At 39.3% G+C, this 57,671-nt stretch carries 48 protein-coding genes (2 of these 48 cut by a window edge); 2 read left to right on the top strand and 46 right to left on the bottom strand.

Annotated elements, in window-relative coordinates; genetic code table 11:
- The 3 genes from BLS24_RS04850 to rny all read right to left on the bottom strand — a co-directional run.
- Positions 1-2,299, bottom strand: the 5' end (the start) of a protein-coding gene (locus tag BLS24_RS04850; RefSeq protein ID WP_143015141.1) for an InlB B-repeat-containing protein. Its footprint begins 2,828 nt before the window's first position; 2,299 of the gene's 5,127 nt are visible here — the first part of the coding sequence; its start codon is at positions 2,297-2,299; its stop codon lies off the left edge, out of view.
- A gap of 179 nt (positions 2,300-2,478) precedes the next feature.
- Entirely contained in the window at positions 2,479-2,850 is a 372-nt protein-coding gene (locus BLS24_RS04845; RefSeq protein ID WP_091756672.1) for a metal-dependent transcriptional regulator, read from the bottom strand.
- A gap of 129 nt (positions 2,851-2,979) precedes the next feature.
- Complete coding sequence (gene rny, locus BLS24_RS04840) at positions 2,980-4,524, bottom strand: ribonuclease Y (protein WP_071176248.1); 1,545 nt, start codon at positions 4,522-4,524, stop codon at positions 2,980-2,982.
- Between the two features lie 319 nt (positions 4,525-4,843).
- Here rny and BLS24_RS04835 point away from each other — a divergent pair, with 319 nt between their 5' ends.
- Positions 4,844-6,652 carry a methyl-accepting chemotaxis protein gene (locus BLS24_RS04835; protein ID WP_091756670.1) on the top strand — a complete coding sequence of 603 codons (1,809 nt, stop codon included), beginning with the start codon at positions 4,844-4,846 and terminating at the stop codon, positions 6,650-6,652.
- A gap of 80 nt (positions 6,653-6,732) precedes the next feature.
- Here BLS24_RS04835 and BLS24_RS04830 read toward each other — a convergent pair whose 3' ends face one another.
- From BLS24_RS04830 to BLS24_RS04805, 6 genes are all read right to left on the bottom strand, one after another.
- Entirely contained in the window at positions 6,733-7,347 is a 615-nt protein-coding gene (locus BLS24_RS04830) for a regulatory protein RecX (protein WP_091756668.1), read from the bottom strand.
- A gap of 53 nt (positions 7,348-7,400) precedes the next feature.
- Entirely contained in the window at positions 7,401-8,468 is a 1,068-nt protein-coding gene (gene recA / locus BLS24_RS04825; protein ID WP_091756666.1) for a recombinase RecA, read from the bottom strand.
- Positions 8,469-8,713: 245 nt separating this feature from the next.
- Entirely contained in the window at positions 8,714-9,250 is a 537-nt protein-coding gene (locus BLS24_RS04820) for a J domain-containing protein (protein WP_091756664.1), read from the bottom strand.
- Between the two features lie 23 nt (positions 9,251-9,273).
- Positions 9,274-9,666: a GerW family sporulation protein gene (locus BLS24_RS04815; RefSeq protein WP_091756662.1), complete on the bottom strand. Its 393-nt coding sequence runs from the start codon at positions 9,664-9,666 to the stop codon at positions 9,274-9,276.
- 16 nt (positions 9,667-9,682) lie between these two features.
- Positions 9,683-10,684, bottom strand: coding sequence for a hypothetical protein (locus BLS24_RS04810; RefSeq protein ID WP_091756660.1), 1,002 nt, complete (start codon positions 10,682-10,684; stop codon positions 9,683-9,685).
- A gap of 11 nt (positions 10,685-10,695) precedes the next feature.
- Entirely contained in the window at positions 10,696-11,022 is a 327-nt protein-coding gene (locus tag BLS24_RS04805; RefSeq protein WP_091756658.1) for a hypothetical protein, read from the bottom strand.
- A 108-nt stretch (positions 11,023-11,130) separates the two neighbouring features.
- Here BLS24_RS04805 and BLS24_RS04800 point away from each other — a divergent pair, with 108 nt between their 5' ends.
- On the top strand, positions 11,131-12,195 hold the full coding sequence (locus BLS24_RS04800) for an HD-GYP domain-containing protein (protein ID WP_091756656.1): 1,065 nt from the start codon (positions 11,131-11,133) through the stop codon (positions 12,193-12,195).
- Here BLS24_RS04800 and BLS24_RS04795 read toward each other — a convergent pair whose 3' ends face one another.
- The 37 genes from BLS24_RS04795 to BLS24_RS04615 form a co-directional block, all read right to left on the bottom strand.
- Positions 12,196-13,647, bottom strand: coding sequence for a peptidoglycan D,D-transpeptidase FtsI family protein (locus tag BLS24_RS04795; RefSeq protein WP_091756654.1), 1,452 nt, complete (start codon positions 13,645-13,647; stop codon positions 12,196-12,198). It abuts the gene before it with no gap.
- Positions 13,616-14,986, bottom strand: coding sequence for an FtsW/RodA/SpoVE family cell cycle protein (locus tag BLS24_RS04790; protein ID WP_091756651.1), 1,371 nt, complete (start codon positions 14,984-14,986; stop codon positions 13,616-13,618). The genes BLS24_RS04795 and BLS24_RS04790 overlap by 32 nt, the downstream gene beginning before the upstream one ends.
- Positions 14,987-14,990: 4 nt before the next feature.
- Positions 14,991-17,234, bottom strand: a complete 2,244-nt coding sequence (locus BLS24_RS04785) for a peptidase U32 family protein (protein ID WP_091756649.1) — start codon at positions 17,232-17,234, stop codon at positions 14,991-14,993.
- A gap of 62 nt (positions 17,235-17,296) precedes the next feature.
- Positions 17,297-17,704, bottom strand: coding sequence for a cell division protein ZapA (gene zapA, locus BLS24_RS04780; protein WP_091756647.1), 408 nt, complete (start codon positions 17,702-17,704; stop codon positions 17,297-17,299).
- Positions 17,705-17,754: 50 nt separating this feature from the next.
- Positions 17,755-18,765, bottom strand: a complete 1,011-nt coding sequence (gene ruvB, locus BLS24_RS04775; RefSeq protein WP_071176260.1) for a Holliday junction branch migration DNA helicase RuvB — start codon at positions 18,763-18,765, stop codon at positions 17,755-17,757.
- A gap of 29 nt (positions 18,766-18,794) precedes the next feature.
- Positions 18,795-19,412 carry a Holliday junction branch migration protein RuvA gene (gene ruvA, locus BLS24_RS04770; RefSeq protein WP_091756645.1) on the bottom strand — a complete coding sequence of 206 codons (618 nt, stop codon included), beginning with the start codon at positions 19,410-19,412 and terminating at the stop codon, positions 18,795-18,797.
- Positions 19,413-19,518: 106 nt separating this feature from the next.
- Positions 19,519-20,550, bottom strand: coding sequence for a branched-chain amino acid aminotransferase (locus tag BLS24_RS04765; RefSeq protein WP_091756643.1), 1,032 nt, complete (start codon positions 20,548-20,550; stop codon positions 19,519-19,521).
- 73 nt (positions 20,551-20,623) lie between these two features.
- Complete coding sequence (locus tag BLS24_RS04760) at positions 20,624-22,039, bottom strand: AI-2E family transporter (RefSeq protein ID WP_091756639.1); 1,416 nt, start codon at positions 22,037-22,039, stop codon at positions 20,624-20,626.
- A 26-nt stretch (positions 22,040-22,065) separates the two neighbouring features.
- Positions 22,066-22,884, bottom strand: coding sequence for an Mrp/NBP35 family ATP-binding protein (locus BLS24_RS04755; RefSeq protein ID WP_091756637.1), 819 nt, complete (start codon positions 22,882-22,884; stop codon positions 22,066-22,068).
- Positions 22,885-22,909: 25 nt separating this feature from the next.
- Positions 22,910-23,893 carry a glycosyltransferase family 2 protein gene (locus tag BLS24_RS04750; RefSeq protein ID WP_091756634.1) on the bottom strand — a complete coding sequence of 328 codons (984 nt, stop codon included), beginning with the start codon at positions 23,891-23,893 and terminating at the stop codon, positions 22,910-22,912.
- A gap of 143 nt (positions 23,894-24,036) precedes the next feature.
- Positions 24,037-24,525: a 3-isopropylmalate dehydratase small subunit gene (leuD, locus tag BLS24_RS04745; RefSeq protein WP_091756632.1), complete on the bottom strand. Its 489-nt coding sequence runs from the start codon at positions 24,523-24,525 to the stop codon at positions 24,037-24,039.
- 18 nt (positions 24,526-24,543) lie between these two features.
- A complete protein-coding gene (gene leuC / locus BLS24_RS04740; protein WP_091756630.1) occupies positions 24,544-25,815 on the bottom strand; it encodes a 3-isopropylmalate dehydratase large subunit in 1,272 nt (423 codons plus the stop codon).
- A gap of 85 nt (positions 25,816-25,900) precedes the next feature.
- Entirely contained in the window at positions 25,901-28,339 is a 2,439-nt protein-coding gene (locus tag BLS24_RS04735; protein ID WP_176764334.1) for a YfhO family protein, read from the bottom strand.
- A gap of 93 nt (positions 28,340-28,432) precedes the next feature.
- Positions 28,433-29,461: a ketol-acid reductoisomerase gene (gene ilvC / locus BLS24_RS04730; RefSeq protein ID WP_091756626.1), complete on the bottom strand. Its 1,029-nt coding sequence runs from the start codon at positions 29,459-29,461 to the stop codon at positions 28,433-28,435.
- Positions 29,462-29,510: 49 nt separating this feature from the next.
- Positions 29,511-30,014 (bottom strand): acetolactate synthase small subunit, encoded by a 504-nt coding sequence (gene ilvN, locus BLS24_RS04725; RefSeq protein ID WP_072702281.1) that lies wholly within the window; start codon positions 30,012-30,014, stop codon positions 29,511-29,513.
- 315 nt (positions 30,015-30,329) lie between these two features.
- Positions 30,330-30,812, bottom strand: a complete 483-nt coding sequence (gene ilvN / locus BLS24_RS04720; protein WP_091756624.1) for an acetolactate synthase small subunit — start codon at positions 30,810-30,812, stop codon at positions 30,330-30,332.
- A gap of 41 nt (positions 30,813-30,853) precedes the next feature.
- On the bottom strand, positions 30,854-32,479 hold the full coding sequence (ilvB, locus tag BLS24_RS04715; RefSeq protein WP_091756622.1) for a biosynthetic-type acetolactate synthase large subunit: 1,626 nt from the start codon (positions 32,477-32,479) through the stop codon (positions 30,854-30,856).
- Between the two features lie 22 nt (positions 32,480-32,501).
- Positions 32,502-34,946: a homocysteine S-methyltransferase family protein gene (locus BLS24_RS04710; RefSeq protein WP_091756620.1), complete on the bottom strand. Its 2,445-nt coding sequence runs from the start codon at positions 34,944-34,946 to the stop codon at positions 32,502-32,504.
- Positions 34,943-35,995 (bottom strand): acyltransferase family protein, encoded by a 1,053-nt coding sequence (locus BLS24_RS04705; protein WP_091756618.1) that lies wholly within the window; start codon positions 35,993-35,995, stop codon positions 34,943-34,945. The genes BLS24_RS04710 and BLS24_RS04705 overlap by 4 nt, the downstream gene beginning before the upstream one ends.
- Complete coding sequence (locus BLS24_RS04700; RefSeq protein WP_091756616.1) at positions 35,992-36,507, bottom strand: hypothetical protein; 516 nt, start codon at positions 36,505-36,507, stop codon at positions 35,992-35,994. The genes BLS24_RS04705 and BLS24_RS04700 overlap by 4 nt, the downstream gene beginning before the upstream one ends.
- 23 nt (positions 36,508-36,530) lie before the next feature.
- Positions 36,531-36,956 (bottom strand): ATP synthase F1 subunit epsilon, encoded by a 426-nt coding sequence (gene atpC / locus BLS24_RS04695; protein ID WP_091756614.1) that lies wholly within the window; start codon positions 36,954-36,956, stop codon positions 36,531-36,533.
- Positions 36,957-36,959: 3 nt separating this feature from the next.
- On the bottom strand, positions 36,960-38,351 hold the full coding sequence (gene atpD / locus BLS24_RS04690; RefSeq protein ID WP_091756613.1) for a F0F1 ATP synthase subunit beta: 1,392 nt from the start codon (positions 38,349-38,351) through the stop codon (positions 36,960-36,962).
- Entirely contained in the window at positions 38,338-39,270 is a 933-nt protein-coding gene (gene atpG / locus BLS24_RS04685) for an ATP synthase F1 subunit gamma (RefSeq protein ID WP_091756611.1), read from the bottom strand. The genes atpD and atpG overlap by 14 nt, the downstream gene beginning before the upstream one ends.
- Positions 39,257-41,050 carry a F0F1 ATP synthase subunit alpha gene (gene atpA / locus BLS24_RS04680; RefSeq protein ID WP_091756609.1) on the bottom strand — a complete coding sequence of 598 codons (1,794 nt, stop codon included), beginning with the start codon at positions 41,048-41,050 and terminating at the stop codon, positions 39,257-39,259. The genes atpG and atpA overlap by 14 nt, the downstream gene beginning before the upstream one ends.
- On the bottom strand, positions 41,043-41,534 hold the full coding sequence (locus tag BLS24_RS04675; protein WP_091756607.1) for an ATP synthase F0 subunit B: 492 nt from the start codon (positions 41,532-41,534) through the stop codon (positions 41,043-41,045). The genes atpA and BLS24_RS04675 overlap by 8 nt, the downstream gene beginning before the upstream one ends.
- Positions 41,535-41,549: 15 nt before the next feature.
- Positions 41,550-41,768, bottom strand: a complete 219-nt coding sequence (gene atpE, locus BLS24_RS04670) for an ATP synthase F0 subunit C (protein ID WP_071176281.1) — start codon at positions 41,766-41,768, stop codon at positions 41,550-41,552.
- A 21-nt stretch (positions 41,769-41,789) separates the two neighbouring features.
- Entirely contained in the window at positions 41,790-42,479 is a 690-nt protein-coding gene (locus BLS24_RS04665) for a F0F1 ATP synthase subunit A (protein ID WP_091756604.1), read from the bottom strand.
- 142 nt (positions 42,480-42,621) lie between these two features.
- Positions 42,622-43,947, bottom strand: coding sequence for a hypothetical protein (locus BLS24_RS04660; protein WP_091756602.1), 1,326 nt, complete (start codon positions 43,945-43,947; stop codon positions 42,622-42,624).
- Positions 43,948-43,955: 8 nt separating this feature from the next.
- Positions 43,956-46,475, bottom strand: a complete 2,520-nt coding sequence (locus BLS24_RS04655) for a DUF342 domain-containing protein (RefSeq protein ID WP_176764333.1) — start codon at positions 46,473-46,475, stop codon at positions 43,956-43,958.
- Between the two features lie 30 nt (positions 46,476-46,505).
- Positions 46,506-46,913 (bottom strand): ATP-binding protein, encoded by a 408-nt coding sequence (locus BLS24_RS04650; protein WP_091756598.1) that lies wholly within the window; start codon positions 46,911-46,913, stop codon positions 46,506-46,508.
- 84 nt (positions 46,914-46,997) lie between these two features.
- On the bottom strand, positions 46,998-47,663 hold the full coding sequence (locus BLS24_RS04645) for a TVP38/TMEM64 family protein (protein WP_091756595.1): 666 nt from the start codon (positions 47,661-47,663) through the stop codon (positions 46,998-47,000).
- Positions 47,664-47,696: 33 nt separating this feature from the next.
- The gene (locus BLS24_RS04640) at positions 47,697-48,743 is read right to left on the bottom strand and encodes an FAD:protein FMN transferase (protein WP_242872232.1); all 1,047 of its coding nucleotides are present in this window, start codon (positions 48,741-48,743) and stop codon (positions 47,697-47,699) included.
- Positions 48,740-51,010 carry a glycoside hydrolase family 31 protein gene (locus tag BLS24_RS04635; protein ID WP_091756593.1) on the bottom strand — a complete coding sequence of 757 codons (2,271 nt, stop codon included), beginning with the start codon at positions 51,008-51,010 and terminating at the stop codon, positions 48,740-48,742. The genes BLS24_RS04640 and BLS24_RS04635 overlap by 4 nt, the downstream gene beginning before the upstream one ends.
- 17 nt (positions 51,011-51,027) lie before the next feature.
- Positions 51,028-53,247 carry a glycoside hydrolase family 95 protein gene (locus BLS24_RS04630; protein WP_176764332.1) on the bottom strand — a complete coding sequence of 740 codons (2,220 nt, stop codon included), beginning with the start codon at positions 53,245-53,247 and terminating at the stop codon, positions 51,028-51,030.
- Positions 53,248-53,264: 17 nt separating this feature from the next.
- Positions 53,265-55,109 carry a glycoside hydrolase family 36 protein gene (locus BLS24_RS04625; protein ID WP_091756588.1) on the bottom strand — a complete coding sequence of 615 codons (1,845 nt, stop codon included), beginning with the start codon at positions 55,107-55,109 and terminating at the stop codon, positions 53,265-53,267.
- A gap of 125 nt (positions 55,110-55,234) precedes the next feature.
- Positions 55,235-56,995: a type 2 periplasmic-binding domain-containing protein gene (locus tag BLS24_RS04620; RefSeq protein WP_091756586.1), complete on the bottom strand. Its 1,761-nt coding sequence runs from the start codon at positions 56,993-56,995 to the stop codon at positions 55,235-55,237.
- Positions 56,996-57,036: 41 nt separating this feature from the next.
- A protein-coding gene (locus tag BLS24_RS04615; protein ID WP_071176293.1) for a carbohydrate ABC transporter permease crosses the window boundary here: on the bottom strand, positions 57,037-57,671 show its 3' portion. The gene runs 253 nt beyond the window's last position; only the last 635 of its 888 coding nucleotides appear in the window; the start codon falls outside the window, past its right edge — the gene reads right to left on this strand; the stop codon is at positions 57,037-57,039.

The raw sequence follows: 57,671 nt of genomic DNA, 5'->3' as shown, positions 1-57,671 counted from the left end.
TTGTTTCTGTCTTCTTATCACCTGTAAAATAAAGTCCCTTATATGTAACATCATTTGTTGCAAATCTAAGATCAAGATGATACTTGAAGTTTCCGCCATCTGGATTCTTTATAGAGCGGCTAAATGTATAATCAAAAAGTGCTGTGTACTTTGAGTTAGAATCCTTTCCTATGTCTCTTTGTACATACTGAAGATTATCAGCAACTGTGTTATTTGCATTCTTAACGCCGTCATCTATAAGACAGCTCTTATCAATAACCTTAACAGCATCTAATACAGCATTAAGATCCTCTTCAGTCTTGATGTATGGAGATGTCTTGCCAGCAAAGAATGAAGCTGGAAACTTGATAACACCTACAGGGTAATATGAATCACTCTGTCTATATTCAAGACCAAGGATTGTCTTAAACTGTGAAGTAGCTACTGTACTTGTAGTTCCATCTGTAGCATATACCGGAACATAAATATACTCATCGTCCCAAACTGCGTAGAGTTCTTTTCTTCCATTCTTTTCAACTACAATTGAATCTCCAGCCTTGAACTGAGGAACCTTAGCATCAGCACTCTCAGCCCAGCCAAGGAATTCGTGTCCTTCATATGTACCAAGACCTGTCTCAGCAATATCTTTTACTGTAAATGTAAATGATGTAGCATGTGCTTCTGACTTCTTATCAGCAACAGGCTTTGTAGTTGAACCATCATTCTTGTTGTAGATAAGATTTCCAACTACTACAAACTGATCTGTAAAGTTATAGTAATAGTCAAATCCAAAAACGTACTGGATATATCTGTGGGCATAGTAGCAGCTCTCATAAGCCTTAGCATTTTCAAGAGATGTAGGGCTATAACGATATGTCTGTCCCTTATACTCAACTTCAAATACGATTGTATCTGTTGATTTAACTGATTTTGGAGCGCCATTTTCTCCAAGATCAAGTCTATATTCGTATGTTCCAAGTTCTGCATCATAACCGCCGTCAGGACCAGTTATGCCCATACTGAGCTTTTTACCATTAACAATGGCATAGATCTTAGTAGATGGATCATTCTTATAAAGTTTGAACTCCTCATCTGTAAAGCCAAGATCAAGATGGTCATATGTTGTATAAACTGATTCTTTATAGATAAAAGTAACTTTACTATCAGCCTTTATTTCACCAACTTCTTCATCTGACCAAAATCCATCAATACGAGCAAGTACTTTACCATCTTTTAATTTGATAAGATCAAATTCTTTATCACCAAGTTTTGCCTTAGAAAATGTGTAACAAGGAATTGAAGGTGCAACAGCGCTAACAGATGTTTCATACAGATCAAGCAGACCAAGTGAAACTGTATGAGGTAAATCTTCACCAATGCTCTCTCCCTTTTCATTTACCATTGAAATAGTAATTGTATTTTCCTTGTCCTCGAAGATCAGATAAGATTCAATAAGTGTAAGTGTATAGATTGAGAAGTGCTCAGCATCAAAACTGATCTCAGTCTCTGTAGAATTTTTGTTTCCTTCAGCAACCTTTTCTACATTCTGAACTTCTCCATCATTTTCTTTTACATGGTAAACCTCAAGGGAAAGATTCTTGTCACTAGCCTCATGAACCTGTTCGAATGTGACTCTTACAGTTCCTTCTTCTGGCTGTACATTTTTGCCCTCGCTCTCAGAATAAATGTTGATATCATATGAATATGTCTTTTCAACATTTACATTAGAACCTGTCTCAGCATCAATTGCTTCTTCGATCTTTTCTTCCAAAGAAGTCTCAACCTTCTCTACACGAAGCTCAGCATCTGCAGGAAGAACACCCTTCTTTGCATAAAGAGATATCTTGATTCCGTCGATCACTTTATCCTGATCAAACTCAAGCTCTTCTACGCTACTTGCAAGTGTAGCAGCATCTTCTGAAGCTCCAGTACTTGCTACTGCACTAGCATCCTCACTAGAAGCCTCTGAACTTGCATCTACTGAAGCATCTACTGAAGTTTCTTCTGTGGATACCTCAGTGCTTTCTTCATTAGAAGTATTCTCTTCTGATGCGATTATATTAGTAGCTTCCACGCTACTTTCATCAGAAGGTCCTGTAACAACGCCCTCATTTGCATTGTCTACAGCATCGCTTTTCTCATCTATTTCAGAAAAGCTTTCAAATATATCTCCATCTTCATTTTCACCAGCAGACTCATTCATTTCCTCTACTGATCCAACCGCATATACCTTAGTGCTTGCAAGATCACTACTAAAAGTAGTAAATATAAGCGCTAAAGCAAGTACGAATGATAAAAACCTTTTAATTTCTTTGCACATTCCCTATGCCTCCCTTTAATCTCATAAAAAATCCTTTTAAATTGTACTAAGAAGGCAATCATACAAATCATCATATTTGAAACTATTTTTGTAAAATTGTGATTTTTTTCTTGAAATTAATGAAAAAAGCCACTTAGCAAAGCTAAGTGGCTAAATATTCTTTCATTATTAAATTATGTTCAATCTTCCTTGTGCTCTTTTACATACTTCTTGATACCCTTAAAGGTCTCAGGACTTATGATGTGCTCTATTCTGCAGGCATCAGTTTCTGCGATAGTCTCATTTACTCCGGCAGTCATCATAAGGAACTTAGTAAGATTAGTATGCTTCTCATATACATGCTTAGCAGTCTTAAGGCCTTCTTCGGTAAGAACAAGCTCACCATCATCTGCTACAGTGATAAGGCCATTATCTTTAAGTATTCCTACAGCTCTTGATACTGAAGGGCGTGAAAAATTAAGCTCATTAGCTACATCTATAGAGCGTACTGAACCGTTGCGCTTCTTTAACAGATATATAGTTTCGATATAATCTTCACCAGATTCGTGCATAGTACTAACCCCTTTTCATCATTATACTTTTTATTATATTGCACGCAATCGTTTTTTACAAGTAATTCTATCTAATTGAGAAAAATATTTAAAAAAAGAAAAAAGCTGCCCATAAGGACAGCTTTTTAATTACTTAGCATATTCAGTTGCTCTGCTCTCTCTAATAATGTTTACCTTGATCTGACCAGGATATTCCATTTCATCCTCGATCTTCTTGGCAATATCACGAGCCATAAGCACCATGTCTGCATCTGAAACCTGCTCAGGAACTACCATTACTCTGACTTCACGGCCAGCCTGAATAGCAAATGAGTGATCAACACCCTTAAAGCTATTAGTAATATCCTCGAGTTCTTTTAATCTAGATGTGTAAGTTTCAAGTGTCTCTCTACGAGCTCCAGGTCTTGCAGAAGAAATAGTGTCTGCAGCCTGAACAAGAACTGCTATAAGTGACTGAGGTTCAACATCTCCGTGATGTGCCTCAACCGCATTGATTACAATCTGAGATTCCTTGTACTTCTTACAGATATCAACACCGAGCTGAATATGTGAACCTTCAAGTTCATGGTCAACAGCTTTACCGATATCATGTAAAAGTCCGGCTCTCTTTGCTACTCTAACATCGAGACCAAGCTCTGATGCAAGAAGTCCACAAAGCTGAGCTACCTCTACAGAATGCTTAAGACAATTCTGTCCATAACTTGTTCTGAACTTCATACGTCCTAAAATCTTGATAACTTCAGGATGAAGTCCGTGAACGCCTGCCTCTATCGCAGCATTTTCACCTTCTTCTTTGATCTTAGCAGCAACTTCTTTCTGCGCTTTTTCAACCATCTCTTCAATTCTAGCTGGATGGATACGACCGTCTACGATAAGCTTCTCAAGTGCTATACGAGCAACTTCTCTACGTATAGGATCAAAGCCAGAAATAACTACTGCCTCTGGTGTATCGTCAATAATAAGATCTACACCAGTCATTGTCTCAAGAGTTCTGATATTTCTACCCTCTCTACCAATGATACGACCTTTCATTTCATCATTAGGAAGCTGTACTACAGAAATTGTAGTTTCTGATACGTGGTCAGCAGAACAACGCTGGATCGCATTAACAACGATCTCCTTTGCTCTCTTATCAGCTTCTTCTTTAGCCTCAGCTTCCATGTTCTTGATCATGACAGCTGATTCATGCTTTACATCATCTTCGACTATCTTTAAAAGATACTCTTTTGCCTGCTCGGAGGTTAAGCCAGAGATTTTTTCTAGTTCCTGTATTCTCTGTTCATTAAGCTTAGCAACCTCTTCGCTCTTTTTGCTGAGTGCCTCTTCACGGGCATTTAAACTCTGCTCTTTTCTCTCGATCGCTTCGGATCTCTTTTCGACGTTTTCCTCTTTCTGCTGAACTCGACGTTCGCTACGCTGAACCTCGTTTCTACGATCCTTAACTTCCTTCTCAAGCTCATTACGTGTCTTAAGTGCCTCTTCTTTGGCTTCTAGAAGTTTCTCACGCTTTGTTTCTTCGGCATTTTTGAGTGCTTCGTCAATAATTTTTCTTGCCCTTTCTTCAGCACTTCCAATCTTACTATCAGATACCTTCTTGTGATGTAACGTAGAAAGCATCCACGCTGCAATAAAAGCGACAAGAGCTGCTACTACTGCAATAATGACATAGTTCATTACAGGAGCACCTCCTTATTCAATTTTCATTGTACAATATTTTGTATAGCAGGTCCCCTCAGAGCCCACTTTTATACAATTTTACAACACTTAAATTTTACCTTTTATAAGGTATAGTGTCAAGATATGTACATATAAACGGGTTTAAAAAAGTCAAATTCTAGTCTCCAGAATGAATAATTATTAATCAAACGGAAATTTTATATCAAATTATGATAAACACTAACAAAAACAAATTTAAATTTTGTAAAATATAGTTGCATTCACAAAAAAATAATGTATATTTATTAATCTTTATTTGTTCAAAAAGGAGATTCATATGTCAAACAAAGAAAAAAATAGTTTAACTGATTCCTCAGCAATCAGAAAAATTCCTTTTTTCAAGACAGTAGCTGGTATGAGTGCCATGTCTTACGCCGCACTGCTTGTACTCTTTTTCATTTCTATTGCTATAGTAACTTCTGAGATGATGAATATCACTAATACATCTATTTCTACAACTCAGACAGTTGAAGGTGTTATGGAAGATATACGTGTCTTTGAAGTAGATATGCGTATTCTTGATAATGACGGTTTTGCTCTTGCTTCCATGTTCGATACTATTGTTCAGATCGGACAGCTCGATACCAAGATACCAGAAATGGAAAACTGTGTTTCTGAAATGGATTCGGCTATTGAAGGAATAAGCAATACGCTTCCGTCCATTGCTGGAGATAATGCCAAGATCAATTCAGCAATAAAGGTTCTTAAGGAAAATTATGAAAGCTACAGAGTTGGATATTCTAGCATTATAGAAGCTGCTAAGAAATCTGATGTAGACACAATTGTAGGAGTTGTATATGGCGATGCTTCTACTCAGCTTGCAAACATGAAGGAGCAGCTTGAAATAATCAATACAGAACTTGCATCTGTAGAAATGTCTGTTCAGCAAACAGTTCAAGCCAGAGCCAGTGCTGCAGTAACAGTCATTAATATTCTGGTAGTAGTTTATATTATTGCTATTATCATATTCGTATTTGTTAACTATAGATTGGTTGGACGTAAGGTTAATCAAATTGCCAGTGAGATCAACGATATCATTAGTAACATCAAAAATCATCAAGGTGATCTTACAGTACGTGTAACCACCCAAACTTCATCAGAACTTGTACATATTAAGGATGGCTTCAATCACTTTATTGAAACCTTACAGATAATCCTTAAGGAAGTAAAAGATGGCACTGTATCCCTTACAGAATCTTCAGAAAATATGACAAGTCAGATCAAGCTTGCAAGCGATAACATCACAAACACCTCTGCAGCCTTGGAAGAATTATCAGCAAGCATGCAGAATGTTGCTGAAACTGCAGATATAATGAACAATAAACTTGAGGATGTTAATACAGCTACTAAAAATATCAACAATGGCGTTGAAGATGGTACTGCAAAAGCTGAAGAGATCAGAGCTGAGGCTATAGAAATTAAAAATGATGCCCAGAACAAGAAAGATAACACTGGTTCTAAGATGGAAGTTCTCTCTTCTGTTCTTGAACAGTCCGTTAAAGATAGTGAAAAAGTTTCACAGATCAGCGAACTTACAAATGTAATCCTGGATATTGCATCACAGACCAATCTCCTTGCTCTAAACGCATCAATTGAGGCAGCAAGAGCTGGTGAAGCCGGCAAGGGATTTGCCGTAGTTGCAGAAGAAATCAGCTCTCTTGCTGAGAATTCACGTCAGACAGCTGGCAATATTCAGAATATAAGCAATGAAGTAACTGCTGCAGTTAAATCTCTTGCTGACAATGCTCTTCAGGTTCTTGAATTCATCAACACAACAGTTCTTGCAGATTATGATGCATTTGTTGATACCGGTGAAAAATACGAAGAAACCGCTAAGATCATAAATGAAATGCTTGATGGTATTTCAGAGCAGTCTCAGACCCTTACAGAAATTATGGGTGATATGGCAAGTAACGTAACATCCATAACTGAGTCTGTAGACCAGGCTTCTAATGCTATCAGTCAATCTGCATCAAGCTCACAGGATATTGTTGATGAGATCACAGGTATCAGTTCTGCAATGGATACAAATAACAGCGTAACTGATAAGCTTAGTGAAAGCACTAAACAGTTTATCAACATGTAATACATTCACCCTTCTTAATAATCCCCCGTCCCAAATGTATCTTCATACAGTTTGGACGGGGGATACTTATTGCCAAGTTATTATTCAGAAACTGAGTTAATAACACGTTTTACTTTGTCTAGAGAAAAGCCTCTTCTAAGAAGAAAAGCGATTATTTTCTGCTGTTCCTTATAGTCAAGTTCCTTGGAGTAATGCTTTTTTTGAAGAAGTGCTTCTATCTGAGAAGATTCAGGGTCATCATCCTCTTCCTCATATATTTCCTCTAAAATCGGAATAAGTAAGTCTTTCTTGATACCTTTATTAGTTAAATCCTGTACTATTCTATTTTTGCTCTTAGTAGGCATATGATAGGTGATATAGTCTCTGGCATATCTCTCATCGTCAAGGTAATGATAAGATTTAACGTAATCAATTGCCGCATCTATAGCATCTGATGGATACAAGCCTTCTGATAGCTTTTCTCTTAATTTAGCCTCAGTATAGTCCCTTTTTTGAAGAAGGTTCATAGCACGCTTTGTAGCCCTTTTAGGAAGAAGAACTGTAATGATCGAATCATATGTTTCTTCTGATATTTCAGCCTCTAATTTGATGCCATATTCACGAAATTCGCCCTTATACATCACAAAGGCAAACTCCCCATCTATATAAACCTTACTTCTCTTTTTATCAAGCTCAACGATATCGCTAACGATCATCTATTTGCTCCTCTTATGAAAATCGGTGACCCGAAGGTCACCGATATAGGTCATTACTTTGATGATTTTGTTTTCTTAGGTGCTGGAGCTTCCTCTTCTGCCTTAGGAGCTACTGCAACGCCATTTACTGGAAGTCCGTAGTGAGCTCTTACCTTAGCATCAATCTCAGCGCGAATCTCTGGGTTATTCTCAAGATAGAGCTTAGCATTCTCACGGCCCTGACCAATCTTCTCACCTTCGTACTGATACCAAGCACCACTCTTATTAACAATATCAACACCAGCTGCAAGATCAAGGATGTCTCCTGTAGCTGAGATTCCCTTACCAAACATGATGTCGAACTCTGCTTCCTTGAAAGGAGGAGCAATCTTGTTCTTAACTACCTTAACTCTTGTTCTGTTACCGATGTTCTCACCATTCTGCTTGATAGCCTCAATACGACGAACATCCATACGAACTGAAGAATAGAACTTAAGGGCACGTCCACCAGTTGTAGTCTCTGGGTTACCAAACATAACACCAACCTTCTCTCTGAGCTGGTTGATGAATACTACTGTACAGTTTGACTTGCTAATAACAGCTGTAAGCTTACGAAGAGCCTGTGACATAAGTCTTGCCTGAAGACCTACGTGAGAATCTCCCATGTCACCATCAATCTCAGCCTTTGGTACTAGAGCAGCAACCGAGTCAACTACTACGATATCGATAGCACCTGAACGTACCATTGTCTCTGTGATCTCAAGAGCCTGCTCACCACTATCTGGCTGTGAAATATAGAGGTTGTCTACATCTACTCCAATATTCTTGGCATATACAGGATCAAGAGCATGCTCTGCGTCGATAAATCCTGCAATACCGCCTCTCTTCTGAACCTCTGCGATCATATGAAGAGTTACTGTTGTCTTACCACTGGACTCAGGTCCATAAATCTCTATAATTCTACCCTTTGGAATACCACCAAGACCAAGCGCGATATCAAGGCTCAATGATCCTGTAGGGATAGTCTCAATATTCATAGTATCAGATGAATCACCAAGCTTCATTACAGCTCCCTTACCGAACTGCTTCTCAATCTGTCCAAGAGCTGCCTCTAATGCTTTTTGTTTTTCTTCTCTTTCCATACTAATCTCCTTCTCAAAAGAACATTCGTTCTATCCATGAATTTATAGTAAAACAAACGTTCGATTATGTCAATAAATATTTTTTATTTTTTTACTTTTGAAATCTTCAGCAGAATCGCTGTAAGAATCAAAGAATCCCCGTAGAACACACACAAGTCATTACTCAGAAAGAGCAATGACTTGTTTAATTTATCATAAATATTTTTTTATGTCAAAAATAAGCTTCCCCCTAGACTAGCCCCCTATTAGTTGGTAGCACTCATATCATACTGTCTGCAAAGTGCGCTATACTCCTGGTTAATAAGCTGAACCATATCATGATCGCCACTTATGTTATCAGGATGGAACATCTTCATAAGATCCTTGTATCTCTTCTTGAGCGTAAGTGGTGTATTGGCACCTCTAAAGAGCAGATCAAGGGCGTCATACTCATTTTCTCTCTGATAGCCCTTTTCACGTTCAAGTCTGCAATATTCTGACTCAAGTCTCCTTCTATCGTTGTTAAGCTCATCAAAGCCATTATTAAGTATCTTGAGTCTCTGCTCAAACAAAGCTTTGTCATTATTTAATTTTTTCTGCGCGTTCTCAAGCTTTCTTTCAGCCGCATCCATCTTTTCTTTAAAAGCTATCTCATCTGCTTCTAACTTGGCATAACGCTCTGAAAGAGCACTCTCGTGATTTTCTAAACGAACACTTTCCTTAAAAAGCCATACTCTTAACTCAGCGAGCTCATCTTTGCTACCGTTTAAGATAATTTCTTCAAGATTTCTTCTCTCGTCCATAAAGGTACCCCTGCCTTTCTGGATTACTTTTCCTCATCCTCCGGAAAAGCAATATCTACTGCTGATTTGTCATCCATGATTTCTTCTTTTTTTGAAAAACGATCCACAATATCAGGTACGAGATCTAAAACCTTTGTTACTGCATCCTGGTTTTTGATATTAACTAGCTTGGTAGATCCGTTCTTTATAACAAGGACTGCACTAGGAGACATCTTTGCGCCAAATCCGCCTGCTCCGCCATCCTTTTTATCTGCGTTTGTTGAACCTGCTCCTACACCAAAAGAAACATCTACAAGAGGAAGGATGATAGTATCTCCTACCTGAGTTGCCTCTCCAACTACTGTCTTTGTTGCAAGTATAGAATTCATGCCCTTTAAAAGGGACTCAACAACACCACTAAAATTTGATTCTGCCATATTACCCTCCAGCTTATCAGGAATTCATGATCTTCTTGAATCTCCTGATCACTTTTTTCACATCTTTATTGAAATAGCAAACAGCTGCACAATACACTACTGTAAAACAAGTTATGTGGCCCTTAAGATGAGCCTTAAGACCTATCACGCTCTCTTCAAAATCAGGATCCATATAAACCTTGCCGGCAAGGACCGGATAAAGTGCTCCATAGGCAGCCATAACCTCTGCTGTCAGAGCTGGATCTCCTGTTCCAAGTGTGATCCTTATATCTGTTCTATCAGGTAAGATCATCTTGATAAGCTTTATAAGCTTACCTTTCACAAGAGCAAATGCCCTTTTAAAAATATCATTTTCGAGCGTGGTCTTAACCATATCTATCTTACCACAAACTCTAGATATTGTATATTGTATTTTCGAAAACACATTTTGTGGCGTTTCGATAAGTTTTTTCACAAAATCTATGATCTTCCAGATGACATCCAGAAAGCTTTTGCGCTCCTCATCATCTACGTCATCAGATGTGGCCTCTACTTTCGCTTCATGAGTCTCTTCTGCCTGCTCTAACTCTGGTTTTTTAGTTTCCTCTATATTTTGTTCCTGTATGTTTTCATCATTTTGAAGCTCTTCATGTGTCTCTTCAGTGGTCTTCTCTTCCATGTTGCTCATTTCGATGACACCCTCAGAAGGTTTGGCCTCAATTATTTTATCGGCCTTTTCGGAGGTCTTTTTTACTTTTCTTGGAAAAACACGAATCCCCAAAATCTTCACTTCAAACTCTTTTTGCTTGGGATAAGTGATTCCAGCATTTATAAAATGCAAAAGCCAGGTAAATCTGGCATTTAGGAACATCTTTTCCATATCAAAGCCGCTTTGAAGCTCAGTTCGAGGTATATCAATATCAAGTTTGTATCTAAGTGGAACAAATAAAACCAATAGGATAATGGCAATAAGAAGAGCTAATATCACCAGAAATACTATGCCAATTATCTTTAATACTGTAAGAATTCCCGCCAACATAAGTTACTCCGTTATTCTCTGTCAAGATATGCTAATAATCTGCCCTCATAGCCCTTTTGAATTGCTTCATCGGATATCTTGACTACAAGCTCAAGTGCTTCTTCATAGCTTTTGGCAATTCCATATATCATGACTGGATGTTCGAGATAATAAGGCTGTTTTAAAAAGGCACAGTGAATGATATCAAGCTGATCACTGTCATTCATGGATCTTGTGATGCAGAAGATATTAAACTGTCCTCTTCCGTGCATAAGTCGCCATTTTATAAGAGAATGTTTTTTTAATGAACTTCCCCAATAAAGATTTTTGTAAAAAATACAAAATCCTCTTTTTTTCATAAAAATATATGTCTCCCATGTACAGAAAATCTATCCAAAACAAGGATTTTATATTAGAATAAATCCAATGATAAGTATATCACATGACGGAATGATATGGAGAACTAAATGAAAGCAGTCGCTAGAATGGAATTAAAGCCCGGTATGATCACCGCGGAAGATATTCTCAATTACAAGAATGAGATCATTGTTTCTGCCAATACCAAAATTACAGAAAACATCATCGAAAAACTTGCAAGACAATCTATAATGGTCATTCAGATCAAGGAAGAATCCGATTTTATCACTACACACTTTGAGAAAGTAAGACAAAGCGAAGGATTCAAGAAGTTTGAATCGACCTATAATATTTATTTCCCTGTATACAAAAACCTTATGCTTACATCTGTAAACAACAGACAGCCTATCAATATGCAGCAGCTTATGGAAGTTTACAGAAATATCATTGTATGTGCTAGAAGCGGTGAACTTCTTTTGGATTATCTTTACAACATGCTCCCAAGTGAAGATGACCTCATCCATGCTCACTGCCTTAACTCAGCGCTTATTGCCAGCGTCTTTGGTACATGGCTAGGTCTTTCAAACAAAGATATAGACCTGCTCATATACTGCGCTTTTGTTTACGACATTGGTAAGCTTAGCATTCCATATTCTATTTTGTGGAAGCCAGAAAAGCTCACCTCAGAAGAATATAGACTTGTTATGCAGCACACAACTATAGGTCACGATTTCCTTGCTTCTCTTGGAGGTTTTGATCAGCATGTATTAAATGCTACTCTTCAGCACCACGAAAGATGCGATGGAACCGGTTATCCAAAAGCTCTTAAGGACCACGAAATAGATAGATTCGCTAAATATATAGCTATCATAGACACTTACGAAGCTATGACTTCTCCAAGAGCCTATAGACAAAAGCTTCACCCATTCCAGATCATAGCCAACTATGAAAACGAAGGTCTGACCAAGTACGACTATGCATCGATCAAATCAATCCTGTCTCACCTAGCTAACTCACAGCTTGGCTTTAATGTTCAGCTAAATAACGGCAAGATCGGTGAGATCATATTAATAAATGAGAGAGCGCTCTCACGCCCTCTCATTAAAATGAATGATGATAATTCACTTATAGATCTTTCTACCAGAAATGATCTGTTTATCATATCAGTATTCTGATCATTCTACTCCAAAGTATGCATCGAAGATTCTCTTTGCAATTGGAACAGCGTAGCTTCCGCCACTTCCTGCGTTTTCTACTATGATAGTAACGCAGATCTCAGGATCATCAGCTGGAGCATAACCTGTAAACCACGCATGTGAGTCAGAATTTGAATTAAACTCTGCTGAACCGGTCTTTCCTGCCGCTGTGTAGGAAAGGCCTTTTAATTTGCTGGCTGTTCCCTTAAGAACTACCTGCTCCATCATATCTCTAAGGATCCCAGCTTCTTCACTGGAAATAAGTCTCTTAACCTTTTCCTCTTGGAATGTATCTACCACTTTTCCATTAGCACATTTAACCTCAGAAATAAGATGAGGCTTCATGAGAACGCCATCATTGGCAATTGCAGAGGTTATCATATTGATATGAAGCGGAGACACTGCTGTTGTGCCCTGACCAATAGATAGCTGCATCACATCTGCTGTTGACATGCCTGCAGTATATTCAGCACTACTTTTTGAATATCTAAAGTTAACAGGAAGGTCCTGCCCGAACATTAGCTTATCCAAGGTATCATTAAAGGTCTTTTGATTAACAGAAAGACCTATATTAGCGTAGGAAGAGTTACAGGACTCAGCAAAAGAGCCGTAAAAATCAAGGTTTCCATGATTTTCTCCGTGATAACATGAGATCACATCACTTCCTTTTGCAAATTTACCATTACAACTAAATCTATACTGAGTATAATCTGTTGGATGTTCAGTAAGATAAGCTATTGAGGTTACGATCTTAAAAGTGGATCCAGGTGGGTATAAACCTTGCGTTGCTCTATTAAGGAGCTTGGCATCCCCAGATGTGTCTTTTAACATGTTATCCCACTCTGCTGCTATGGTATTAGGATCAAAGTCTGGCTTGGAGACCATAGCAAGGATCTCACCAGTCTTTGGATCTGTAACAATGATAGCTCCTTTTCTAGAAGCAAGTGCATTGTATGCCACTTCCTGAAGATGAGTATCAAGGGTTGTGATAACGTTGTCACCAGGGTACTTCTGACCTGCTTTATCAAGCGCTGCCTTCTCAGAAAGCTCAATACTTGTGTTTATTAGGTAATAATTGGCAAACTCCTCTATTCCGGACTTTCCATTTGTTGAATAACCTACTACATGAGCAAACTCTTTTTCATAAGGGTATACTCTTTTTTCTTTGCCTTCAGCATCAAGCTCTGTAGTTGCCAGAACTTCACCCTCCCTTGAAAGTATGTCCCCTCTTTTATTCTTGGCTGTCAGTATCTGCTGTCTGGTGTTGTACTTGTTATTCATAAACTCCTGCTTGTTTGTATAGGAGTAATAACAGATATATCCAAGCATTGAAGCAAACAAAAGACAATAAACGATGGATAATACTATGATCGGATATGATCTTATTCTTTTTTTCTTTTTAGTCTCGCTGCGAAGCTTTTCTTCTCTCATTATCTCTTTGCCTTCTAATACGTTCTATTGCTTCTTTCTTTTCATCGGTTCTGATCATACAGATTCCTTCAACTATCATGATCATTATGATAGTAACAAGGACAGAGGATCCACCGTAGCTAACAAAAGGAAGTGTGACACCTGTTAAAGGAATGAACTTAGCTCCACCTCCGATAGTTAGGAAAGTCTGGAAAATATAAGCTACTCCGATACCGCATACCACAAGCCTATAATATTTGTCACGAAGAAAATATCCTATCCTCATGATCTCAATAAAGGTACTGACACAGATAAGTGCCATCATCACAGCAAATATAACTCCAAGCTCCTCTGCTATAGCTGAAAAGATAAAGTCCTGCTCAACAAATGGTATTGAGGAAGGTGAGCCTCCATAAAGACCTACTCCAAACCATCCACCACTACTAATACCAAACAAAGACTGTGATACCTGGTATCCTGAGCCTTCAATATCAGTAAAAGGATCCATCCAAGCTCGTACTCTCACCTGAACATGAGAAAAATGCTGGTATGCAACTGCACTTGCAAGGGTTGCAAAACCAAGTCCCATAGCAAGATAGCCTATATTCTCTGTTGAGATATAGATCATGGCAAGGTATATCACAAAGAAAATAAGCGCACTTCCAAGGTCTTTTGACAAGACCAGAATAATAACGTGCACAGCTGCCACAAATGAAGTAAGTAAGAGCTGCCATATATTTTCTGAGGAATACAATGCTCCCGCCATAAAGAAAAGAAAAAGTATCTTAACTACTTCAGAGGGCTGGAATGTGATACCGCCCACCGTGTATGAGATCTTGGAACCATTTGTAACTGCTCCAAGCAAAAGAACTACACCAATTGCTGTAACGCCAAGTGCCGCATATATCCATGTAAACTTCTTGAGAAAATCAAACTTAAAAATGATCTCTGGAACAAAAAAGCCTATAACAAAGGATGCAACTATGATAAAGAACTGTCTCACCGCTCTGTCATAAGAAAGCCTTGTCAAAATGATCATTCCTATCATAAGAAGCATGCAGCTATTATTGATAATTAGCCTGTTGCCTTCAGGATAGATAATATAAAAAAGCATTATCACCGAGGCAAATATTATGATCTGAAAAGCGAAGAAAAACAAGTAGACTGCTTTACCAGTTCTAGCCATGATCTGCACAAAGCATGCAATCTGAACTGCAAACATAAGTATTATCTGTCTGGCATAGAGCCATTTTCTCTTTTCCTCATTCTTAAATCTAAATGCCATGAAGGCTTCTAATGTATATAGGAAAAGAAGTCCTGCAATGACATATTTGGATATTTCAGTAATATATACTTCCATCTAGTTACTCTACTCCGCGCTTATAATGTCCTGTAGTATATTCTGCATTCTCAAAAATGTCAGAAACACTCTCGCCTTTTAAGCTATCAAGATAATAGCTGATGATATCTGCACATTCTTTGGAACTTTCAACAGACATATCTATCCGGTAATGATCAAAGCATCCCGCATCCTGTATATTACCCAGCTTCTTGTGAAGTGATGTAGGATGTGCATTCCAAATAACATTATAACAGTCAAGACAATTGGTAGTGATCTTAAGCTCATTGTCCATTCTGTCATAAATTGAAAGCTTCTCAGAGTGAAGCTTATTCTGAAATCCGCTGCAACTTCCAAGGGTCTTTTTTACGCAGCCAGCACTTATCATCATAGGTGTGTATCCATAAATATTGTAGGTTTCAGGAAGACCTGTCTTTTGCCTAACCTTATCAGAAACCTCTTTGGCCTCATGGAATGTAAGTTCATAAGGAATTGAAGCCTCAGTAGCTAAATCCTTTAGCATTTCTGCAGCCTGTTCATTCCAAATATAGATTCCATAATCAAGAATAACTTTGCCAGAATACTTTCTGTCATGTAAAAATCCAAGCTGTTCAAGGTTTCTGACTAATACTCCATCAAATCCTTTATCTTCAAGTGAATCTATGATGCGCCCAATCTCTAAGACTCCGTCATACTGCTCAGTTCTTGTCATATAAGGAAGAGCCACCATAAGCTCTAATCCATCACGCTTTGAAGGACCTTTATCAAGCGCTTGATACAGATTACTATCAACGTAGATCCTTGTAATATCTCTGTATTCATCAGCTTTTTGTAATGCTACTTCAAGCTGGTCCTTAGTAGTTACCAGTACATGCACATCTCCCTTAACATTCTTTGGAAGACTTATCTTTGTGTCATGTGTTTCCTTATCAGTATTCTTTTTGGAAATCTCTGCATCAGCATTATCATCTGTCAAAAGAGCTTTTTCCATCTCTTCACACAAAGATCTCCTAAGCTCGTTAAGTTCACTTACAGGCACAAATATACCTGCCCCATTTCCTTTATCATCAATAGATATAGTAATATTCTCAGCTTCAAAAGGAGTGTTTCCAAGTCTTGAAAGCTGTTTATATACGCTCTCTTCATCCATAGGACGCTTTGACGCAGCTTGAACCTTACTACCTCTGATCTCTTTAGTAATAAGCACTTTTCCCTTCATGGCAGACATAGTGATACAGATGTCCTCATCAAGAATAAGCTCACAGTTAATATCACATTTGATCTTGAGCTCACCCCCAAGAAATCTATCTTTGATATCAGCAAGAACAGCGTCAGATGTGCCGTTATAGGCTGGAGAAGCAAGTGTGACCATATCTTTGCCATTATGCTTGTGATAATAACCCTGACTTATCTCCGTTCTTAGATATAACGATCTTAAGATTTCCATATCTTCACGGGAAATCTCATGCTTTTTATCTGGTTCCTTATAATATAAATCAATATACTTTCTGTAAATTGAAGTTACACCTGCGGCATACTCAGGCTTTTTCATCCTGCCTTCTATCTTAAAAGAATCAATTCCAGCCTCAATAAGCTCTGGAATGAGGTCTACTGTGCACATATCCTTAAGACTAAGTGGATATTGCTCCTTAGACTTACCAGCAAGATCTGAGCGATAAGGGAGTCTACATGGCTGAGCACATCTACCTCTATTGCCGCTTCTGGTTCCAACCATGCTACTAAATAAGCACATTCCAGAATAGCAATAGCACATAGCACCATGAATAAAGGCTTCAACCTCTATGTCAGCTTCCTGTCTGATCCTCTTCATCTCAGGAAGGCTAAGCTCTCTTGCAGGCACCACTCTCACGCAGCCAAGTTCCTTTAAGAGCCTTGCTCCATAAACACCTGTAACTGTCTGCTGGGTACTACCGTGAAGCTCAATTTCAGGAAACTCATCTCTTATAAGCTTCATAACACCAAGATCCTGAACAATAACACCATCAAGCTTCTTTTCGGCAAAAGGAAGCATGAAGTCGTAAACTTCTCCATACTCTCTTTCCTTGACCAATGTATTAACTGTCATATAGATCTTTTTGCCATGTAAATGGGCATAAGAAATGGCATCCAGAACCTGCTCTTTATCAAAATTGTCAGCATAAGCTCTGGCTCCAAACTTAGAACCTCCAAGATAAACGGCGTCAGCACCTGCATTAAATGCTCCCACCATTGTTTCATAGCCCCCAGCAGGGGCAAGTAATTCAACCATAATAATTCCTATCTATAAATCACACTAATGAAAAAGGCTGTCAAAAGACAGCCCTCAAAGTCTTATTTCTTTGCACTCTTTACTTGTGTTTCAAGCTGAATGATCTTCTTGGATGATTCATCAAGCTTAGTCTGGAGTGACTTACTATTTTTCTCTGTATTCTCAAGCTTGATCTGAGTTGCGATCAGCTCATGTTTGATATCGTATAATTCTTTTTCTTTTTCGGAAAGCTGCTCTTCCATAAGCTCGATCTGCTTCTTGGACTTAAAATAGTCATCAGCAATGTTAAGCTGTAAAAGAACATTCTGTGTATCAATAGGCTGTCTCTTAAAACCGTCAATCTTGTTGTATTCAGATATTTTGTTGTTAATATATGAAGCAACCTTCTGAAGGTACTCCTCGCTCTCATATCCGCTAAGAGTAAATACTTTTCCGCCTATGATTACTTCGGTATCTGTCTTAGATGCCATCTATCTTTCCCCCTCGTAATTGCATGGTAAAATTATAAATCACAGAGACTTTACTTTTCAAGTCCTAAATGTGTAAGTGCTAGATCCGTGACTACACGGCCTCTTGGCGTTCTATTGATAAGTCCATTCTTGATAAGATAAGGCTCGTAGACATCTTCTATAGTGCCAGCATCTTCCCCAATAGCAGCTGCCAAAGTATCAAGTCCAACTGGGCCGCCTCCAAACTTATCTATCATAGTCATCAGAAGATTTCGATCTGTATGATCAAGTCCCATCTTGTCAACATCCATAAGGTCAAGTGCCACGTTGGCAACCTTCTCAGTAATAACGCCGTCATACTTAACCTGGGCAAAATCTCTTACTCTCTTAAGTATTCTATTTGCTAGTCTAGGGGTTCCTCTGCTGCGCCTTGCCATCTCCTTGGCTCCATTTGCATCAACCTCAACTCCAAGAATGCCAGCAGACTGCATGATGATGGTACAAAGCTCATCAATATCATAAAACTCCATCCTGTGGATCATTCCAAATCTGTCACGAAGTGGTGCTGAGAGCATTCCGGCTCTTGTAGTTGCTCCTATAAGTGTAAAGTGAGGAAGGTCAAGCCTTATGGACCTTGCTGTAGGTCCCTTTCCTATCATGATATCAATAGCATAATCTTCCATTGCAGGATAAAGAACTTCTTCTACCTGTCTGTTAAGTCTATGGATCTCATCTACAAAAAGAATATCACCTTCCTGAAGATTATTAAGGATTGCTGCCATGTCACCAGGCTTTTCTATTGCTGGTCCGCTGGTGATCTTGATATTAACTCCCATCTCATTTGCAATAATGCCCGCAAGAGTAGTCTTACCAAGTCCAGGAGGTCCATAGAACAGCAAATGGTCAAGGCTTTCGCCTCTTCCCTTAGCAGCCTCAATATATATCTTAAGACTTTCTTTTATTTTCTTTTGACCAATGTAGCTATCAAGGCTCTTTGGGCGAAGTGAACCTTCGATCCTTGAATCTTCTATATTAGCTTCAGCATCAATTCCCCTTGATGTTACTATCTTTCTTTTTTCCATACTAATCTAAAACTCTCCAATAGTAATTATCAGAACATTTCCTTAAGTGCTTTCTTAAGAAGTACTTCTGTATCAGATGCTGCATCAGGATCTGTAGAAAGAACCTTTCTAACAGCCTTAACTGCTTCTGATGAGTTGTAGCCAAGAGCAACAAGTGCTGCCACAGCTTCATCCTTTGAAAGAGCTCCCTCACCAGACAGATCATCGCTAGCAGCTGACTTGTATGAAAGCATATCATCCTCTGTAGCCTTTATCTTATCCCTAAGCTCAAGAGTTATCCTCTCAGCTGTCTTTTTGCCTATTCCAGGAGCCTTGGCAATTGATGCACTATCTCCTGCTATTATTGCAAATCTGAGGTCATCAGGACTCATAACAGACAAAATAGAAAGACCACCCTTAGGTCCAATTCCATTGACGGTAATGAGCATCTTGAATAAATTCAGCTCATCCCTAGATAAAAATCCAAATAATGTAAAAGCATCCTCTTTTACATTAGTATATGTATAAAGCTTAACAACTTCTCCGATACCAGGCATCCTATCCATAGTATTTCCGGAGATGTTCACATTATATCCAACGCCATTAACGTCTATAACAGCATTCCCCTCTTCAATATTTTCAAGGATTCCATTAACATATGCTATCAAGCCAAAATCTCCCCGCTTTCTCCTAAACTCCTTATATTCTACCACATTGAATGTATAAAAAAGAGGGCAAAAGAAAAAATCTTTTGCCCTCAAATGAACTAACAAATTATTCGATAACGTGGATCCATCCCTCTGGAGCAGGAACCTTACCCATCTGGATACCTGTGAGAGTATCATAGAGCTTCTTGATAACTGGTCCCATCTCATCCATTCCACTAGGGAAGCAGATCTCTTTGCCATGATCATTGATCTTACCAACAGGACTGATAACTGCAGCTGTTCCGCAAAGTCCCATCTCTGCAAAGTTCTCAACCTCTGAAAGCTTAACAGGTCTCTCCTCTACATCAAGTCCAAGGATCTCTCTTGCTACATAAACGATAGATCTTCTTGTGATTGATGGAAGAATTGAATCTGTGTGTGACTTAGGAACTACAAGTCCGCCTTCCTTTGTAACGAAGATGATGTTAGCTCCACCAGTCTCCTCGATATATGTTCTTGACTCAGCATCAAGATAAACGTTCTCAGCAAATCCCTCTTCATGAGCAGTAACGATAGCATGAAGGCTCATAGCATAGTTAAGACCAGCCTTAATGTTACCTGTTCCATGAGGTGCTGCTCTGTCAAAGTCACTTATCTTAACAACGATAGGCTTAGCACCGCCCTTGAAGTAAGGTCCAACAGGTGTTACGAAAATTCTGAACTGATATTCATCAGCAGGCTTAACACCGATAACATTTCCTGTAGCGAACATAACAGGTCTGATGTAAAGAGTTGCTCCACTTCCGAAAGGTGGAACCCAATCTTTATTGGCTGCTACAACTTCTTCTACAGCTTTGATAAATCTCTCAGCTGGGAATGGAGGCATCTCAAGTCTCTTAGCAGAATCTTCCATTCTAGCTGCGTTCAGGTCAGGTCTGAAGGTTACGATCTTACCATCTTCTGTCTCATATGCCTTAAGTCCTTCGAAACATTCCTGTGCGTAATGAAGAACACCAGCATCTTCTGAAAGTGTGACCATGGAATTCTCTGTAATGACACCGTCATCCCACTTTCCATCTTTATAGTTAGATACAAATCTCTTATCAGCTACCATATAGCTGAATCCAATATTTGCCCAGTCTAAATTCTTCTTACTCATTTCTTCATCCCCTTCCAAACTTTAACACGCCAAAGCGATAACAAATAACATTATAGACCTTTGATTTCAGCCGTCAAGCGTTATCATTATCCTTTTTTTCAGATTTTTTATCTTCTTTTCTTGATCTTTTTTCTCCTAGTTTTTCTTTGATGCCTTCAAAATTAAAGATCTTATTGAAAGTATCTGCTTCCTTGCTGGCGTTGAACTTGTTATTGTTCTTGTCGCTAAGGGATTTCTTTTCACCATCTTCAATATAAGCAAGATCATAGTAATCCTGTGTAGCGGTACTTAAGTTCTTCTTTTCAAGAAGCACGTTAGTGATCTTGGCGATCAGTGCATAGAATACAGCAAAGATAGGAACACCTATGAGCCAACCTACTATTCCCAAAAGCTTACCAAATAAGGTAATCGAGAAGATAACCCAAAAGCTTGAAAGACCTGTTGAGCTTCCAAGGATCCTTGGTCCCAAGATATTGCCATCAAGCTGCTGAAGGATAATGACAAAGATAAGGAATACAAGGGCCTGGATAGGATCGATCAAGACAAGTAATAATGCGCCTGCTATTCCACCGATGTATGGACCAAAGAATGGAATGATATTGGTCACACCAACTATCACAGAAATAAGTACAGGATAGTCAATATGAAGTGCAAATGCACAACCTATATAGCAGATAACACCGATGATAAGTGAATCGATAAGCTTACCACCAATAAAGCTCTCAAAGGTGTTGTTTGCAAAGCGGAAGCCGCCAATAAGCTCGTTTGCAAAATCTTCTCTGAATGTAGCATAAGCCATCTTTTTGCCAATTGTTGAAAAACGTTCCTTGGAATTAAGGACGTAGATAGCAACAAAAACTCCGACAACTATATCAAGAACGCCTCCAATAATTGAAAGAAGGCTCTTTGATGCAAACTTCACCATAGTATCAGCTGAAGGAAGCATAGGAAGGAGCTTCTTGGTCATAAACTCACTTAAGTTCTCATAGTATTGATCCAGCTGTGAATCAATGATCTTTTGAAGATCTGGATTGTTACTAAGGAACATATTAGAATACTCATCCATATTTCTAATATAGATAGGCAGGTTTGTTGCGATCTCTTTGATACTGTCTATGAGCTGAGGAATGATGACCCTAAAGAGTCCATAAACGATAAAAAGGAATATGATCATAGTCAAAAGAACTGCTATCTTTCTGATAGTTCCTCTTGCCTTCTTGTCTTTTTTATCAAAAACAGATACTTCCTTGCCACAAAGCTTGAATAAAGGATAAAGTATCTTTTCCTCAATGCCCTCAAGTAAAGGGATGAGAATATAGGCAATAACGATACCAATGATGATTCCTGAAAGACCATCTATGATATTTGTAAAGCTCTTAGTCAGAGTCTTGCCATGAAATATGACCGAATATGCCAGCATAACTGCCACGCATAATACAAATATGGTAATGCCCCATGTTACTTGATTTTTCTCTGGTTTCATTTTCATAACACTTTTCTCCGAACAATAAGTTTTTATTCGATCATTCCTTCAAGGATATATACAAGACTATCAAGATAATCTTCCTTCATATCTTCGATCTTGCCTGCGTCGCAAAGTGATGCAAACTCTGGATCAAGAGGGATTCTGCCAAGAACGCTAAGTCCCTTAGAAGCTGCATAAGCTTCAAGACCGCTCTCACCAAAGATATTAAGCATCTCTCCGCAGTGAGGGCACTTCATATAGCTCATATTCTCAACGATACCGAGAACTGGAATATTCATCATATTGGCCATGTTAACAGCCTTCTCTACGATCATGTTAACAAGCTCCTGAGGAGTTGATACAACAATGATTCCATCAACAGGAAGAGACTGGAAAACTGTAAGAGGCACATCTCCTGTTCCAGGAGGCATATCTACAAACATAAAGTCCACATCGCCCCAGTTAACATCTGACCAGAACTGTTTAACAATACCTGCTATAACTGGACCTCTCCAGATAACAGGATCAGTCTCATGATCCATGAGCATATTAAGAGACATAACCTTGGTACCATGCTCTGTTACTGCAGGAATAAGACCATTTTCATCAGCAACGTTTAATTTGCCGATTCCAAACATCTTAGGAATTGAAGGACCTGTAATATCAGCATCCATGATTGCTGTCTTGTAGCCCTTTCTATTCATGTAAGTAGCTGAAAGACCTGTAACAAGGCTCTTTCCAACGCCGCCCTTACCACTTACGATTCCGATAACTTTCTTTACATGTGTATTAGCGCCAGGAGCAACTTTAAAATTCTCCTCCATCTGTTTCTTAAAGTCTTCTGGTTTCTTGCCGTGTCCGTTTGCCATTTTAAGTAAAAACTCCTATCTGTATTTATCTTTTGTATGTATAATTTGCGATCTCAACATCCTCTTCATCACCGATATAATCTCTGATGATAAAGCGAGGTCTATTCTTGGTCTCAAGGTAGATCTTGCCAATGTACTCACCAATTACGCCAAGGGAGATCATAATAAGTCCGCCAATAGCCCAAACAGAAAGAACTGTTGTAGTCCATCCAGGAATCGTATGACCTGTAAAATGTCGTACAAGTGAATAGATAAGTACAATGATGCTCACAAGGAAGATGCTAACGCCAAGGCCTGTGATCATCTTGATAGGCTTGGTGCTAAGGCTTGTGATACCTTCCATAGCAAAGCTTAGCATCTTGCGAAGAGGATATTTACTTTCTCCTGCAAATCTCTCTGCTCTCTCGTAGTAAACAACATCTGAGTTAAAGCCAACCATTGGAACGATTCCTCTAAGGAATAAGTTAACTTCGCCAAACTCAGATAGTGCCTGAAGGGCACGTCTACTCATGAGTCTGTAATCAGCGTGGTTGTAGACAGTATTGGCTCCAAGGGCATTCATAAGCTTATAAAAAGATTCTGCTGTGAATTTCTTAAAGAATGTGTCAGTAGCTCTTTTGGATCTGACACCATAGACAACATCTGCTCCATTAAGGAATTTATCAACCATCGCATCGATAGCATTGATATCATCCTGAAGATCTGCGTCAAGAGATATTGCTGCATCGCAAAGGTCTTTTGCTGTCATAAGACCAGCTAAAAGAGCATTCTGATGTCCCATATTTTTAGATAAGTTTATTCCCTGGAATAACTCACTTTTTTCATGAAGTTCACTAATGATGCTCCAAGTCTTGTCTTTAGATCCATCATTTACAAATAAGATCCTACTATCTTCTGCAATCTTACCTGCTGCAATAAGGCTTCTGATCTTGTCTTCAAGCCTACTTGCAGTTTCATGAAGTACTTCCTCTTCGTTATAACAAGGAATAACACAAAATAATCTGTTCATATCGTCCTCCGTATTCATACCCTTACAATAATAATATAAATCAGTACATTTTTAAAGGCGACAACCAAAAAACAGTTACCATTCTAAGTTTTTGGAATAACAAAAAACAGGGTGGCTTTTTCTGCCACCCTGAAAAGTTTATCTTACTTTTGATTTATGTAATTTATAAGTCCCTCTGAGTCTATTATCTTTTGCATAAATGGAGGGAATGCCTGGCCTTTAAAGCTCTTTCCTGTTGTCTCATCTGTAATTACGCCTGAGTCAAAGTCAATGTTTACAACATCTCCAGCCTTTATAGCCTCAGCAGCTTCCTCGCACTCGATAATAGGAAGTCCTATGTTGATGCTGTTTCTGTAAAAGATCCTTGCAAAGCTCTTGGCTACAACACAGCTAACACCAGCGCACTTAATAGCAAGCGGAGCATGTTCTCTAGATGAGCCACATCCAAAGTTTTTGTCAGCAACTATGATATCTCCAGCCTTAACCTTATTAGCAAAGTCTTTATCGATATCTTCCATGCAGTGCCTTGCTAGTTCAGAGCCATCTGTGGTATTCAGATATCTTGCAGGAATGATCACATCTGTGTCAACGTTATCGCCATATTTAAAAACGGTACCTCTTGCTGCCTTCATCTTACCTTTCCTCCTCCATTAAAGTCCCAGCTCTGATGGCTGTGATATTTTGCCTGTTACTGCGCTTGCCGCTGCAACAGCAGGGGAAGCAAGATAAATCTCAGAATCAATAGCTCCCATTCTTCCTACAAAGTTTCTGTTTGTAGTAGAAACGCATCTTTCACCTGATGCAAGAACTCCCATATATCCGCCAAGACATGGTCCGCAGGTTGGAGTTGATACGATAGCTCCGGCTTCTACAAAGGTCTTTAAAAGTCCCTCTTCCATTGCTGTCAGATAGATCTTCTGAGTAGCAGGGATCACGATACATCTGATTCCTTCTGCTACGTGATGACCAGCAAGGACCTCCGCAGCTATTCTAAGGTCATCAATTCTGCCGTTTGTGCAAGATCCAATTACTACCTGATCTATCTTGATATCTTTTATATCATCAAAGGTATGAGTATTCTCTGGAAGATGTGGGAACGCAACAGTTGGCTTTAAACTGCTAAGGTCAATTGTGTACTCCTCATCATACTCAGCATCCTCATCAGCTTCATATACTGTAAACTTCTTGTTTGGCGCATGTTCCTTAACATAAGCCATAGCAATGTCGTCTACAGGGAAGATTCCGTTCTTGCCGCCAGCTTCGATAGCCATGTTGGCAATAGTAAATCTGTCATCCATAGAAAGGTTCTTTATACCCTCTCCTACAAATTCCATTGACTTATAAAGAGCTCCGTCAACACCGATCATACCAATGATATGGAGAATGACATCCTTACCACTTACCCATTTTGAAGGCTTGCCTACAATATTGAACTTGATAGCTGATGGAACCTTGAACCACGCCTTACCTGTAGCCATTCCAGCAGCCATATCAGTAGATCCGATACCTGTAGAAAATGCTCCCAAAGCGCCGTAGGTACAAGTGTGTGAATCTGCACCGATTATAAGGTCTCCTGGAACTGTAAGTCCCTGCTCTGGTAAAAGAGCATGCTCAATGCCCATCTTACCTACTTCAAAATAGTTAGTGATCTTGTTCTTAATAGCAAACTCCCTAACGCATTTGCAGTTCTCAGCAGATTTAATATCTTTGTTTGGTACAAAATGATCTGGAACAAGGGCAATCTTGTCCTTATCAAATACTCCCTCTTTTGTGAACTTTGACATTTCTTTGATAGCTACAGGGCTTGTAATGTCATTACCAAGGACAAGATCAAGATCAGCCTCAATAAGCTGTCCAGCCTTAACCTCTGAAAGTCCCGCATGTGCTGCCAAAATCTTCTGGCTCATGGTCATTCCGCTCATACTGTCATATCTCCTTGCCTTAATTTATATCAAAAACAATATAGTAAATATAACATAGTAAAAGGAAGTAAAACACATAACAAATTTAATCGTTTTTCTTGATTATTTTTAATGTGCAAATGCCATAACCCAAGAGAATAACAAGGGCTAACAAACTAAGAGTGCCGCCATTTTTGAACCCTTCTGGTGTATAGGTAACTCTGATCTCATGAACGCCGCCAGATACTGGTATTGCCATAAGACCATAATCAGCTCTTACAATCTCTGTCTCTTTTCCATCTACTGTGCAGCTAAAGCCCTCTGTAAATGGCACTGAGAAGAATACCAAAGTGTTATCCTTTAGTATTGAGGTTGTAGCACTAAAGCCGTAAGTATCTGTAACAAAACTTGAACAAGAAGTAGCTTTTCTATTGTCGCACTCTTTTTCAAATCTATAGTAGTTCATCTCATCATTTATGAGATCTTCTGCTGTAAGCTCAGTCATAATAAGGCTATCACCGTATTTAAGAGCATCATCATCAGAAATGATAAGTGCCCTAGAAAGGTCATAGTCATGGTCTTCAGGATCAAGGTCTTCCCACTCAGACTCTGTTATGTAGTAATCATAGGTAAATCCCATTGGGATAAAGTTCTTATTTTCAAATACGTCAAAACCATTCTGCGAATCATGGAAAACGTAGCCGTCTGTACCTTCGCCATTGTTAAAGATCCTGTTCTTGCTGATGATGGCATTTTCCATATAGTACCTTGCAGAAAGAATAGCCCTAGCTCCTACTCTATTAACAGGGATAGTGGTCTCTACTGTTCTGTTAATACCAAGTGTTCCATGAAGGAAATCAAAGATCTCAGATGGAACGGTACTAAGGAAGCAATGAATTGAAGGGATTCCCCAAGCCATATCATAGTTGGTGGAGGTACTGTCCACTTCTCCTCTGCAGAAATCACTTTGATCAACTACTGTCTTATTAAAGAGCATCTGCTCCTGCCACTTGATCTTACCCTTATCACTTATGATAGAGCTTCCGTTCTGAAGTGGTATAAAGGTTGATAAGATGCAGCTTGCAATAACTGTAAAGAGTACAATCCTATCTCTTATAGTAATTGGGAATCTGTCTTTTTTGCCTATCTTCTTTGGAATTACAAATACCAGGATAAGGAGGATAAAGCTCATGATGGCTGTTCCGAGAACATCCAAAAGGAAGATCTTGCTATTCTCAGTCATGTTAAAGAAAACTGTTTCGCCCGCATCATTCTTGGATGGGAAGAAATATACACCCACAAAGAAAAGGAACATGATAACTGCAACAACAGTACCAACCTTAAGCTGGTGAGACTTTCCTCTTTCTGCAACCTGTGCTGTCATAAGGCACATGATGAGAATTGGCATGTAGAACCATCTAGCATAATATGAGCTGTTGAACATGGAAAAAGATGCATTAAATACCGGGATCACAGCCATAACTGCGCATACGATAAGGATAGTCTTTTCCCAGTTTCTCTTCTTTTTGTTAAGTAAAAAGAACGCAACAACACCTGAAATACCAAATAAAGGAATATATGCTGCAAGGGAAGCATTCTTGACTGTTCCTGTATAGAACAAGGTTCCCTTACCAATGATATCAGGAAGCATAGAAAGGCTCTTTACGATATCCCACAAAAGCTTCTCACTTGGATAAACAAGGATATCATAGCCATTTATGTAATTATCTAGTCTAGAGTTACCCTGAATTCCTGCAAAGGCCTGCAACAGGAAAAATGCAGCAAGCATAACACCTGTAATGCCACCAAGAAGGGCTCTAATAAACATCATGCAGATAGTCTTAAAGTTATTACCCTGTGTGTATCTTACAAAGAAATAGATAACAAGGAACAACACCTGGCCAAAGAAGAAATAATAGTTAACTATGGACATAAATGCAGTTATAAGCGCAAAAAGAATAAATGGCTTACCTGAAAGCTTAAAGGCGCCCTCTTCATCCTTGTGATCCACTGCCATAAGATTCTCAAAGGCCATAAGGAACAATGGGAAAAATGCTACTGAATCAGTAAAGTGGTTAAATACGATGTTGCAGGCGTTAAAGCCGGAAAATGCATAGAGATAGCCACCTACCATAGCATAGGTATATTTGTGGACATAACGTGAAATATAAAGATATGCACATGTAGCAGCTGTAGCATATTTAAGTGCCATCAGAAATGGCATAAGATATGGAATCGCACTCTCATCAAAGAGCATAGTGATCCAAAAAAATGGGCTTCCCCAAAGATAAAAGGCAAAGTCGCCAAACATAGTACCACCAAGATCAATATTCCAGTTCCAGAAAAAATCACCGTTTTCTACTGCTCTATGGGCAGCAAGATAAAATGGTATCTGCTGTACGTTATAATCGCCATAGTAAAAGAAAGGCAGACCTCTCCTAACAAAAATAGGAAGTGCCGCCAGCACATACATAAGGAATGCGCTCAAAAACATCACTATAGGCACATAATACTTCTTTTTCTCAGACTTTTTCTCTTCAGACATTTTCATAATACCTCTTAACAAAACACATAATAAAAGGGTGTCATCATAAATGACACCCTCTCTATATTAGTCTATATTTGTAACATTTTCAAATTAGTTGTTAATAAGCTTGTCTGACTCGTTATTCCAGCTGTAAAGCTTTCTGATCTCAGCACCGATCTGCTCTGATGGATGCTCAGCGTGAAGCTTTCTCATAGCCTTGAAGTGAACCTGTCCGCCAGCTTCTGACATATCAAGGAGGAATTCCTTAGCGAATGTTCCATCCTGGATATCTGAAAGGATCTTCTTCATTGTCTTCTTGGTCTCATCTGTGATGAGCTTAGGACCTGTGATGTAATCACCATACTCAGCTGTGTTAGAGATTGAATATCTCATTCCAGCAAAGCCTGACTGATAGATAAGGTCAACGATGAGCTTCATCTCGTGTACGCACTCGAAGTATGCATTTCTTGGATCATAACCAGCCTCAACAAGTGTATCGAAACCAGCCTGCATAAGAGCACAAACACCGCCGCAAAGAACAGCCTGCTCACCAAAGAGGTCAGTCTCTGTCTCTGTTCTGAATGTTGTCTCTAAAAGACCAGCTCTTGCTCCACCAATTCCAGCACCATATGCAAGTGCAAGATCAAGAGCCTTACCTGTTGCATCCTGCTCTACAGCAACAAGACAAGGTGTTCCCTTTCCAGCCTGGTACTCAGAACGAACTGTATGTCCAGGAGCCTTAGGAGCGATCATTGTAACGTCTACATCCTTAGGAGCCTTGATAAGTCCAAAGTGAACATTGAAACCATGAGCAAACATGAGCATGTTGCCTGGCTGAAGGTTTGGCTCGATGTCCTCTTTGTACATCTTGGCCTGCTTCTCATCATTGATGAGGATCATGATGATATCAGCCATCTTAGCAGCTTCTGCTGTGTTATAAACCTTAAGTCCCTGAGCCTCAGCCTTAGCTTTGCTCTTAGAACCTTCATAAAGACCGATGATTACGTTGCATCCTGAATCCTTGAGGTTAAGGGCATGAGCATGTCCCTGTGAACCATAACCAATAATAGCAATTGTCTTACCCTCAAGTAATGAAAGATTACAATCTTCCTGATAAAAAATTCTAGCATCCTGTGACATTTCTTCTTCCTCCTAAAAATGTGGTATGGGCGTAATTTCCGCCCTTTATTTACTCATCTAGATAGATGACTTTATCTGTTCCTCTTCCAAGACCTGCAATACCTGTACGAGCAAGCTCGAGGATCTCGTAGCCTTCAAGAAGCTTTAAGAAGGCGTCAATCTTTGACTGATTACCTGTTATCTCGATGATGAGTGAATCTGGACTTACATCAATGATATTGCCTCTGAAAATATCAGCAGTAGCAAGTATGCTCTGTCTCTGATCAGCTTCTGCTCTAACCTTAACAAGGGCAAGCTCTCTATAAACACTGTCCTCGGGCAGAAGTTCATGAATATCCCTTACGTCAACCAGCTTGGATACCTGCTTCTCAATCTGATCAAGGATCACATCGTCTCCAGATGCAACGATAGTGATACGTGTGAATCTAGGATCAGCGGTAGTTCCTGCTGTTATGCTCTCAATGTTGTAGCCTCTTCGTGAAAACAAACCTGAAATTCTTGAAAGTGTACCAGGATTGTTATCAACTAAAAGCTGAAATACCTTTTTACGCATTTTTTCTCCTCAAAATATGTGGTTCAATTGCAGTGTTGGCGCCTATACTTTCACACTTTAAATTGTGAATATTTTGTATGCCCTGTCACGTGGTTTTTGAACCATATTTACGATTATTAGTCCGCTAAATCCAACTAATTTAATCAAATTATACTCTTTTGATGTGCTATGTCAACAAGAAATTCTTTCAAGCTTTAAACTTGCAATATTTTACTGCAATAAAGTGCATTGTTCAAATAAAAGATCAGTGCACAAAACACTGATCTTAATTGCTTAATCTGGAATTATAATAACGACTGTTGTTATTATATTTTTCTACATCTCCTTACACTTAGTAAGTGCTACAGTTCCAGTACGAGCAATCTCCACAATGCTGACACTCTTTAACATCTCGATAAAGAGCTCAATTCTTTCGGAAGTATCACATATCTGTATGATCATCATGTTCTTTGACATATCAACTATCTGGGCATTCATGATCTCGCAGTTTTCCATGATATCTCTTCTGTTATCTTTGTTGTACTTAACCTTTATTAGCATGAGCTCTCTGTTTATACTCATACTTTCCTTAAAGGTCTTTACCTTAATAACATCTATTTTTTTATTTAACTGCTTTTCAATCTGCTCAATAGTTCTCTCATCACCGGTTGATACAATAGTCATGCAGGATACGCTCTTGTCATTGGTCTCTCCTACAACCAGTGAATCTATATTGAAATTTCTACGGGAAAAGAGTCCTGATACCTTAGAAAGTACACCAGCTCTATTTTCAACCAAAACAGAATATATTCTTTTCATATAATCATCGCCCTTTCATAGGTAGATAACATGTGTTACGATTATTTTGTAAGTGCCATCGGGTCTACAACCACTTCCATAAGCGAAGAATTATCATCCTTCAGGAAAGCTTTTATATCCTTTATCACGTTGCTATCGCCATTGATCTTCATATAATCCATGCCATATGCTGCTGCAATCATAGAAAGATCCGGATCTCCAGAAAGCTCAACCATTGAATAATTATCGTTGTAAGCAAAATGCTGATGCTCTCTTACCATTCCAAGATAGCCATTTTTCATGACCACGATCTTTACAGGTATTCCATACTGTCTCATGGTAGCAAGCTCCATCATAGACATCTGAAATGCGCCATCGCCGATCACAGCTACCACCTGTTTGTTTGGAGCAGCAATCTTGGCACCCATAGCAGCAGGAATAGAATAACCCATAGTTCCCATTCCTCCTGATGTAAGGAATCGTCCATCACGAACCTTACTGCACTCACAAGACCACATCTGATTCTGACCTACATCAGCTACATAAATTGCATCATCCTTCATGCATTCTGAAAGCTTACAAATAAAGTCCTTAGGATCAAGATATCCATCTTTACTTTCAATCTTTTGAGAAGCGTTCTCTTTCTTATATTTTTCAAGAAGCTTAACCCATTCTCTATGATCATCAGCATGATCATCCATTTCCAAGAAGTCATGGAAAATATGCTTGATATCACCTACAAGAGGAATTGTCGGACCAACATTTTTGCCAATCTCAGCAGGATCAACATCAATATGGACCATGACCTTATTCTCTGTAATAAGATCTGGTCTGTTAACTGCTCTATCAGCAACTCTTGCTCCTACCATAAGCAGAAGATCTGATTCATTCATAGCCCTGTTTGCATAGGACTGTCCATTGTTTCCTACCATTCCAAAATACAAAGGATGGTCAGTTGGCATAACACCTATTCCCATCATAGTTGATACAACAGGAACATTATTTAGTTCTGCAAATTTTCTAAGTTCTTCTACTGCGCCGCTTAAGTGAACACCGCCACCAGCACAGATAATAGGGCGTTTTGCCTTTTCAACTTCTTTTATGACTTTTTTGATCTGAGCCATATTTCCATTAACAGTTGGCTTATAGGTTCTCATAGAGATTGACTCGGGATAGCTAAACTTTGTAGTAAGTTCAGATAGCTGAATATCATAAGGAATATCAATAAGTACAGGTCCCTTTCTACCAGTGCTGGCAATAAAGAAGGCCTCCTTAAATATTCTTGGAATATCATTTACATCACGAACAAGATAGCTATATTTTACAAAAGACTCCACAGCACCTGTGATATCAGCCTCCTGAAAAACATCACTTCCTATCATGTCACTATTTACCTGTCCAGTAATAGCTACGAGAGGAATACTATCTGCATAGGCAGTTGCAATACCTGTGATAAGATTTGTGGCACCAGGGCCTGATGTAACAGCACACACTCCTACCTTGCCGCTGATCCTAGCGTATCCACTGGCGCAGTGGGCTGCATTTTGCTCTGTTCGAATAAGGACTCTTTTAATATCAGAATCCAGCATCTTGTTCCAAAATGGATCAATAGCTACACCTGAATATCCAAAAATAACATCTGTTTTTTCTTTTTCAAGGCATTTTACTATTGCCTCAGCTCCGATCATAGGTACTTCCTCCTTCAAATCATTATATGTTTAAGATCTGCTTAACTACTCTTACTGCATCTGCTGCATCAGAAGAATAGCCATCTGCTCCGATCTCATCTGCATAATCCTGAGTTACTACCGCTCCTCCGATAATGATCTTGCTGGAAACATCTTCTTTCTTGGCAAGATCCACCACGTTCTTCATTTCTTTCATGGTAGTAGTCATAAGAGCTGAAAGAGCTATTATACTTGCATTATTCTCCTTAGCAGCCTTGATGATCTCCTCTTTTGGCACATCTTTTCCAAGATCTATAACATTAAAGCCATAGTTCTTGAGCATAAGAGCTACAAGATTCTTGCCAATATCATGAATGTCCCCATGGACAGTAGCAATTACGATAGATGGAAGTTTATTACCGCTATCTGCTCCCTTTTGTAAAAGAGGCTCTAAATAACCGATAGATAACTTCATAGCCTCTGCTCCAGAAATAAGCTGTGGAAGGAAATATTTGCCCTTATCAAAAAGATCGCCAACTTCATTGATAGCAGGCATCAAAACGTTATCAAGAATAACTCTAGGCTCAATTCCTTCATTTATTGCTCTCTCTGTATCTTTTACAATAGTTCTCTTAGAACCATTTAGTACATCTTGTTTTATTATATCAAGAATATTGTCACTATTTACTAAAGGAGCTTTAACTTCTTTTGAAGTACCAGCTGTAGCGTCTTTCACCTCTTCATATCTTTGCATTCTCTGAATGTATCTGATATCTGCGCCTTCCTTGTTGCGTAAAAGATCTGATGCAAAGGCCGCATTTACCAAAAGCTCCTGAGATGGATTGGCAATAGCCATAGAAAGGCCTCTTGAAATAGCCATTGTAAGGAAGGCGGTGTTGACGTTCATTCTCTGAGGCAGACCAAAAGAGATATTGGAAAGTCCGCAAATGGTAGCAAAACCGTTGTCATGGCAATATCCAATAGTATCTAAAGTATTGATCGCTGCATTTGGATCAGCACCAACTGTAGCAACAAGACCATCTACCACAATATCTTCCCGAGTCATGCCCATGTCATAAGCCATCTGAGACAGTGTATTGATATTGGATATCTTTTCCTCAGTATTTTTTGGAAGTCCCTCTGGGTTAAGAGGAAGTAAGATAAACATAGCACCATACTTCTTGGCAAGAGGAAGGAACTTTTCAGCCTTTCCCTTTTCAAGAGATATGGAGTTCATAAGAGCTCTTCCAGGATATAGTCTAAGAGCTACCTCCATTACTTCTGCGCTACTAGTATCAATGCAAAGAGGAAGGTCTGTAATAGAAATTACTTCTTCCATTACCTTTAGCATCATTTCCTTTTCATCGATACCGCTCATTCCCACATTGATATCAAGAACTGAGGCTCCATCTTCTTCCTGGCTTCTGGCAAAATCAGATACCATATCGAGATTTCCTTCACGAAGCTCTGCCTGAAGTTTCTTTTTACCAGTAGGATTGATTCTCTCTCCTACTATCATGAAAAGATCATCCATTCCAAAGGAAAGACTCCTTCTCTCAGATGAAAGATATCTTCTTCCTGAGATCTTTCTTGGAATATCTTTATCAATCTTGCGGTCTCCATAGGTCTTTTTAAGTGACGCAATATATTCAGGTGTTGAACCACAGCATCCACCAAGGATCGAAGCACCTGCATTTATAAGCCTTTCAATCTCTGTAGTAAATACTCCTGCGTCCATATCATATTCAGTGTTACCATTTGCATCAACAGAAGGAAGACCTGCGTTAGGCTTAGCAATAATAGGAATACGAGTAACCTCAGCCATATTCCTTATTACTTCTTCCATCTTGTCTGGGCCAGTTGAACAGTTAGCACCAATTGCACTTGCGCCCATAGCCTCTAGAGTAATAGCACTAGAAGCCGCATCAGAACCATAAAGAGTCCTACCGTCTGCTTCAAAGGTAAGGGTTACCATAACGGCCATATCTGTAACTTCAGAAGCCGCAATAAGAGCTGCTCTGCACTCCTGAAGGCTCATCATAGTCTCTACTACCAAAATATCGCAGCCAGCCTCTTCTAATATCTTTATCTGTTCCTTATAAACATCAACAAGCTCTTCGAAATCAAGGTCACCTATAGGCTTTAACTGTCTGCCTGTCATAGTGATGTCACCAGCAACAAGAGCCTTGTCTCCTGCAGCCTCTTTGGCCAGTTTAACAAGCTCTGTATTTATCTCTTTTATCTGGTCATTAAGACCATAGTCAGATAGCTTGATCCTATTTCCGGTAAAGGTTGGAGCATAGATAATATCTGAACCAGCGTCCACATAAGCCTTCTGAAGCTCCAGCATTACGTCCTTGTGCTCCAAGATCCACTTTTCAGGGCACACTCCAGCTGGCATCCCAGCCTTCATAAGGTTAGTGCCTGTAGCGCCATCAAGGAATATCATTTTATTTTCGCAAAATTTCAAAAAAGCTTCTTTGTTCATTTTATCTTCCTTTTATTCAATATATATGATGGAATAAGCCATACCAAAAGTATGCAGATCACCATTATCAAAACAGGCTTAACATTCATAGGTATCACCGGAATATAGCCCATATTAGAAAGCTGATCAAGTAAACTGATCACAAGTACGTGGTAAAAATAGATGTTAGAAGATCCCTCTTTGCCAATCTTCCAAAGGTATCTTCCACCGGTAATCCCGCATTCAGACAAAAAGAGGATTCCGATAACAATAAGAAGTGACCCCAAATATACTTCCTTTTTTCCAAAAATGATAAACTCTATAACGCCAGATATCAAGCCTACAAATATATCCACTTTTCCAAAAAGTGCCCATTTTAAAGTTAAAGATTTATACTCTGTATCTGAAAGTGCTTCTTTCCTACTTGCAACATAGTCTGAAAACAATATGCCCATGAGCACAAAAGGCATTCCCACAAAAAGCCAGTTTCTCATGACATACCATGTGTTTACGCTGATTCCAAAGGGTCTTATTGGATAATAATTTTGAAGGAGCTGTCCAAAGAATAAGAAAAACAGCAATATTCCAATAAGTGCCTTGTACCATTTCCTTAAAACTGGTGCAAAGATATAGATCAGACCATATACATATATAAGTGCAAACAGGTACCACATATGATCAAAGGTAAAAGAGCCATCATATACGAACTTGCCTGAATTAAAAAGGAAAAACCATCTGGCCTCTGAAAGATTATACTTTGAAGAAAGCCATCCAAAAAAAGACTCACCAATGCATAGATGATAGATCAGTGAATAGATACTATAGACTAAATAGACTACGGTAGTCACCTTTAAAGTTTTAACTAAAGATTTCCCTACTTTACGCCTGATATCAGGAATTTGTGTCATCTCATGAGGAAGTAAGAATCTACCTGAAACAGCAAAAAAGAAAGGAACTGCAAATCTAGAAGTAGCATCCACAATGTCACCAAACACACCGCTAAAGCGGGTGTGTATTGCAATGACACACATGGATGCTATAAATTTGATCAAATATAAAAATGTATTCATTCTTCAGAACTTGTCGCTACTGTAGAGAACTGATAGGACTCTTCGGTAGTAACAGTTACTCCCTCTCCTGATGGAACTTCTCCATGAAGAACCTGTAAGATTACATGAGCTCTGCTGTTAGCTCTCTGATAATACTGAGAAGCAAGTGCCTCACTATCCTCATCAAAGTCCCCATCATATGCCTGATGATAAAACTCATTAGCCATCTGCATGTAATCTGCAGCTTCTTTTGCTATATCTGATATACCAGAAAACTGGTCAGGTATCTCATACTCTGCCATTTTCTTGTACTCTTCATTCATCTCATCAAGATAGCCTAAAAGTTCTGCCTTGGCACCCTCTGAACTGGTGTCTATTGAATTAATGGCATTGTCATAATAAGCAAGCTTATCATAAAAATTAGACATGTTTGTCTTATATGTATCAAGTTCCTCTGACTTCTGTACCCCACAGCCTGCCATAACAAAACACATAGCCATGATCATAATGCTAGTTAAAATATTTTTTTTCAACGAAATCAAATCTCATTCCCCACTTAGTCAGTATACTTAGATGCAGCCTTAAGTCTTGAAAGAGCTCTTGCAAGTCCTGCCTGGGATTTCTTGAACTCTTTGATAGACTGCTTTTGTGCCAAATGTTCCATGGCAAATTCATAGGCTTCCTGAGCTCTTCTCTTGTCGATATCCTCAGGTCTCTCAACAGTATTAACAAGAACAATACATCTGTTGTTGGCAACCTGAACAGAGCCAAGGCTCACTACGCCTACAAGCCATTCTCCTCCTGGCTTTTTTATCTTAATGATCCCATCAGACAAAGCAAGTATCATCTCCTCATGTTCTGCTAAAATAGCAAGTTCTCCGTCCTCACATGGAAGAATGATCTCTTCTGCCCTGTCATCGTAGAAAACACCATTAACTGATATAACCTTAAGTCCAAAGGTAGCGTTTGTTTTATCACTCATATATTACGCCTCTATCTGCTTTGCCTTCTCAATTACTTCATCGATAGTTCCAACATTAAAGAATGCTGCTTCTGGATACTGATCCATCTCACCATCAATGATAGCCTTAAATCCCTTTACTGTCTCAGCAAGTGGAACGAACTTACCCTTGATACCTGTAAACTGCTCAGCAACATGGAATGGCTGAGACAAGAATCTCTGAATCTTACGAGCTCTGTAAACCGTGCTCTTATCCTCATCACTAAGTTCTTCCATACCAAGGATAGCAATGATATCCTGAAGTTCTTTGTACTTCTGTAATATTTCCTGAACCTTCATGGCTGTTTCATAATGCTCTTTTCCTACGATATCCTCTTCAAGGATACGGCTGGATGATTCAAGAGGATCAACAGCTGGATAGATACCCTGTTCAACGATCTTACGAGAAAGAACTGTTGTAGCATCGAGGTGTGCAAATGTTGTTGCTGGTGCTGGGTCAGTAAGGTCATCTGCAGGCACATAAACAGCCTGTACAGAAGTTACAGAACCAAATCTTGTAGATGTGATCCTCTCCTGAAGAGAGCCAAGATCTGTAGCAAGTGTAGGCTGATAACCTACGGCTGAAGGCATTCTTCCAAGAAGTGATGATACTTCAGAACCAGCCTGAACAAATCTAAAGATATTATCAATGAAAAGAAGTACATCCTGATGCTTAACATCTCTGAAGTATTCAGCCATTGTAAGACCAGTCTCAGCAACTCTCATACGAGCTCCTGGTGGCTCATTCATCTGTCCAAACACAAGGGCTGTCTTGTTGATAACGCCAGACTGCGTCATTTCAGACCAAAGGTCATTACCTTCTCTTGAACGCTCTCCAACACCTGTAAATATTGAGTATCCGCCGTGCTCAGTAGCGATATTCTGGATAAGTTCCTGAATAAGAACCGTCTTACCTACACCAGCTCCTCCAAATAGACCGATCTTACCGCCTTTAGCGTATGGAGCAAGAAGATCGATTACCTTGATGCCTGTTTCCAAAACCTCAACTACAGGGCTCTGGTCAACAAGCTTAGGTGGCTCTCTATGAATATCCCATTTCTCAGAGGTCTTGAGATCACCTTTTTTATCAATAGGCTCTCCAAGAACGTTGAACAGTCTTCCAAGAACCTCTTCTCCAACAGGGGCCTTTATGGAACCTCCCGTAGGAAAAACCTCCATATCCTTGGCAAGGCCTTCACTTGGAGACAGCATAATGCAACGAACAACGTCATCACCTATATGCTGTGCTACTTCCATAACTCTTTTTTGATCTTCTACATAAACTTCCAAAGAATCGCTTATGTAAGGAAGGTCGCTATCATCAAATTTTACATCAACTACAGGTCCCATTACCTGTAAAATCTTACCGTTTTTCAAGTGCCGCTCCTTTTTTCTTTGCTTCCTTACTACGTTTAAGAGCTTTTGCTCCGCTGACAACCTCGGTGATCTCCTGGGTTATCAAAGCCTGTCTAGTGCGATTGTATGTCCTTTGAAGATTATCAAGCATCTTCTCAGCGTTCTTGTTGGCTGAATCCATAGCCATCATTCTGGCGCTCTGAACACTACAAAAGGCTTCAACAAGTGCTCCATATATAAATCCTGTAATATAGTTAGGTACGATGTTATCAAGGATCGCTGAAGGGCTTGGTTCCATAAGGAACTCTTCTCTCATTACACCAGCTGGCTGTTCCATCATCTGAATATCAGTAATGATATCAAGTGGAAGGAGCTTTTCAAATCTGGCCTCACAGACATTACCATGAACTGTAGTATAAATAACATAGAATTCATCAATCTGTCTTGAGTAATAGTAATCCAATATCTCAGCCGCTATCTTTCTGGCTCTGTGAAGTGTTGGATTCTGAGAAGTGAAAAGAAATGACTCTTCAATGTCCATATTCTTGGAAGCAAAGTGAAATCTTCCAACTTCACCAATGACAAAGAGTTTCCACTTATCACCGTCATTTTTGATATGCTCCTCTGCTATATCCAAAACGTTATGGTTATAAGCACCGGCAAGTCCCTTATCATCGGTAAATATAATGTATCCTTTTCTTCTTTCTTTTTCAGGAATATCAAGCCTTGTCTCAAGAAAGATATTTTCAACGCCCTCTGGAAGATGACGCACAACTCTTGATATCATAGCCTGAGTAGCAAAGAAAAACGGCTCAGTTTCTGTGAGCATCTTCTTGGCCTTTCTAAGCTTGGTAGAAGAAATGAGGTACATCGCATTTGTAATTTTCTTGGTATCATTGACCGAATTTATTCGATCTCTGATCTCTTTAATTGTTGCCATGACTCTTTTCTATCTCTTCCTTAAGTAGCTTGTTCTCTGCATCATTAAACTCATCAACACAGTCAAGGATCCTCTTCTTTAACTGTTCTGACAGATCACCGCTCTTTTGAAGCTCTTCACAAATATCTGCATGTTCTGTATTAAAGAATGTAAGAAGCTTTTCCTTATATGCTCTTACTTTCTTGACTGGGATCATATCAAGTCTTCCTGCACCAACTGCCACCAAGATAATAACCTGCTCATGCATTGCAAGAGGATGCTCCAAAGGCTGTTTAAGAAGTTCCATAAGAACATCACCATGACGAAGCTGATTCTTGGTAGTCTCATCAAGATCTGAACTAAACTGAGTAAATACTGCCATTTCTCTATACTGAGCAAGATCAACTCTTATGCTGCCGGCAGCTTTTTTCATAGCTTTGGTCTGAGCCGCACTACCTACACGGGATACAGAAAGACCTACGTTAACGGCTGGTCTCATACCTGCAAAGAACAGATCACTTTCAAGGAAGATCTGTCCATCAGTAATAGAGATAACGTTAGTAGGAATATACGCTGATACGTCTCCACCAAGAGTCTCGATAATTGGAAGGGCTGTTATAGAACCGCCTCCAAGCTCTGAAGAAAGCTTACTTGATCTTTCAAGAAGTCTTGAATGAAGATAGAATACGTCTCCAGGATAAGCCTCTCTACCAGGTGATCTCTCAAGCAATAGAGAAAGTGCTCTGTAAGCCACAGCATGCTTGGAAAGGTCGTCGTAAACAATGAGTACGTCCTTGCCCTGATGCATAAAGTACTCAGCAAGAGCTGTTCCTGAGTAAGGTGCGATATACTGAAGTGGTGCCATGTCAGAAGCAGTTGAACTAACTACTATTGAATAATTCATGGCTCCAGTCTTTTTAAGTGTCTGTATGATCTTGGCAACTGTAGATGCCTTCTGACCTATAGCTACATAGATACAGATAACATCCTTGCCCTTCTGATTGATGATAGTATCAAGGGCAATTGAAGTCTTACCGGTCTGTCTGTCACCAATGATAAGCTCACGCTGTCCTCTACCAATAGGGAACATAGTATCAATTGACAAGATACCGGTCTCCATAGGCTCATTAACAGACTGTCTCTCGATAATTCCAGGAGCTGGCTCCTCTACTGCTCTATACCCTGATTCCTTGATATCTCCAAGTCCGTCAATAGGAGCACCAAGAGCATCAACAACTCTTCCTATGAAGGCTTCACCTACTGGGATACCTGCCTCTTTGTAGGTTCTGACAGCTCTTGTTCCCTGTCTGATACCTGTATCATTACCAAAAAGGATACAACCTATATGATCATCTCTGATATCCTGAGCCATACCTCTGGTTCCATCTTCAAATTCAATGATCTCACCGTAAAAAGCATGCTCGATACCATCGATATTGGCAATTCCATCACCAACCCAAGTAACAGTTCCAACCTCTCTATCCTCAATAGAAAGCTCAAAGTTCTCAACCTTTGTGCTGAGCATAGATATGATCTTGCCTGTTTCACGATTTTCTTTATTTTTACTTAAATTATTGAGCTCAGCACGAAGCTGTCTTGCTCTTCCTGCATCTGACCAGTCATACTCAAAGTTCTTGCAGGAAACAACAAAACCGCCGCCTATAGATGGATCTTCATAGACGTCAATCTCAATATCATCTGTATTAAATTTCTTTTGAAGAACAGCTTTGATCTTGTCAATCTGTTCACTGCTGGGAGCTGTGCTAGCATAGCGCAGCTTTGCTCTTAAACTTTCACTCATTACTTACTCCAGCTTCACTAATAAACTTGTCATAAAGTTCCAGATCATCCTGAGTGCTATGCTTGGTAGCAGCAATCTTAGAAGCTGCATCAATTACCATATCTGTAAGCTGAGCTGCATAGACCTCTTTAGCTCTCTCATTCTCAACTTCAGCATTGTGCTTAGCTTCTGTAAGGATCTGCTCTCCCTTTTTCTTGGCATCATTTACAATGCGCTCATACTCGTCATAGCCCTGCTTCTTGATGTCAGAAAGGATCTGTTCTTTTTCCTCATCAGCAAGTTCAATCTTCTTTTCGTATTCTCTCTTAGTGTTAAGGGCTTCCTGAGTAGCCTTATCAGCTGCCTTTGTAGCCTCATCCACTTCCTCTTTACGCTGCATAAAGATATTGTCGATTCTCTGGAAAAGAAATTTCTTGGCAATAAAATACAAGATCAGAAGATTTATGATTGTACATGCGATGTTTACAATACTAGTAGTTAACACGACTTACCAACTCCTTTATGAGAAAAGAATGATCATGATAGCAACAACGAAACCATAGATAGCTGTTGCCTCTGCAAGGGCACAACCCAAAAGAAGAAGCTTCATGATCTTGCCATCTGCTTCTGGCTGACGAGCAACTGCATCTGTTGCCTTAGATGTTGCGATACCGATACCAATACCTGCTCCAATACCTGTAAATGCAGCAATAGCTGCTCCAATAGCTGTTAAATTCATCTTTTGTTCCTCCTATTTTGCTCACTCGAGAGCCTCTTTTATATATAGTGATGTTAGAAATACAAAAACATACGCCTGTATCGCACCATCAAAAATATCAAAATATAAACTAAGTGCAGCTGGCACAATTACAGGAACTGGCATAGCTACCTTAATAAGCTCCATGATAACTGTAGCTCCAAGAATGTTACCAAAAAGTCGCATGCAAAGAGACAGTGGTCTGATAAAGAGCTCTAGCACATTCATAGGTGCTATTACTGCCATAGGCTGAGCAAAGCCCTTAGCCCATTTTCCCACACCTTTTCTCTTGATACCTGCTCCTTCTACAAGGATGATGCTCATGATAGAAAGAGCTATCGTGATAGTAATATCCATAGTAGGCGGAGTAAGCCCGAAAAGTCCGACCATGTTAGAAAAGGCTATAAAAATAAGTACGGTGCCCAAATAGTCTCTGTACCTGTAGCCCTCTTCTCCGATCATTCCTCCAGTTACACCTCTTATCCATATTACAAAAGACTCAACTGCAGCTTGTTTCTTGGAAATATTGTGTACCTTGAGATCACGAGTCATAAACAGGATAAGAAAAAAGACAATAGCTATGACCAACCAGGACACTACAACAGATTTATATATATCAAAAAACCCGTCGCCATACGGAATGTGGATCAGCGCTTTGTCTCCCATTAAGATTTCATATAATGTTTCTTTCATATCATTTGCCCCCAAAACTAACCTTTATTATAGAAAAATAACACTGATTGTGCAATGTTTTTCATACAACATTTAGATTTAGACTGAATTTTATAAACAAATAAGAGCTGGTCATTTGACCAGCTCTTATAAGCTATTGTTATTACTTTTTGATCTTCTCTTTCTTTGTTTTATTTTTTCTATACATTTCTTCGCCAGCTGCACCAAGGAAACCTATAAGTAGGAGCCACCACCAGGATACCTTTTCCTCTTTCATTCCATCTGATACAGGAACTTCCTCATCAAGAATAGTTACAACGGTAGGAGTCTTTATTTCTACTTTTTCTTTCTTAACTGTCTTCTTAGCTGGAGTCTTTGCTGTACCTGTAAGTATTACATCATCGAGTTCCCCTCTTCTTTCACCAAGAACCTCTATCTGTACTGCATTGCCCATAACTGCCTCTGCTGTTGACATCTCTTCAGTTCCTGCCTCAGCATTTATGTGTCCTACTCCTGTATTAGGTACTGAATATACATTTGCAGCTCCGCTTTCTGCATTTCCATCACTTTCTGTTGTATCATCAGTTGCCTCGTCGCCGCCATTTGACTGAACAAATTTCTTTAATGCCTCGAAAGCTTCTGCCTTCTTTTCTTCAAGCTCAGATAGACCAGCTTCTGCTTCTTTGATCTTTTCTTCTGCTTCTGCAAGGTACTTATCAAGGAACTCTATTGCCTCTTCTAAAGTCATGTTGTTAAGGTCAGCTGCTTCTGCATCTGTAATATCAAGGCCAAAGAATGTAGCAAGATCATCAACTTCAAGAGCTGCCTTAGCATTAGCAAGTCTGTTCTTACGAGTATTCTTGAGCTCATCAATAGCTCCGCTAAGTTTATCTGTCTCTGTGATAGCATCTTCTACTGCCTGCTTAGCTTCTGCTACAGCTTTGTCATATTCCTCGTACTTAGCTTTATATGTTCCAGCCTTTTCGCAGAATGCCTTAAACTCTGCATCATTCTGTGTATCTACAGCATATTCTCCACCATGGATCTTGCTGTTCTTGTTCTGAACTACTTTGCGAAGCTCTACGCTTCCCATGAAGAACTTTCCATCAACTTCCTGAACCTGGCCGGTTTCTTTAAGAGCCACTACCTCTTCTCTTACAAGATACTTGGTTACACCACCTTCATCGTAGGTAAATACATCAAGCTTACCAGTATTTGCTCTGTCGTGAAGTTCATTTGTATCGTCATTGCTGTTCTTACCAAAATAGCTATTTAAATGCTTGTCAGCATCAATTTCTTCCTGGCTCTTTTGATAGATTACAATATCTGTGCTACTTCCAAGATTGTTATATCTGTTATCGCAAGGCTGTTTGTCTACTCTGTCATAGTTAAAGTAAACTGTCTGAGTAACGCCATTACTATCAACATATGTAAAGATGTTATAGTTATTATCCTGTTTGTCATAGCCTCTTACATATTTAACAATCAACAGATCCTTTAACCTTCCATAACTACTACATTTTCTCGAAGGGCATCTGCTTTATACGTGAGTTTATCGTATGTTCTACGATCGCTCTCTGCCCTATAAACAATTCCATCAATAACAAATATTGTTCCTGCATAGACCATTTCTGTAATAACAGCTTGTGCCTGGCTACCCTTATTTATCTCTTCTTCGAGCTTTCCTTTCTTTTGTAGAAGCTCTTTTATCTTGCTCTCCTTCATACCAATAGCAGCGTTGATCTTGATCTTCCATTGCATCTGCTGTCTATCAACAGCTCCGATCTCCTGAAGTCTGTTCTTTTCCTTGATAAGAGTATTAAGATCTTCTTCTTCTCTGCTGATAGTCTTCTGTATAGAATTGAATTCTCCAAGAAGAGCTCCGTTTACCCCAAGATTTATGATGGTCTTGGCACCTGACTTATTACCAACAACAGCTGACTCAATACCAAAGAGGCTCTGGCAAGTTCCACCATAGATAATACCGGCTCTACCATAGGTCTTAATAAGTCCCTGAGCATTTGTAGTGCAGTTGATAAAGTAGTTTGCTGAGATATTCTTGGCATTTATAGTAACGCCTTCAAAGAATTTGGCTGAAACATCCCCTTGTGCAGTAATACTTCCTCGGATAGGGCATGTTGCACCGCCTTTGATGATGACATTGCCGCCACTATTAATCTCTGAGCTTTCCATGTGACCACCAATAATAATATCGCCACTAGCATAGATCACACTTCCGGAATTAACATCTCCAGTCACATATACTACGCCATCATAGCTGATCTTCTTGTCAGTGATCTTAACTTCAGGCATTACCATGATCTTTTGGATGTTTATGATTCCATCATTAAAGGTAAGAGCTCCTGTGTACTTGGCAACATATGTTACTCTGTCGCTTAAGATCATAAAGCCTTCTCCCTTAAGGATAGGAATCTCTTTTCCAGCTTTAGCCTTTACAACTTCGCCATAAACATTAAAGCCATCAACTCCCCTGGTAGCTCTATGGTATTCAGCAAGCTTATCTCCTACATGAACCTGGATAAGATCCATATTAGAAAGATCTGCTGTTCCATCCTTTAATATTACAGGCTCTGTATTTGCCTCTGTATCAAAGAAATACTCATAATATCCATCTGAGCCATCTACAACCTCTTTTCCTGAAGCCACAAGATACTTCTGATTATGATTATGTTCTTTGACCATATCAGCGATGATGTCTCTATTTACTCCCTTTCTGACATTGCACTTAAAAAGGAAAGTCAGAACAACATCTTCTGTATATTCCATGCCATCAGCTCTAAGTGGAAGCTTCATCCAGCAGAGCATGTCATTTTGAGTAAAGGACAGGTATAAATCTTTATTTTCAAGCATGGACTCAAGAAGAACCTTGCCATCCTTGACTCCACCTGTTCTATCAAGCGCAGCAACCTCCGGTGTCTCATCCGGAAGAACAGCCTGATATTCACCTGAGAGCATAAGCTCTCTGATGCGCCTCATATCCTTGGCTGTGTACATCATTGTAGAATACTGACTTACATCAAGGCCGTCTTCAAGGCCAAGTCTGATCTCGCGCATCTGATCAGCTCTATAAAGAGGCTTGCTATAAGGAGTAATATCAATCTGATGCTCCAAGCCCATTCGCATTTCATACATCTGTTGCCATCCATAGGCGCCATCTGCATATTTACCAACATCAACACCATTTTCAAGACCAATTCTGATCTCTTTGATAGCATCTCCGCGCATGTCTCCTGTTATAAATTCATCAATAGGAAGTCCTTCCTTAAGTCCTATTCTGATCTGTTCGATCTGTTCCCCATCAAATCTTTCTTTAATATACCTGGAAATATCTACGTTGTCTAAGTAAGCCTTATGCATCTGATTAAGTATATTGGCATTATATCTAGCAATTTCCTGACCTGTAAAAAATAGCCCATCCTCCGCGCTGTGTCTGATAGCACGCATTTTCATATACGGCACATCCACGGCTGCATAAGAAGAAATATCGATTCCTGCCTCTAAGCCCTTTCTGATTTCCCGCATTTGCAGATTATCGTATTGTGGATCTTGGAAAAAAATAATTGGAACACCGCCATTTTTAGACATACCAAGCCTGAGCTCTCGCATCTGATCTGCTAAATACTCTTTCTTGGCATATACAGAAACATCTATACCATTTTGAATTCCCTGCCTTATCTGAGAAATCTGCCTTAGATCAAAGCCTTCTTCTCTGTATTTTGTCATGTCAATATTCTGAGTCATTTCGAGACGAAGCTCTTCCATCTCAGTCCATGGCATTTTTGGATCAAGATATTTAGAAATATCTACTTTATCGGTGAGACCCTTCCTGATCTCAGCCAATTGAAGCGCATTAAACTTAAGAGCTCTCAGTTTATCAACATCAGCTCCTGCATACTTGCACAGATCTAGCTCTTTTTCTAATGAATTCTGATCAAAAGAATCAAGGCCAGAATAAACATTAAATTCACTAATAAGGTCTGTTTCCTGAGTAGCCATATGTGCTCCTAAACTTGGCATATATAGTCTTTACAGTTTCTTTATGAGGGAAAGCTTGTTTTTCCCATCTTCATAGAGATAATTAACCTCATCCATGCTCTTTTTTACTATATAAATTCCCAAACCGCCTATCTGTCTCTCTTCTACAGATAGTGTTATATCAGGATCTTCTTTTTGTAATGGATCATATCTGGCGCCGCTATCAATAAATGTTATGAAAACGCTCTCTTTTTCTTTATCATATTCAAAAGATATTTCGGCCTGGCCTACTCTATCTCCATAGGCGTAATGACATATATTAACGAATATTTCCTCTACTGCTACATCGATCTGAGTCTGTACCTTCATTGAAGCGTTATGCTGTTCAAGCTCTGTGTCAATAAACTCTATGACTTTATCCAGATTATCCACCAGAGCATCAATTTTTAGTACACTCATATCTACTCTCCAACTGATCTACATAAACTTCTACAATTATATTATATACAAAATATCGTTAATTTGCTTAATTATTTTATTTTGCTATTCTGACCTTCTTTTTTCTTTTTTTACAAATAGCGCAGCTACTACATATACGATGATCGCGATCACTGCCCCTAGAACAAGGAGGCTATACTGATTCGAAATAAGCATCGCTCCGCCATAGGTATATAGGAAAATATGTGGAAATCTAAATACCAGTGTCAAAAGGATCCACACAATAAGTTTTTCTTCTGAATAATAGCCAAGGTAGGCATATGTATCTTTTGGTAATGGAAATAACATAAAAAGAATGTGAATAAGCATAGGCTTTCCTCTTTTTATGAAATCCTCAACCTTTATAAGTTTGTCTTCTGGGAATAAATATAGAAGGAAATCTCTACCAAATCTCCTACCAATAAGAAAAGCTAAAGAGTTCGCCAAAGTGGCAAAAACATCACATATGACCGCGCCCTTTAAGCCGCCCCACACGTAACCAGCCGCCAGATAAAACGGTAGTCCGGGAATGCAAGTAGAAAGAGTTTGAATAAAGATAAAAATACCAAATATAAGTAACCCCAACATACCCTGGTCTTCAACATACTGCTGAAGTTTTTCAGGATCTCCTAAAAATGATATCATAGGACGCCCGATAAATAAATACAAAAGTATCATAAAAACAACAACTAATGCACTTGTTAATATAGTTCTAAAGACACCCTTTTTCATATGATCGCCTCTAGATCAATTATACTATGTGAATCACTTTCTAACTACAGTAAGCTTAGCATCATAATACTCAGAAGAAAGAGAAAACTTGTCAGCTATCCCTTCTGTCACATACACATTTCCATCATCAGTGATAAATACTGCATCGAAGTCATCTCTCGTCTTCCAAAAATCTATAGCCTCATCAAGTCCCTTCACAAAAAGAGCTGTTGAAAAACCGTCACACATAAGACCATCCTTACCGATTATAGTGACAGATACAAGGCCATTCTTTGCAGGCTTTCCTGTATCCGGATCCAGGATATGCCAGAATACTTCTCCATTACTTTCAAAGAATCTCTCATATCCTCCAGAGGTGATAATAGCTACATCTTCTGCCTTTATCACTCCCAAAATTCCGCTCTTAGTATCTTTAAATGGGCTCTTTATAGCAACGTTCCATGGCTGACCGTTTGGCTTTTTCCCAACGCACTGTACATTGCCTCCAAGATTTATCAGAGCACTTTTCACTCCCATCTTCCTGTAGTAATCAGCAAGCATGTTGCTGGTATATCCCTTTACGATACTTCCAAGATCAATCTTCATATCGGAAGGGATAGTAACAAGAGATGTTCCGTTAGATCCGTTCCTTATGCTGATCCTTCTGTAATCAACATATTTTAAAAGATCTTTTATCTCAGTTTCCTCAGGGATCCTATACTTACTGGTAGTGAATCCCCAGGCAGTCAGCACAGGATATATTGATATATCAAGGTCTCCATCAGTCTCCTTGCAAATATCAAGCGCATTCTTTAAGATCCCAGTAGTTTGTTTAGACATTATGTACTGCTTTTTTTCATTTAGAAGTCCTATTTCGCTGTCAGGATCAGTAACAGATAGCGCCTTTTCAAGATTTCCTATTTTTCTTTCAGATTCATCCAAAAGAGCTGCATCTCCCGCAACCTGGATTTCCATTAGCGTATCCATTGCATAAAGCGTTGTAGTTTCAAGATTGTCTTCCTTGGCATGATAAAATTTTAGTATGACCAGAAATACCGCCAGGCCTAATACTACTCCGACGACTCCTAAAAGCTTTTTCATGAATAATCCTCTGTTAACTCCTGTTTTTCTTCATTCCAATAATAGCTCTTTATATGATAATTTCCCTTTTCATAGCCGTATCCATCTCCGGAATCCTCATATAATCTAAAACTCCCATCACATCCGGGGTAAACTGAAACTTCCACAGCATTATCATTCATATCCCTGGTACACAGCTCCGGCTTTTTCATAGGGATTATAGATCCTTCCTTAACAAAAAGTGGAATCTTATCAAGAGGGCACTTATATGAAATATCCTGTCCTCCCCTATAGCACTCCTTCGTGTAAAAGTCGTACCATTTTGTTCCTTCAGGAAGGTAAATATTTCTCTCATTCTGATCATCAACAACAGGACACACCATAATACTTGGTCCAAACATGTACTGATCAGAAATATATCTTGCTTTTTTATCATTTCCAAAATCAAAAAGCAAAGGACGGATAAATGCACCATCTTCCAGACAGACCAAAGCACCCACAGAGTAGATATAAGGCATCAATTGGTATCTGAGCTCTATAGTCTTACAGATGGCTTCATAATATCTGTTTCCTTCATCACCAAAAGCCCATGGTTCTCTTTCTATATCAGTGCCATGTGCCCTGAATACAGGTAAAAACGCTGCAAACTCAAGCCACCTGACATAGAGCTTTTTGTATTCTTCAGTGATCCCATCAGGATATTGTCCATTCCAAAACCAGTTTCTGCCCTTTTTGACAAAAAAAGCTCCTGTATCCATTGTCCAATAAGGCATACCGCTTGCAGCAATCTGAAGCCCAGCTCTTACCTGGTTTCTAAGGCACTGCCAGCTGGCAGAAATATCCCCTGACCACAGAATAGTACCATACTTTTGACTACCTGCCCAGCCGCTTCTTGTGAGGTTTACTACTCTTTTGTCATGATTCTGTTTTCTTTGATTTTCCCATATCCCCAATGCATGATACTTCCCATATGAATTAGCCCTCTCAAATGGCATGATATTATCAGCATCTTTTTTATACTCACAGTATTTTTCACCAGCAGATGGTTCGATAATATGCCCCCATTCAGGTGTGATAGGCTCACTGCTGTCACACCACCAGCCATCAACACCTGCAGGATAAAGAGATTTCTCGATCTGTTTCCAATAGATATCTCTTCCCGCTTTTTCAAATGCATTATATACATCAGTCCCCGGAAATAAAAGACCTGCATCCATAAATTCAGTATTATCAGCTGTGCCCTGACTCATATTAGGCCAGATCGACATCATGAAATGAATTCCCATTTCATGCAGCTTTGCTGTCATCTTCTTTGGATCAGGAAAACGCTTTTTATCAAAAATCTTTTGTCCCCACTGCCCATCAGGCCAGCTAAGCCAGTCAAGTACCAGACAATCTACGCCGATTTTTCTTTTTCGAAACTCCTTAGCCGTATCAAGGATTTCTTTTTGACTCTGGTAACGCTCCTTACTCTGAATATAGCCATATGCCCAGTTTGGAAGCATAGCAGCTTTACCAGTGATTCTTCTAAAGCTTTTCACAACATCAAAAAGGTTGTCTCCAAACAGGAAAAAGTAGTCAAGATAGAAATCTGCTTCCGTTTGAAGATAAGCTTCATTGTCTTTTTCCTCAAACATGAATAAAGACTCTGTGCTCAAAAGGATCCCGTAATTTTTGGAAGATATCATAAATGGAATGCTGATCTTACGATTTCCCTGATGTCCATAGTAAGTGGTATTTCTAAGATTCCACTCACCGTGCTCTCCCTGTCCAAGGCCTAGCAAAATCTCATCTTCATCAAAGCAAAAATAATTTCTTGTCTTATAGGCATAGCCGCATTCTTTTTTTTCTGCTTCCTTTACCTTCTTTTTCAGCCCATCTGCCGTTTCAATCTCTTCAACTTTAAGATTACCCACTGTCTGATACAGTGTTATCTTTTCAAGAAATCTTGGCTCATATGTTCTTTCTTTTAGTAAAAGTTTTCCATTAGCATTTTCAAAAGATACAGCCCCGGTTTTCTTTGAAATAATGATCTGTCCTTCAGATGACTTGATGAAAAAAGAAGTAGATGACTCCATCAATTTGTATTTTATGCCGTTTATAAAGCCATCATAATCTCTTCCCTGCTCAGGAGAAAACTCTGCCTCTTCTGAAAAAGATACTCTTACAATGCCCCCATTTTGCGGAATGATCCTAAGCACACCGGCTTCAGAATAAAAAAGTAAGATTCCATTTTTATCTTCACACCTTGTAATCTCGTAGCTTTTTGCTGCAACTACCTCCATCATAACCTTTTCTCCCCCATTTATACCGTCATTTTCAAAACCTTACCATTTACATTTACTGTAACTAAGGTCTTTTTACCGTAAGTTCTTTTTAGCTCCCAATCAGTTACCTTCATATCCTTCCATTCCATAGAAAGCTCAAGACCGCCCCTTAGGCGCACTCCTTTAACACTTCCTTTTGAAAACATACTAGGAAGAGCAGGCAAAAGAACAAATTCATCATCCCTTCCCTGTACCAGCATCTCAAGCATAGCTGCTGCCGCGCCAAGATTGCCGTCAATCTGGAATATAGGTGAAGGATGATAAGGATGGTTATCCATAAGATTATCAAATGTGCTTCCTGTTAAAAGAGCTTTAAGGTTCTCATACACCTTCTCGCCATCAAGAAAATGTGCCCAAAGTCCAATAATCCATGCTCTTGACCATCCCGTGTGACCGCCTCCATATGAAAGTCTCCTTTCAAGAGTTTTCCTTGCTGCCTTCATTAGATCAGGCGTCTTTCCAAAGCTGATCGAGCTTCCCGGATACACACCATATAAATGCGAAATGTGTCTATGTCCAGGCTCTTCTTCCTCGTAATCTTCCATCCATTCCATGATCTGGCCAAATCTTCCAATCTGTATTTTTGGAAGTCCATCTATGATCTTTTTTGCCCTTGAAATTTCAGTTTCATCAGCTGATAAAGCCTTACACGCTCCGATATATCCATTTAAGAGTTCCATCAGGATCTCTGTATCCATTGTTGCGCCCTCACACAGGCACCCTTTGACACCGCTTTTTAAGATATATGTATTTTCAGGAGATACCGTTGGCGATACAACAAGGTCCCCCTTATCATTTTTGATCAAAAAGTCCTCAAAGAAATCTACACACTCTTTAAGAACATCAAAGTTTTCTTTTAAGAACTCTACATCCCCGGTAAAAAGATAATGCTCCCAGATATGGGTTGCCATGAAGGCTCCTCCCATTACCCAGTAAGAAGCAGGGATATAGTGATCCTGAGGAGCAGTATCTGCGTAGATATCCGTATTATGGTGGGCTACAAATCCCCTGCAGCCATACATTTTTTTTGCAGTTCCTTTGCCGTTATCACATACTTTTTTTAAAAGTTCAAAATATGGCTCGTGGCATGATGATAAATTGCCGCTTTCTGCAATCCAGTAATTCATCTCCAGGTTTATGTTGATCGTAAACTTGCTTCCCCAGGGCGGAGTAAGACTAGAATTCCAGATACCCTGCAGGTTCGCAGGAAGGCATTTGCCCCTGCTTGATGAAAAAAGGAGATATCTTCCGTACTGAAAGTATAGTGCGAACAGATCAGGATCGCTCTCTCCATTTTTGAGTGCAAAAAGCCTCTTATCAACAGGCATTTTCCTTGCACCTATGGTCAAGTCAGAGTCTGAGACATCTCCCAGACATAATGATAATTTTTCAAATCCTTCTTTATATTCCAGGAGATGATCATTATATATATCAGCAAAAGATTTCTTGCAGACACGCTTTATATTTCTTTCTGATTCCCCTAAATAATCTTCATGATAGAACCTTGTCCTGATATCAATTATCAGATCTGCTTCTTTTGCATCTCTTATCAAAAGATGATCGCCAATAGTACTAATCATTCCATCAGATCTGGCTTTCACTCTGACAGCAAAAGGGATTCCTATCCCTGTTACAACTTTAAATCCAATTTCATCCTGGGATGCCCATTCATCGTCAAGGTTGTTGTAATCTCTTGACAGCCTGCAGCATAAGTTAATAGGCCCTTCATCTGCAGTCAGATGATAAACAATGACTCCATCAGGACGTGAAGCTATAAGCTCTCTTTTATAGCCTAACTCTCCTGCCTTATAAGAAGTTGTAACGCATCCTGTGTGAAGATCCAGTTCTCTTTCGTAACAATTAACTTCTCCAGAATGTTCCATATCAATAGTAAGAACCCCCGCCATCTGGTAAGAGCGTTCAGAATTGGGAGTACCTGATAAAGCCATGACAGCCAATTTTTCAGCCTCTGGTATCTTGCCATCATGAAGAAGTCTTCTAATCTCTCCAAGATATTTATATGCATCAGGATTGTTGCGATCTATAGGACCCCCACTCCAGATACTGTCCTCGTTTAGAAAAAGAGTATCTCTATTTGGCCCGGATGTAACCATAGCTCCCAATCTGCCATTACCTACAGGCAGTGCCTCTTCCCACTTATAAGCAGGTTTGTCGTAGTACAAGCTCAAACTGTCCATATTATCTACACCCCATTTTATTTCTGCAAAATGCATGCATATGCAGAAAAATCTTTATCCGCTTTACCAAATTCTGCTATTATCCTGCCTTCTTTAAGTAAGCTCTTATCAAGCTCCCTGGAATCTTCAAAACGATGATAGATCGCCAGAACTTTTCCTTCATATTCCCTTAACACAAGCTGCTGTCCAGTAGGCTTATTGTAACTGTAAACACTGCTGTCAATTACTTTAGTCACGCCGCATTTTATAATATCTGAAGCCTCATTATAAAATGCTATAGCTTCATCAACTATCTTCATCTGCTCATCTGAAAGATCATATATATCACCACTAAGACACATTCTTCCAAGGAATGTAGAAACAAGTGAATAATAAAGGCGATCAGCATTGTCACTTGCTCTTAGTACTGCCCAGATCTGACTCTGTCTTGGCAAAATAACCCTGTGCATATTTGCAGCAATAACAGGGATAGCCAAAGTCTCATGGGCATCAGAAAAGCTTGCCTGACTTGCTATTTCCATCATTGAGTAAACAAGCCTGTGTCCGCCGCTTGAACAGTTTTCGATAACGATATCTGGTATTTCCTCTTTTATCTTGCGTATAAACTTCTGGGTTGCTAAACCCTTTCTGTAAAGCGCTTCTCCAAGACTATCGCCGCCATCACAACCTATTCCTATAGTGTCATTGTAATCAATCTTAATATATCCAAAGCCAGCCTCTTTTAGTGTTCCGATAACATCCTTTGTAAGATGCTCTATAACCCAGGGATCTTCCATATCAAGGAATCGTCTTCCTGCTACTGTAAGAGGATGACCGTCCTTTTTCAAAAGATGATCCGTCTCTTCAAAATACTTACTGTGTGGTCCTGCAAATTCAAATTCAAACCATAATCCTGGGATCATTCCTTTAGATCTGACATAATCAGCTGCCTCTTTTATTCCATTTGGAAATCTTTCCTTATTTATCTCCCAGTTTCCTACGCTGCAAGCCCAGTCACATGGAAGTCCGTACCATCCTGAATCAATTACAAGATACTGTACTCCCTTGTTTTCAAGCTTATCAGCAAGTCTTTTTACACTGTTAATATCAGGATTTCCCCAGCTGATACAGTACTCATTAAACATGATTCCCATCTTGTCATCTACAGGTGAAATATCAGGATGCTGTGCTTTAACAAGCTTGTCGCAAACTTCAGCTAAAGAGTTTCCTGTAGCAACAATGGCATCAGGGGTTCTAAAGCTCTCACCACTTCTAAGCTTTTTCATCCAATGTCCCATGTCTCTATCTGCTATGCCACCCATTACATCAAAATCCTGAGTCTCCTTACATGAAAACTCTATCTGCCAGGAAGAAGCATGTCCCATCAAAAAGCCTATGAAAGTTCCATCCTCAGAATTCTCCATAGCAAGGAAAGGAAAATACTTTCTGACAGGCATAGAGCCCGTATTTCCAAATTTCTCAATTCTTCTTGCACAGCCATTCCAGGACTTTTCCAAATGGAGATCCTGTATAGTCTCAGTCTTAAGTCTTCCCTCTTCACTCCAAAAGCTCATGAGCCTATGAAATTTGTCAGCCTTTATGCCCTTTAGTGCAAAGCTTGATAACATCTCCAAAGTAACTTCGCTGCCACTTCTATTTTCAAATTCTGTATATACGCGGATTGCCTCCCCGTCTTTTTTTTCAAATACCCTTGCTCTATATCCCCTCTCATCTACAAAGAGCGTTTCTTTCTCATTTTCTTTTTCTAATACATCTACCTTTTTCAAGTTCCAAAACGTTTCGCTAGAAACCATACTTAACCCGCAGGAAAAACCTCCTGCATACTCATCACCAATAATCTTAGCTTCTACTACAAATTCCATAATAACCTTCCTGTCCACACATAAATATAGGCGGACGCAGCCTTTGGTTATGGGCCACAGCTTTCAAAACTGTGGCCCATAACAGCATTTGTGTGCCCGCCAAATATAATTATATCGAAAAAGCTTTATTTTTCGATATTTTCCATGTACTTATCATAGTATTTCTGGTATAAAGAAACGTAATTATCTACGCCCATACTCTCGAGCTTACTGATATATGTTTCCCAATCCTTATCAACGTCCATGTCTCCTGTAATAAACTGTACCGTTGCCTGATTTACATAGTCTCCAATTGTAAGTGTAAGCTCTGAAATAGTCTGTGCATCCTGACCTTCGAATACAAGATTTGGTACCAGAGTATCTTCACCTGGATCAAACTTGCTGTATTTTTCTGCTGCAGCCTGAAGGAAATATTCACCGTCGTGACTTGGATCTTCTACCTGCATATCACCTCTGAACTTGGATGTACTGCATCTGATCATAGCATCTGAAACATATGTAACCTTCTTGCCTGTGTAATCCTTAAAGCCGGCACCTACCCAGTCAAAGTCATCTGGAATATCGTATGTCTTGTAAGTTGGTGTTCCACCTGAAAGAGATGAACCTTCAGTTGTGTAATCCCAGCCAATACCCTCAGGTCCATTTGCCTGAACAAGAGATGCCTCTTCTGAAGCCATAAAGTCCATAAGTGCTACTGCAATCTCTGGATATTTGCAGTTAACTGATACGCTTCCAACGCAAGAACCAAAATAGTTATCAGCATTTCTTGCTGCAAATCTTACTCCACCAGGGCCTTCAACAGGTTCCATAACTTCCCAGTCCTGCCACTCACCATCCTGGTTTTTCCAGAATTCATCGTTTTGTGGTCCGCCTGCAGAATACATAGCTACAAGATGATCCTCATTACTTAATGTAGCCTGGAACTGGTTATTGTCCTGTGTAAATGTCTGATTATCCAAAAGACCTTCTTTATAAAGCTTACTCATGAATCTGAAAGCTTCTTTGTACTCATCTTTCATAACTGAGTATTCGATCTTGCCATCATTTACTACAAGACCAGCTGCTACTGTTGGGTTAGTATTACTAAGAGGATTGTTACACTCAACAAAAGAGTTCACCATCCATACAGTAGGATCTGTAGCCCAGCCACCGATCATACCAGTCATAGGGATCTCATCTGCTTTTCCATTTCCATTTGGATCTTCTGTCTTAACTTTCTTTAAGAACTCATACATCTCGTCAGTAGTCTGAGGTATCTTTCCATCATTAAGTTTTTCAACCCATGGCTTGTAAATATACATTCTGTTCTGGAAGTGAGTATGGAAACACTCATTATCATCACCGTAGGTGTAAATCTTGCCATCTGACATCACAAGGTCACCCTTTCTAAGTGGACTCTCCTCATTAAGTCTGTTCCAGTTAGGGCAGTCTTTTAAATAATCATCAAGTGGAATAAGAAGTCCCTGCTGGCCATATGACTGAAGCTCAGACTTGGTCCAGTTAGTAGCAAGGAACAGATCAGGAATAGTGTCCGGATCTGTCATGATAAGATTAAGTTTTGTCTTGGCATCATCTCCATCTACATCATAAACAAAGTTTAAATGTACGTTTGTTTTTTCCTCGATCCAGTCTGTGACATAGTTGTCCTGATAGGTGCCTCCACCTGTTGTAGTAGCATAGACAAAGCATGTAAGCTCCACCTTTTCAGCAAGTGGGAATTTCACATCACTTACAGAATCAAACTTAAGTGCCTCAGATACTTCCTCACATTTTGCCTGCTCATTTCCACCAGTTGATTTTGCCCCGCAACCACATAGCATTCCTGCAACAAGACCTACAGACAGACCAGCTGCCATAAGCCTTTTTCCCATAAGTTTCTTTTTCATTTTTGTCCTCCTTTTTTATTCTAATGTAAAAAGAACTTATATCAACCCTTTACCGATCCGACCATAACACCTTTTACGAAGTATTTTTGGATAAAAGGATAAATGATCATAAGAGGTAAGGTACTGATTATGATTGTTCCGTACTTGAGCATTTCGCTTAAGTACATATTCTTTTGGATCACCATTGGATCCACGTTTCCTTTACTTAGATTAACCTGAGACAAAAGAAGTATCCTTCTAAGTACAAGTTGAAGAGGGAACTTTGCCTCATCATTTATGTAGATCATTGGATTAAAATATGAATTCCAGATACCTACTGCGGTCCACAGACAGAGTACTGCGATGATAGGAGTCGATAGAGGAATTACAATGCTTTTGAAGAACTTAAAGTCTTCGCAGCCATCCATTTGCGCCGCTTCCAGAAGTTCCTTGGGTATTGTCTGTTTAAAATATGTTCTCGCAACTATGACGTTATACGCACTAACTGATCCGGGAAGTATGATTGCCCACATTGTATCTATAAGTCCCAGATTTTTTACCAAAAGATATGATGGAATAAGTCCACCTGAAAACATCATTGTAAAAAGGAATATGCCCATAAGTATCTTTTTTCCTTTGAAATCATCCCTTGATAATGGATAAGCTGCAAAAAGCGTAAGTGTAATACTGATAAAAG

It is taken from the genome of Butyrivibrio sp. INlla18 (assembly GCF_900103635.1).
GTDB lineage: Bacteria > Bacillota > Clostridia > Lachnospirales > Lachnospiraceae > Butyrivibrio.
The sequence above is the reverse complement of the archived record's forward strand: the minus strand, read 5'-3'. Positions and strand labels throughout refer to the sequence as shown.

Bases quoted from the DNA above. Each gene is read 5' to 3' on its own strand.
- BLS24_RS04830 (WP_091756668.1), bottom strand. From the start codon at position 7,347: ATGATCGTTAGCGATATCGTTGAGCTTGATAAAAAGAGAAGTAAGGTT.
- BLS24_RS04735 (WP_176764334.1), bottom strand. From the start codon at position 28,339: ATGTCTGAAGAGAAAAAGTCTGAGAAAAAGAAGTATTATGTGCCTATA.
- BLS24_RS04795 (WP_091756654.1), bottom strand. From the start codon at position 13,647: ATGAGAGAAGAAAAGCTTCGCAGCGAGACTAAAAAGAAAAAAAGAATA.
- BLS24_RS04785 (WP_091756649.1), bottom strand. From the start codon at position 17,234: ATGGTTGAATTACTTGCCCCTGCTGGGGGCTATGAAACAATGGTGGGA.
- ilvN (WP_091756624.1), bottom strand. From the start codon at position 30,812: ATGAAAAGAATATATTCTGTTTTGGTTGAAAATAGAGCTGGTGTACTT.
- atpG (WP_091756611.1), bottom strand. From the start codon at position 39,270: ATGGCAACAATTAAAGAGATCAGAGATCGAATAAATTCGGTCAATGAT.
- BLS24_RS04815 (WP_091756662.1), bottom strand. From the start codon at position 9,666: ATGGCAGAATCAAATTTTAGTGGTGTTGTTGAGTCCCTTTTAAAGGGC.
- BLS24_RS04750 (WP_091756634.1), bottom strand. From the start codon at position 23,893: ATGAACAGATTATTTTGTGTTATTCCTTGTTATAACGAAGAGGAAGTA.
- BLS24_RS04810 (WP_091756660.1), bottom strand. From the start codon at position 10,684: ATGTTGGCGGGAATTCTTACAGTATTAAAGATAATTGGCATAGTATTT.
- ilvN (WP_072702281.1), bottom strand. From the start codon at position 30,014: ATGCGTAAAAAGGTATTTCAGCTTTTAGTTGATAACAATCCTGGTACA.
- zapA (WP_091756647.1), bottom strand. From the start codon at position 17,704: ATGGCATCTAAGACAGATACCGAAGTAATCATAGGCGGAAAAGTATTT.
- atpA (WP_091756609.1), bottom strand. From the start codon at position 41,050: ATGAGTGAAAGTTTAAGAGCAAAGCTGCGCTATGCTAGCACAGCTCCC.
- BLS24_RS04640 (WP_242872232.1), bottom strand. From the start codon at position 48,743: ATGAAAAAGCTTTTAGGAGTCGTCGGAGTAGTATTAGGCCTGGCGGTA.
- BLS24_RS04790 (WP_091756651.1), bottom strand. From the start codon at position 14,986: ATGGAAGTATATATTACTGAAATATCCAAATATGTCATTGCAGGACTT.
- BLS24_RS04755 (WP_091756637.1), bottom strand. From the start codon at position 22,884: ATGGCAAACGGACACGGCAAGAAACCAGAAGACTTTAAGAAACAGATG.
- BLS24_RS04845 (WP_091756672.1), bottom strand. From the start codon at position 2,850: ATGCACGAATCTGGTGAAGATTATATCGAAACTATATATCTGTTAAAG.
- leuC (WP_091756630.1), bottom strand. From the start codon at position 25,815: ATGAGCGGAATGACCATGAGCCAGAAGATTTTGGCAGCACATGCGGGA.
- BLS24_RS04760 (WP_091756639.1), bottom strand. From the start codon at position 22,039: ATGAAAATGAAACCAGAGAAAAATCAAGTAACATGGGGCATTACCATA.
- ilvB (WP_091756622.1), bottom strand. From the start codon at position 32,479: ATGATCGGAGCTGAGGCAATAGTAAAATGCCTTGAAAAAGAAAAAACA.
- BLS24_RS04835 (WP_091756670.1), top strand. From the start codon at position 4,844: ATGTCAAACAAAGAAAAAAATAGTTTAACTGATTCCTCAGCAATCAGA.
- atpC (WP_091756614.1), bottom strand. From the start codon at position 36,956: ATGAGTGATAAAACAAACGCTACCTTTGGACTTAAGGTTATATCAGTT.
- ilvC (WP_091756626.1), bottom strand. From the start codon at position 29,461: ATGTCACAGGATGCTAGAATTTTTTATCAGGAAGATTGTAATCTTTCA.
- BLS24_RS04805 (WP_091756658.1), bottom strand. From the start codon at position 11,022: ATGAAAAAAAGAGGATTTTGTATTTTTTACAAAAATCTTTATTGGGGA.
- ruvB (WP_071176260.1), bottom strand. From the start codon at position 18,765: ATGGAAAAAAGAAAGATAGTAACATCAAGGGGAATTGATGCTGAAGCT.
- BLS24_RS04710 (WP_091756620.1), bottom strand. From the start codon at position 34,946: ATGAACAAAGAAGCTTTTTTGAAATTTTGCGAAAATAAAATGATATTC.
- BLS24_RS04665 (WP_091756604.1), bottom strand. From the start codon at position 42,479: ATGAAAGAAACATTATATGAAATCTTAATGGGAGACAAAGCGCTGATC.
- BLS24_RS04800 (WP_091756656.1), top strand. From the start codon at position 11,131: ATGAAAGCAGTCGCTAGAATGGAATTAAAGCCCGGTATGATCACCGCG.
- BLS24_RS04630 (WP_176764332.1), bottom strand. From the start codon at position 53,247: ATGGACAGTTTGAGCTTGTACTACGACAAACCTGCTTATAAGTGGGAA.
- leuD (WP_091756632.1), bottom strand. From the start codon at position 24,525: ATGAAGGCAGCAAGAGGTACCGTTTTTAAATATGGCGATAACGTTGAC.
- BLS24_RS04820 (WP_091756664.1), bottom strand. From the start codon at position 9,250: ATGGACGAGAGAAGAAATCTTGAAGAAATTATCTTAAACGGTAGCAAA.
- BLS24_RS04650 (WP_091756598.1), bottom strand. From the start codon at position 46,913: ATGAGTGTACTAAAAATTGATGCTCTGGTGGATAATCTGGATAAAGTC.
- atpE (WP_071176281.1), bottom strand. From the start codon at position 41,768: ATGAATTTAACAGCTATTGGAGCAGCTATTGCTGCATTTACAGGTATT.
- BLS24_RS04705 (WP_091756618.1), bottom strand. From the start codon at position 35,995: ATGAATACATTTTTATATTTGATCAAATTTATAGCATCCATGTGTGTC.
- BLS24_RS04620 (WP_091756586.1), bottom strand. From the start codon at position 56,995: ATGAAAAAGAAACTTATGGGAAAAAGGCTTATGGCAGCTGGTCTGTCT.
- BLS24_RS04625 (WP_091756588.1), bottom strand. From the start codon at position 55,109: ATGGAATTTGTAGTAGAAGCTAAGATTATTGGTGATGAGTATGCAGGA.
- rny (WP_071176248.1), bottom strand. From the start codon at position 4,524: ATGAACTATGTCATTATTGCAGTAGTAGCAGCTCTTGTCGCTTTTATT.
- BLS24_RS04645 (WP_091756595.1), bottom strand. From the start codon at position 47,663: ATGAAAAAGGGTGTCTTTAGAACTATATTAACAAGTGCATTAGTTGTT.
- recA (WP_091756666.1), bottom strand. From the start codon at position 8,468: ATGGAAAGAGAAGAAAAACAAAAAGCATTAGAGGCAGCTCTTGGACAG.
- BLS24_RS04765 (WP_091756643.1), bottom strand. From the start codon at position 20,550: ATGAGTAAGAAGAATTTAGACTGGGCAAATATTGGATTCAGCTATATG.
- BLS24_RS04635 (WP_091756593.1), bottom strand. From the start codon at position 51,010: ATGATGGAGGTAGTTGCAGCAAAAAGCTACGAGATTACAAGGTGTGAA.
- BLS24_RS04655 (WP_176764333.1), bottom strand. From the start codon at position 46,475: ATGGCTACTCAGGAAACAGACCTTATTAGTGAATTTAATGTTTATTCT.